Source organism: Vibrio sp. DW001 (genome assembly GCF_029016285.1).
In the GTDB taxonomy this organism is placed as follows: Bacteria; Pseudomonadota; Gammaproteobacteria; order Enterobacterales; family Vibrionaceae; genus Vibrio.
Genome location: NZ_CP091976.1, coordinates 807401 through 865071, shown reverse-complemented (window position 1 = coordinate 865071; position 57671 = coordinate 807401). Strand labels below are relative to the sequence as shown.

Sequence of the window (57671 nt, the reverse complement as noted above, 5' to 3'; positions counted from 1 at the left end):
ATACAACACAGAAATTGGAACATGATAAACCGCTAGAAAACAACCAGCAGCTTGAAGTGAAAAAACCAAGCTTTCAAAATTTTGATGAGGTTTCAGGATTAATTGTAGATAGGACAATGACGAGATTAGGAGAGGATTTCTACTTCTTTTTTTCTCAGAGACTGAATGAGCGATACGAAAATGTAAAAGAGAACTTCGAGATTAGAGAAAGACCGACTGCACTCTCTGGAAGCATAGTCGGTGTTTATCATTCTGGAAAACCTATATATAGAGCAGCGCTTTCTCCTGGTCGTCGACAAGCACAAGAAAAGGCCGATGAAGCAGTGAGTGCAGTAAGTGATTACATCATTAGATGGGAAGCTGAAAGACTATTTCAGGATACGTTTGACTTGGACCATGATGAGTTTTAATAGAAGAGGCAGGGATGAAAATTAAATTTACAATGAGTTTGCTGGTCTTTTTCGCATCCAGCACGATGGCATCAGAGATGATCTATACACCCGTAAACCCCAGTTTTGGTGGATACTCAGGGAACAGTACTCACCTTTTCGGTGTTGCCAATGCGATTAATGATTACAAGGCGCCAGCGTCAGAAGACTTATACGAAGAAGAATCTGCATTGGACAGATTGGCTTCGAGTCTGGAATCAAGATTATTGAGTCAACTTTTGGCAGACATAGGAACGGGTAATACGACCGGTAGCCTTGTAACCGAAGACTTTACACTAAATGTTCAAGAAGAAGGTTCCGGGTTGGTTGTTATTATCGTCGACAATGAAACCGGTGAATCCACCAGAATCAATGTTAGCGGCCTTAACCCTGATTAATAATTTATCACAAGGAAGTACGATGAAAAGACTAATTACGGTCGTCACACTGTTGATTTTAGCGGGATGTTCTAACTCTTTGAGCATTCCTGATGCAGATGAAACGCCACGTCTTATGCCACGAGGAGCAACGTATTCGGATCTCGTTGCCTTACCTAGGCCAAGAGGAAAAATATTAGTATCAGTGTATGATTTTAGGGACCAAACTGGTCAGTATAAACCCTCTCCAAACAGTAATTTCTCGACCGCAGTTCCTCAAGGTGGTACCGCTCTATTAACAACGTCTCTACTCGACTCCAATTGGTTTATTCCTTTAGAAAGAGAAGGATTACAGAATCTACTGACAGAACGTAAAATTATTCGTGCCGCACAGAAGAAAAACCAAAACCTTTCTAATCATGGTTCCGAATTAACGTCTTTAAGTTCCGCAAACGTGGTCATTGAAGGTGGTATTGTTGCCTACGACTCAAATGTCAAAACCGGTGGTTTTGGTGCTCGTTACTTAGGTATTGGCGGTGCGAGTGAATACCGTAGTGATATGGTAACCGTAAACCTTCGTGTGGTGGACGTAAGAACCGGCCAGATATTATTAAGTGTAACCACCAGTAAAACCATTCTCTCTCTACAGGTGACGGGTGATGTATTTCGATATGTTGACTACAAAGACTTGTTAGAAGTGGAAACCGGTTTTACAAATAATGAGCCTGTCAATGTCGCGGTGATGTCTGCGATTGACGCCTCAGTCATACATTTAGTGGTTGAAGGTATTGAACGCGGTATGTGGCAACCAGCGAATCCAGAAGAAATGGACAATCCAATTATTAAAAGGTACTCGCAAGAGAAACCTCAATTATTGTAATAAATATTGCTTAAAAATGTAATAATGAAACATATTAAAATAGATACTCATGTTCATTCATGGGCATCTATTTTAATAATTTAGGGGTTAAGCAAGCTCTTCAGTACCTATATTTCCCTTCGCCCAGATAAGCGCCTGAAGTCTATTTTTTACATTGATTTTTTTAAACACATTGTGCAAATGTGTCTTCACCGTATTCTCGCTGACAAATAATTTTTCAGCAATCTGAACATTAGAATCACCTTTGCCGATCAGCTTAATAATCTGTTGTTCTCTCTTGGTTAGTTTCCCATAAGAGGAACTGGTTTTTACACTGGTGGTCTTACGGTAATGCAGTATATATTGTTGCGCTAGCTTGCGACTTAACCAGAGTTCTCCACGCAATATCTTATCCATCCCCTGAGATAGCAGATGAATGTCATCACTGTTATAAAATACACCCACTAAATTAGTCCAGTTTTTGAGGTCTGAATACTGGCAAGATTTATCACAGTTTATCAACGCTTCCCCGCTGTTGGGAAAGTAAGCATCTCGACATGCAGCATACCTTTCTATTCGTTCTTCAGAACAGACACTCATATCAATCACAACCAAGCCCTTCACTTTTTTACCTTTAATGAATAGTGACTCTGATAGATTATTAATCGCAATAATATCGATAGAGGTATCGAGTGATTTTTCTAACGCATCCTTTAACAACGAGGACTGCAGACTATTCTCAGTTATGAGTGTAATAGTCTCATAGACTTTTTCTTCATTTTTCATAACTTCACTATTTTTATTATATGGTTCATAGACAACTCATTCCCCCACTAGGGAATACATCCAAAATATGAATAGTTAGGATGGAAGTCAAGTTTCATATTTATTAATTATTTGGTATTAGAAAGCAATTTCTTAATGATACTTTGTATATCAATTAGTTACATATCAATCTCATACTTGAGAAGGATAAAACATAGTTAATAGAGCAAAATTATTGAATTAACTAAACCTAAAGTTAAGGATTTTCTTGTGGAAGTACTAGTCCTAAAAGCACCAAGTTTATAAGAACTATCGCTATCGTTTATCTCACTCAAACAGATGAGGAAAAAGTCGGCGTTTTTCTTCGTCACTTAAAGACTCTACCCGTTGGATATTGTTCTCTGGAATGGATTCTGGGTCAGGATAATGCTTCAATACCCGTTCCATGCTCTGCTCTCTGATTAGGTGAAGTACGGGAAACGGAGAGCGATTGGTTAGATTCTCATCGTCATCTGGATGTGCTCCACCAAAGCAGTAATCGGGATGAAACGTGGCGACTTGAAATATTCCTTCCCAATTTTGTTGCTTAATAAGGGCATCAACCCAATCTAAAAACAAATTGTAATCATAAAAATCTTGCAACATATCGGGTATCACCACCAGAGTGGTTTCCAACTGCTCTGCAGTTGTCGAATCCAAGGTCATCAGTTGCGCCAAAATATCTTCTAACAGCTTCTCTTCAGTTTCTGCATGAGAAACCTCGATTTTAATCTGTTTGTTGCGATTCGGTTTCGCCGCAAAAGGGCAAAGATTAAGCCCAATAACGACCTCTTCTAACCAGTGTTGAGTTTGCGTTATTATTTGGTTATCGTTCAAAGTATCTCCTATGAAAGCGTTTTGTTCTGGTTATGTTTCAGCAAATAACACAAAGAAAATATAGCCGAGCAAAGCAGTGTACCACCCGCCATCACGGCTAACCACGCTCCATGCTGCCAGCAATAAATAAGAAAAAATCCCCCTAAACTACCACCTACGTAATAGTGGACCAAATAGAGTGCTGTTGCTGTTGCTTTCGCCGTTATCGCTTTTTGACTCACCCAACCGTAGGCAAGTGCATGCGTAAAAAAAGCACCACTGCTGATCAACAACAGCCCGCAGAGCATAAATGGAATGCTATCAAAGTAAGCCAAAAACATGCCTAAACCTGTGGTAATAGTACCTAAAATCATGCCGGTGATTGGGTGTTTTTTTGCTGCCCATTTTCCACTATAGCCAGAACTTAGTGTGCCAGATAAGTAACAGAGAAAGGTAAGAGAAGTAAGACTAGAGGGTAAATTATAAGGTTCATCAGACAACCTAAACCCGATCACTGAAAACAGATTAACAAAAAGAGCAAAGTTAAAACCACCGATGAGCATGGCGAACCAGACTTCTCGATTTCTCAGATGTTGTATCAACTGGCGATTGTGGTGAAAAAACACACCTCGTTGCGGTTTAAAATGTTTTTGTGCAGGAAGGTTCTTCAGTACTGCAAAACCGCCAACTAACGTTGCTATTGCAATAATAATCGCAGCGACTTGCCAACTGAAAAAATCGGTGAGTACGCCACCGACAATCCTGCCAGTAATACCACCTAGAGAGTTAGCGGCGATATACCCTCCTACGGCTTGTGTTAGCGCCGCGGGAGACATCTCCTCTGCCATATACGCAACGGCAACAGAAGCGAAAGCAGCCAACGCTACCCCCATGGATGCTCGTGCGATAACCATGCTATAAAAGCTCGAATCTACCAGCATGATGATATTGATGATAGGTGGGACGAAAAGCCCGATTAACATCACTTTCTTTCGCCCAAAGGATTCAGAAACTAATGCCCAAGGTACTAAAAATAGAGACAAGGTTAAGGTCGTTGAAGCGAATATCCAATTAACCTGAGTCGCACTGATAGCAAGTTCTTTAGCAAGATGGGGCAGAATAGGTTGGAAAAGGTAAAGATTACAAAAAATAAGAAACGAGCCCAACGCCATGGTAACGCTGACCTTTTTGTACTCATTGCTACCAAATTCGATCATACAGAACCGTTACCTAAATCAATCGATCAAAACTATCCATCACTTGCTGGCATTTCATCACTCGCCCATGACCTTGGCCAGTTGTTGCAACTAAAGTCACTTGCCCCCCTTCTTCAGACGCCTGCTTTGAAACCGAAAATTTCGTAAATTTATCGGCCTCATCGTGCACAATAACAGTTTGAGCATCACGGTTCAGTAAGTGTTGATACGGGTCAATAATATGGATAGGGTAATGGTATTGCTGCGATATTTCTGTGACAACGTCTTTGAACAACTTTATCGAATAACCTGATCGCTCAACGCTGCCAAATAGATTGTCTAAATAGTCTAATACCGGAGCGATGAGAAGCATTGGACAGCTTGCTATCTTTACATGTTTACACTCAAGCGCTGATGCCGTTCCCATACTGTGGCCTACAAGCCCAGCCACTTCATTCACACTATCTAATACCTTCTCTAGACAAAAAACAAACACGGGAATATGCCCATAAGCGCCGCCGCTTTTTCCATGTCCTGGATGATCGTAAGCAAACGCAGTAAAGCCTTTTGACGCGATATGTTCCATCAGAGGATAGAACTGGCTAGAGGTACCGGACCAACCGTGCGTAAGGACCCATGTTGGGCCACTTCCCAACGAATAGGTCTTAATTACCCCTTCAGACGTTTCTACTTCTCCGTGCACCAAACCTTCTGGTTCATCATTGAATGGCTTGCTTCTTATGGGAGTAAGCAGCAACTTTCTGGCGGTTTTTTTTGCATGATTAGGAGCAATAGTATGGTGAAGACGGGTCGTTACATTGATCAGTTTTTTCTTAATACTAAACTTGCCTGCTGTATTGAAGTAAATTTTCCCACTCACGTTACTACCTACTTTATTTCCGCCAATTTAGACTGAATGCACTATATCAGTTTAGCTTTAAAGTTCTAGTAACATTTTCGAAACATCTTGATTTTCGATCTCAGTTTTCATTCGTTGATAGGTATGCAACAATAACTATCCGCGATAACTCTCTCCCCCAAAAGGATTTTTATGGGCAGCTTTATTGAACAGTTACTGTTTTCCGTCTCTATCACTGGGCCTATTTGTCTTATGTTATTGCTTGGTGTGGTATTCAAACGCGTCGCACTTATCAATGATTCATTTATCGATGTTGCTTCAAAACTTGTCTTTCAAGTTACACTGCCAGCCCTTTTGTTTTTAAGTATTGTTGGCTCAGAACACGATTTTTCCAATAGTACTGCGCTCATCGGTTATGGCATCACAGCCAATCTCATCTTCTTTATTCTCGTTTTCACCTTAACGAAACGTCTCTTTCCGCATTCGGACGACAACGGCGTAACAATCCAAGGGAGCTACAGAGCAAACACAGCGATTATTGGGCTGGCTTATATCGCTAACGCTTACGGCGACACTGGTGTCGCCCTTGCCGCTATTTATGTGGCACCAATGACTATCTTGTACAATATTCTTGCGGTTATCGCATTAAGCCCTAAACAAGATGAAGGCAACCGCTTTCAAGCCGTGGGTGTCATCATTAAAACCATCACTAAAAACCCACTAGTGATCTCTATCATGCTTGGTTTAACTTTCTATTTCTTAGCCGTACCAGTGCCAAATATGGTCATGGATGCTGGTCAGTATTTTGCTCGAATGACACTGCCCCTAGCGCTGCTGTGTACAGGAGGGTCATTGAATATGAAATCCCTCAAAAACGATCAGCTAACTACCTGGTTTGCGACAATAAATAAACTTATTATAGCCCCGATGTTGATAACCGTTACCGCCGTATTTTTTGGTTTCCGAGGCGTAGAGTTAGGCATTGTCTTCTTTATGAGCTCTGCACCAACTGCCGCAGCGAGTTACGTCATGGCGAGAGCGATGGGAGGAAACGCTTCGTTAGCGGCAAATATCATTGCGCTGACTACGGTCGCTTCACTTTTTAGTTGCACTTTAGGAATATTTATTCTTTCAAGCCTAAACTTGATGTAATACCAAGCCAAGTACATGTGTGATCAAACGGATACCGCGCGACCGACTTAGACGATATCCACCTACAATTTCAGTAACATTATGCAAGGATAGGTAAATTTGCGCAGTCGAGTTGGTTTGATTTGGTTAATACTTCTTTCCCTTTTTCCCGCATCCAATGTGCTCGCTGAAGAGCCCTGGCAGCCAGTATTGACCGATAATGACATCATAATCCATAAGCGAGAAAGACAGATTGGGTTAATTGAGATCCGAGCTCAAATGGTCACCATGACCTCTTTAGAAGCCTGCATGAGATTATTGAGCGACGCAGAAAGCGTATCGAAATGGGTTGATCACGCAAAAGAAGCGACTATCTTAAAAAGAATTTCACCTAACGAATATTTGGTTCAAACCATATTTTCCGCCCCGTGGCCTAGCTCTAACAGAGACATGATTACTTATTCCACGATCTACCAACCTGATAAAAACACACTGATACTTACTGTTAAAGACGCCCATCAATCCTTACCTAAACAAACTGGATTAGTGCGAATTACCGATGTGCAGGCAAATTGGACCGTGCAAAAACTCAGCAATGGTATGACTCATATCTCTTATACTGCTTATGCAAATCCTAATGGAATAATACCCGTGTGGTTGGCAAATGAAATCACGATAAACAGCGTGTCCAGCACATTTCAAAACCTAAAAAAACGCCTCCCACTTTATCAGTAGAAGGCGTTATCAATACAACACAGTGCCGATGTTATTCGTATACTTACGCTAATTTATAAAATAGCGTCGACAACGGAGGAAGATGTAAAGACAGTGAGTCATCTAAACCCTCGCTTTCTACCTTATCCGTTTTCACTGACTTAAGTACTTCAAAACCACTGCCATTGTATTTCTCATCATCAGTGTTCAGCAATAACTCGTACATACCTTTATTAGGAACACCTAAGCGGAAACCCTCATGCGGTACAGGAGTAAAGTTGGTGATCACAAGTATGCGCTCGCCAGATTCACTGATACGTTCATGTGCCAAAATACTGGCATCGTCTGCATCTTGCAGACGCCACTCAAAGCCTTTTGGGTCACAATCTTGATCGTGCATCGCGGGCTCACCGCTATACAAATGGTTTAAATCACGAGTAAGTGCTTGCACACCCTGATGACGAGCAAATTCAAGCAAGTGCCACTCTAACTGTTCATCATGATTCCACTCTGAAGTTTGACCAAATTCAGTGCCCATGAAGTTCAGTTTCTTACCTGGCTGACCATACATATAGCCCAAATACGCTCTTAGGTTAGCGGTCTGTTGCCATTCATCACCCGGCATTTTGTTATGGATTGAACGCTTACCATAAACCACCTCATCATGAGAGAGTGACAACACGTAGTTCTCACTGTGCGCATAAATAAGAGGGAATGTTATGGTGTTGTGATGATATTTTCGATGAACAGGATCTTCTTGCACGTAAGACAAGCTATCGTGCATCCAACCCATATTCCATTTAAACCCGAAGCCCAAACCACCCATAAATGTAGGAGCGGAAACACCTGGAAAGGCCGTTGATTCTTCAGCAATTGTCATTGCATTCGGGAAATGTCTGTAAACCTCTTCGTTTACCCATTTAAACATGGCTATCGCATCGTAGTTTTCGTTACCGCCATCTTGGTTTGGAATCCATTGATCATGGCTGCGAGAATAATCTAGGTAAAGAGTCGAAGCGACCGCATCCACACGAATACCATCAATATGGAATTGTTCAAACCAATAGAGCGCATTCGATACTAAGAAACGACGAACGTGCTCGCGACCTACGTCATAGATGTATGAATTCCAGTCTTGATGCCAACCACGGCGAGGATCTGGGTCGTGGTACAGTGGCGTACCATCAAAATTAGCCAAGCCATGGCTATCGGCAGGGTAATGCGCAGGAACCCAATCGAGTACGACACCAATACCTGCCTCGTGACATGCATCTACGAAATACTTAAAGTCATCGGGTGAACCAAAACGGCTTGTTGGGGCAAATAGGCCAACAGGTTGATAGCCCCAAGAACCATAGAATGGATACTCTGAAATAGGCATCAACTCAACGTGGGTATAACCTAAGTCACTCAGATACGGAACCAATTCAGCCGCTAGTTCACGATAGTTGAGAAAATTACCTTCTTTATTTCGTTTCCATGAACCAGCATGTAATTCATAAAAAGAGAGCGCTTCTTTTCGTTTTTCAGTTACTTCTCTGCCCTGCCATTTCTGATCTTTCCAATCGTAGCGATTGTGATCGTAAACTACAGAAGAAAAGGAAGGGTACTGCTCTGCATGAAAACCCCATGGATCCGCTTTGTGTGGTAAATCTTCACCATTAGGACCTTTGATCTCATATTTATATTGAGCACCTTCTGGTAGATCAGGGACAAATAAACCCCAAATACCATAATCTAAACGCTGCATAGGATTGCGACGGCCATCCCATGAGTTAAACGGACCGATAAGGCTGACCGCGGAGGCATGCGGGGCATAAACTAAGAAACGAGTACCGTTCACTTGTTCGCCATCACGCTCCATGGTAACTAATTGTGCACCCATGTAATGATACATTTTGACAGGGGAATGCAGCTCTTCGAATTCTCTATATAATCCGTGATATTGGTAAGGGTCATCAAGGATTTGCTCTGTTCCATTCCAATCCACAGCCAATTTATAATGCGTAAATCTTAAATCCCTGTCTTGCTTTAAGATAAAACCATCGCCACTGATTCTTTCTAGTTCTACGCGAGGCTCATCACCCACAACTAACTCAACTTTACTCGCGCCTGGTATCCAAACTCGTAAAGGAACATTGTCGGCATGATGATACGGCCCTAAGAATGAAAACGGATCCGCAAATGCTGCTTTAGAAAGCTGATCAAACGTTTGTGTTTCTTTTGAAATCTCTGTTTTTTTCAACTGTCGTCTCCCGATGCAATAATATTTATTCTCATATTGTCTTCTTCAATCATTAATAATAGAAGGATAAAGTGAGAATTTCCCATAACTGATAAAGCACTAACAACTAACGTAGGTTAATATTTCTTACTTACCAAAAAATACCCGCTAAAAGCGGGTATTAGCGAGTCCCATTCTATCGGACTCTCGGAAAATGTGGAGTGACTTGATCGATATTTTCTACGAGAAATTGACCTATCTTCCAGCTTCCTGACGCACTTCTGTAAGTCTTCTTGCAATCCTATTCACTTCTTCGCGAGCAAATATGTCATCCAACCCAACAGAAAGCTTCCGACGCCAGTTAGGATATTCATTGACCGTACCTGGAATATTGACGGGCTTATCCATTTCTAGCCAATCTTCTAACTGAACACTCAACAAGGTTGAAGAGCCAGAAGCAAGGTGAAGCTGCAATGCCTCACTTAAGTGTTGATCCATTGCGACTAAGGTTGCATCTCTTCCTACGCAGTCCGGCAAGCGGCCATGCCAAGCGACACTATTAAGTATCTCTTGCTTACATTTTAAACGGTCATCAAATAGAACATCAAGCTGCTTTTCATCTGGATATAAACCAAGTTCTTTGCCCATTTTGAGGTCATCGCAGTGCCAGAAACCACGTAATGTCGGCATATCGTGCGTACAAAGAGCGGACATAGACTGATCTTTGTAATGCGCTGGAGAATAATAACCGCCATCCTCCGCGACTTCAAAGAAGAACACCTTGTACGAATGCACACCCGCATCAGCAAGAATATCCACTATTTCATCAGGTACAGTACCTAAATCTTCGCCAATCACAGAACACTGATGTCGATGAGATTCAAGCGCAAGAATGGCAAGCATATCCTCTACTGGATAGTAGATATAGGCCCCTTCTGTTGCACCTTCACCTTTAGGAATTAACCAGAGGCGTAACAGCCCTAATACGTGATCAATTCGAAGTGAACCACAATGCTTCATATTGGCTCGAAGCAGTTTTATATACGCGTCGTAGCTGGTTTCTTGCAATACCAGAGGGTTAAGTGGTGGTAGCCCCCAGTTTTGGCCAAGCGGCCCTAATACATCAGGTGGAGCACCGATGCTTGCACCTTGAACGAGTACACCATCGTCTGCCCAAGTTTCGGACCCAGAATCAGCAACACCAACGGCCAAATCTCGATAAAGACCAACGGCCATTCCTTTTTCTTCAGCCAATACTTGCGCTTCATGGATCTGGCTATCTGCCACCCATTGAAGATAAAAGTACAGCTGAACTAATTCCTGATTGTCCGCAATAAACTTTTGAACAGCGGTGTTATCAAAATGACGGTACTGTTCAGGGAAAACAGGCCAACCCCAAACCGAAGAGTCTTCTTTGTGTAGCTTGCTGTGTAACGCATCAAAAACAGCTTGATGTTTTAAGCTTGCTCCACCTTCTTCGATAAAGGCCAAAAACTCAGCTGCACGCTCACTTTCTTTATCTAAGTGACGTGTTTTAAATTCGTCATAAAGAAGAGGTAATACACTCATCTTTAGATCTGCAACTTCAGTATAATTGACCCAATGAGCATCGCGAACTCTTTGCAATCGATGTTGGAAATCAGTGCTGCCAACTTTTTGCTGAGCTTCAACACTTAATACGAACTCAGGAACGGAACTTACGTCTATGTAAAGCACGTTCAACCAACGACGCGAAGATGGGCTGTACGGGCTAGCACCCTCTGGGTTAGCAGGAAACAGTGAGTGAATAGGGTTTAAGCCAACGAAATCACCACCACGTGACGCCACTTCAGCGACAAGTTGTTTAAGATCCCCAAAATCACCAATACCCCAATTGTGTTGAGTACGTAGAGTATATAGCTGTACACTCGGCCCCCACATTTTTTTACCCGCTTCGATCTGCTCTTGTTTGTAACAAGCCGTCGGGGTCACAATCAATGTCATTTCATAAGGTGTCTTACGACGTTTACGGCTAACAATCAGCTTGTGATAACCCCAAGCAAGATTCGGCAATTGAAATACCAATGACCCGCCTTCAGCGCGTTCATCTCTAACAATTTGAGATTGTAAATACCCTTCAAGTACTTCACCTTGCTCTGTTTCCAAACGCCAGCTAAATTCGCTTTCGCGTGCACTTACACCTAAGTTCAAACTCACTTCAACAGGTTGATTACTACCACGAACAACAAGCACAGAATCTAATACATCTTTCTTATGCTTTTTTTCGGCAGATTTGAGTAACTTTTCGTCACTCGATGTATCGTAACCTAGAGACGCGAGCAGTCGACAAATGGTCTCGTCTTTAACGGTCGCTTCTTCTCCCCATGCACTGACATAACTATCTGCAATTCTAGCTATTTCAGCGACTTGTTTTAGTGCTGATTGTTGTTTCATTATTTTCTCCGAAGCTGCATTAGCATCTTCATTTCAGTAGGGGTACGCATTAGATACCAAATCCAGTAGAAGTCTTTATCCAACAACTCAACAAGGTGAAAACGGCTAATGGATTGGGTATCAAAGCCAAGATAATCTCTACCTTGGCTTTGATCTTATAACTAGCGCTTAACGGCTTCTAGTTTCCAGATATTATTTACATAGTCACGAATTGATCGGTCAGAACTGAATTTGCCGACCAGTGCTGTATTCAATATCGCTTTACGTGCCCAACCTTCTTGGTCACGGTACTGTGCATCCATATCTTCATGTGCTTTCACATAAGAAGAGAAATCAGCAAGACATAGATAAGGGTCACCACCATCTAACAAGCTGTCAAATGTCGCACGAAGCTTGCCGGGTTGGCCTGGTGTGAACTCATCGCTCAAAAGTAGATCCAATGATGCTTTCAATAATGGATCTGAGTTGTAGTAGTCAAATGGGTTATAGCCACTAGCTCGTAGAGCTTCCACACCATCAACATCCAAACCAAAGATGTAGATATTTTCATCACCTACTTCTTCACGAATCTCCACGTTTGCACCATCCATCGTACCGATAGTTAACGCGCCGTTTAGAGCCATCTTCATGTTGCCTGTACCAGACGCTTCTTTACCTGCGGTAGAGATTTGCTCGGAGACGTCAGCAGCAGGAATAATGATTTCCGCCATGCTTACACGGTAGTCTGGGATAAATACAACCTTGAGTTTGTGATTAACACGTTTGTCATTGTTGATCTTCTCTGCCACTTTGTTTGTCGCGTAAATAATCTCTTTAGCAAGGTGGTAACCCGGCGCCGCTTTTGCTGCAAAAAATACAACACGTGGTGCCATATCAAATGTCGGGTCGTTCAATAAACGATGATACAAAGATAGGATGTGCAGCAAGTTTAGATGCTGACGTTTGTATTCATGAAGACGCTTAATCTGGACATCAAAGATGGCATTGGTATCAAGTTCAATACCCATGTTTTCTTGTACCCAGTTGGCTAGACGCTGCTTGTTTTCTTTCTTAACAGCCATATATCGTTTTTGGAACGCTTTATCTTCTGCAAATTTTGCTACTTGTGTCAGTTGATCAAGATCGGCTGGCCACTCAGTACCAATTTTCTCAGAGATTAAGTCCGAAAGTCCTGGGTTACAGAACTTCAACCAACGACGAGGAGTCACACCGTTAGTTACGTTTTGTAGCTTGTTTGGATACAGCTCATTGAACTCAGGAAATAGATCGCGCTTAACCAGTGCAGAGTGAAGAGCCGCAACACCGTTGACCGCATATGAACCAACAACACATAGGTTTGCCATACGCACCATACGGTGGAAACCTTCTTGAATAATAGAAAGCTTACGTTGTTTTTCAACATCACCAGGCCACTTAGCACGTACATCGGCTAGGAATAGGTGGTTAATCTGATAGATGATTTCCATATGACGAGGAAGAAGACGCTGAATAAGTGATTCACTCCACGTTTCTAGTGCCTCTGGCAATAACGTATGGTTAGTATAAGCAAACGTTTTTGAACAAATAGCCCATGCGGCATCCCAAGAAAGATCACGCTCATCCATCAGAATACGCATCAATTCAGGAATAGCGATTGTTGGGTGCGTATCGTTAAGCTGAATGGTTTCATATTTAGGTAAGTCGGTTATTTTATGACCCGCCGCATCATGACGACGTAGAATGTCTGCCATTGATGCAGCACTGTGGAAATACTGCTGCATTAGACGAAGTGTTTTACCCTTTTCGTGGTTATCGTTTGGATAAAGAACTTTAGTAATGTTACCCGAGTCGATCAGCGCATGCTGTGCTTCAAAGTAATCACCATTATTAAAACTTTCCAAGGAGAATGGTGCGATTGCACGACATTCCCAAAGGCGCAATGGATAAACTGTATTACTTTCGTAACCAACGATTGGAAGATCCCAAGGCATACCTTGAACTTGCATACCTGGCACCCAACAACGTTTTTCTATACCGTTAACAAACTCAGAATCAACATGGCCATAAAAACCAATTTGCTGCGCATATTCAGGACGAGCAACTTCCCATGGGTAGCCTTCAACACCGCGCCACGCATCAGGCGCTTCTTTTTGATGACCTTGTTCAAAAGATTGTTTGAATAGGCCATATTCATAATGAAGGCCATAACCAATTGTTGGAAATTCTTGAGCTGCGCACGAATCCATGAAACATGCAGCAAGACGACCCAAACCACCATTACCTAGTGATGGGTCTCGTTCTTCTTCAAGCAGGTCAGAAAGGTTCTGACCAAGTTCAGTCATCGCGTCCGTAATTTGTCCGTACAAACCCATACTAATCAGGTTATTACCTGTTAGGCGACCGATTAAAAATTCTAGAGAAAGATAGTTAACGCTCTTCGCGTTTTGAATAGCCTTGTCATTTTCCGTTTCTAATAGGTCAAGTGTGGTCAATTCAGCCAATGCGCGTCCCATTGCTAGGTACCAAGCTCTAGAGTCAGCATGCTCTATTGTGGTCGCATAAGTTGCACTTAGATGTTTCTTAACACTAGCTTGGAAAGAGGCTTTATCAAATTTCTTTTGTTGAGTTGGTTTCATAGCGAAATCTCATTAATTATCAATTTATCTGTGGCATATCCTGCATTGACTTAAGTAGCAGAACATCCTCCCATAAACGTGGTATCGGAGGAGGAGTAGTTAGGGCGTAGATATCTACTCCTACACAATTCAAGATCTAAATCACACTACTACGGTTAATTTAATAAACTTAAGTGATTCAGGTCACGTGTACATCTCTTTACCTCAATTAGCCATAAATCGGCTAAAAATGACCTATCGAAAAAAGTAACTGAAATATGTCGATTTGGTCACAAAATAATTAAAGCTTAGAATTGTTTCAGCCATACTAATATGTACAGATGAAATAATTAATTACATCATATCCTAGCCGTAATGTGACAGGACACGCAATTGTGGGGCGTAGATGATCATTTACATGCGCTGGGTCATACATATTTGAGAATAGTCATGTACGACAGGGGGACCCTTAACGTAGGATTAACTTAACCGAGAAAAATAAGCGTATAAGTAGCCCTTTCTACTGTCTAAATACTAAGAGCGGGGTGACTCACCCAGTTCAAAATAACTCATTGAATATAAATATGTTGATACCTTCAAAATTAACTAGACCCGGTCGTTTGCATAACGCGATAGTCAGACCAAGAGTGCTAGATTTACTGCAACAAGCGCCTTTCTATAAGCTTGTACTTTTTCGTTCGCCTGCGGGATACGGCAAAACCACCATGGCTGCCCAGTGGCTGGCAAATAAAAGTGCCGTAGGTTGGTATAGCATAGACGAGAGTGACAACGATCCATCTCGTTTTGTGAACTATTTCATTCAAGCTATCAACAAAGCAACAGATGGAAGATGTCCCAGTTCGCAAACATTAGCAGAGAGGCGACAGTTTTCTTCACTTCACTCTCTCTTTGGAGAAGTTTTTGTTAAACTCTCCGATTATTTCAACGAGTTTTATGTGGTGTTAGATGACTATCATCTTATCGATTCAGATGAGATCCACGAAGCCATGCGTTTTTTCTTAAAAAACATGCCTGACAACATGACACTTGTTGTCACTAGCAGAAGTACACCACCTTTGGGAACGGCTAACTTAAGGGTTAGAGATCTCATGATCGAAATCGACAATGGTTTACTCGCTTTCGACACTGAAGAAACAACCCGATTTTTTAATCAGCGCGTCTCTGAAGGTATCGATGATGCCACAGCCTCAAACTTACAAACCTACGTCGAAGGTTGGCCTTCGGCTCTGCAATTGATCGCCCTACAAGCACAGCATCATAAGCGAACACTTGCGCAGTCAGCAGAATCTGTTTCTCAATTTAATCATGCGCATTTATGGGACTACTTGATAGAAGAAGTCTTTGATTTGCTCGATGAAGATACGAAGCATTTTCTGATGCAATGTTCGGTGCTAGAGACATTTAATGACGCCTTGGTGACAGACCTCACCGATCGAGAAGACTCCCTCGGTATGATTGAATCACTCAATCGTTTTGGACTCTTTATCTATCACTTAGAAGGTGAACAAGATTGGTACCGATTCCACCACCTCTTTGGCGAGTTTCTTGCGCATCAAAGAAAAGCACGCATTGCAAATGAAGAAGTTAAGTTGCACCAAAAAGCCGCGATAGCCTGGCTTAAGTTAGATATTCCATATCAAGCTCTTCGTCATGCTCAAAAGGCAAAAGATGACGCTCTTATTGCTAAGATCATAACCAACTCTGGCTGGAAGATGTTTAATCATGGCGAGCTGATTATATTAGAAAATGCAATAAATCAATTAGATAAAGACTTTTTGTATAGCAATATGAAGCTATCCCTATTGCGAGCATGGTTATCTCAAAGCCAGCACCGATACAATAAAGTAGAAGATATGTTAACCGTTTCTCTTTCCGAGATGAAAAGTAGAAAGATAATTCTCAGCACTAATGACCAAGGTCAAGTAAACGCCTTACTCGCACAAGTTGCGATTAATAAAAATGATCCTGTACTTGCTCTTGAACTGGCTGAATTAGCATTGAGCCAGTTAGATACCACTATCTATCGTAGCCGGATTGTTGCCACTTCCATTGTTGGTGAAGTTAACCACGTATTGGGTAAATTAGATCGCGCATTGCCTCTGATGCAACAGACCGAGAAACTGGCCCGTCAACATCAGCTATACCATCAAGCATTGTGGGCACTGTTACAACAGAGTGAAATATTAGTAGCACAAGGGTTTGTACAAGCCGCATTTGAGATGCAAGATAATGCCTTTAAACTCATTGAAGAGCAGAAGCTTCAACAACTGCCTCTCCACGAGTTTCTGTTGCGTTCTAGAGCGCAAATACTCTGGTGTTGGAATCGCCTGGACGAAGCTGAAGAGTGTGCTTTCAAAGGAATTGATGTACTAGGAAAGGCGGATCCTAGCAAACATTTACACAGCTATTCTATGTTGGCTCGTATTGCCATTGGTCGAGGTGAACTGGATAAAGCGGCAAGGTTTATCGAACAGATAGAACACCTATTGGAACAGTCAACCTATCACCTAGACTGGACAGCTAACGCATCGCTTTCCCTAATACTTTATTGGCAAGCACGCAACGATGTCGAATCAACGGAACAATGGCTAATAAAAGCAAATCGACCAACTGAAGCAAAAAACCACTTTTTGCAGCTGCAATGGCGAAATATTACCAGAGCGCAGATCTATGCTGGTCAATATGATGAGGCAAAAATAAGCTTAACATTTTTACAAAATGAAGCCGAAACTTCAAAACTCATCACCGATATAAACAGAAATCTTATTGTGGATGCTATCCTTGCCATAAAACAGAACGATGAAGAACGGGCTAGCGATATGCTTAAAGCCGCATTAAGCATGACAAATCAGACGGGAATGATAGGTAACTTCTTAATTGATGGTGCTTCTATTGACCACCTACTACAAAAGCTGATGAGTAAATCAACGTTAGGCGATCTCGAAAAACATAGAGCACAACAGCTTGTAAAAGATATATCGAGTAAGCAGCGCAGCCGCTCTATTCATTTTGATGAGGAGTTCATCGACAAGCTTCTTAATCATCCGAATATTCCGGAGTTGGTTAGAACCAGTCCATTAACCCACCGAGAATGGCAGGTCTTAGGTTTGATCTACTCGGGTTTCAGTAACGAGCAAATTGCACAAGAGTTAGATGTGGCAGGGACAACAATCAAAACACACATTCGTAATCTTTATCAAAAGCTGAATATAGCCAATAGAAAAGAGGCAATAGAAACTGCCGAAAATTTGCTCAATTTAATGGGTTATTGATAGAATCGTTCCCATAGGTAGACTCGGCGTTTTCTTAATTCGTTTCGTCATTTTTCTATTTGATCCTGTCATCCCCACAAAAGTGGGGATCTCATACCACACGATTTCCATTTTCACGGGAATGGTAAAGCGGGTAGAAAATAACTAGAAATGAAGGTGTTTTGAGAAAACGCTCCGTATTGTGATACAAAGCCTCTAAATAATCCGTATTGCACAGAATGGGAACGCTAATTTTACTATCACGGAAACCAAATGATTCTAAAGGAATGGACATCAAATAGGCTATGGTATGCCGATATGTACTACACCAAGTTTGGTTTATCGCACCTACACAGAATGGTGGTTATCCGGCTGATAGACGGGTCAATCGTAATACACAACCCTATCGATTTAGGCATACAATTGCAGCACGAACTCTCTAGGCTTGGTTCTGTCAAATCTGTCATTTGTGCCTCTCCAAGCTATCATCAGTATCTATCCGAATGGTGGCTCACCTACCCAGACGCACTTTTTTATGCGACCCCCACTCTGATACAAAAACGCTCAGATATTAATTTCGACGGCGCGTTATCTAATTATGCACCTTTAACATGGAAAAATGACCTATTTCAAACTGCGCTATTGGGATTTGATCAACCACGTAAGGTCATGTTCTGCGATCCAGACAGTCGTACTCTCATATTAAGTGACCATTTATTTGCAGTACAAGACATGCTTCCTATTGGTCAGAAAATACTCACTTGGGCTCATGGCATAAATCGAGATCTTAAAATTTCTTATTCTGATAAACGTCACTTAAATAACATGACGGCATTGAGAGCGTCGATACAAGAGGTCATGACTTGGCCTTTTGATAAATTGATATCCAGTAATGGGTTAATCATTGAAACAAATGCAAAGAAGCATTTTTATCAGGCATTTTGGTGGGCGTTCTAATAAAAAAAACCAACCGCAATAATTGCGATTGGTAAATAGATATTGTGAACAATAGTTATTCACTAACAACGTCAGTTGGCTAGGTGACCCTCGGCTTTAAGAAGGGTCATTACCACTAATGCATCATGCGTGCCAAATTTATATATATCGTTTGGCTCTAAATTCAACCTAGCTAAGACACATTTGACTTGTTAATTCGCATAATGCAAATTGCATATTGCAAATCAAGGCAAATTGCTATGAGCTAGGTTGCAGAACGATAAAGGACGGACTCTTTTCTCTCTAGCAAAAATTCTTGTATACTCTTTGGCTACTTAAATCAGAACCTATCAATTAATGAATTACTTAATCACCTTCTTCAAAGGTATGGCGATGGGTGCAGCGGATGTGGTACCAGGCGTATCTGGCGGCACCATTGCATTTATTACCGGTATCTATGACACTCTTCTTGAGAGTATACGACGAGTAAATCCAAGGCTACTTATCCTATGGAAACAACAAGGATTTAAAGCCGCATTTAACCATATCAATGGCTTTTTTCTTATCAGCCTTTTTGGTGGGATAATTACCAGTATTTTAACCTTTGCCAAACTTATCTCTTGGTTACTCGTTAATCATCCTATCCCTCTCTGGTCATTTTTCTTTGGTCTCATCTTAGTTTCTGTCTTCCATATCCTTAAACAGGTTGAAAAAAAGGATATTGTTCGCGGTATTATTGTCGTAGTCGGTATCGCATTTGCGTACTTTATTACCGTACTTAAACCACTAGAGATGGACCCAACCAGCATCAATTTTGTCTTCGCTGGCGCCATCGCTATCTGTGCCATGATCTTGCCCGGCATTTCAGGCAGCTTTATTCTTTTGTTACTAGGTATGTACACGCCGATACTCGCTGCAGCAAAAACCATACAAATAGACATACTTCTGTTATTCGTTGCTGGCTGCGTTTTAGGTTTACTTACATTTTCTCATCTACTCTCTTGGCTGCTTAAATCCTTTAGAGATTCAACCTTAATGTTTTTGACCGGGCTAATGATAGGAACGTTGCCGAAGATATGGCCTTGGAAAGAAACCATCAGCTGGCGTATAAATTCACACGGTGAACAAGTTCCTTTAGTACAGGAAAACCTGTCACCCTTCCAATTTGAGGCTCTGACTTCTCAGCCACATCAATTGTTACTGTCCATTGCGATGATGTTTCTGGCTATAGGGCTTGTTTTAGTGTTCGAGAAGGTTTCCAATAAAAAATAATCCATCATTTTGAGAGAAGTAGAGCGTACCGTTTAAATACGTTCTATTTTCCATCAAAATTCACAACTTGTTCACAACAGTTATCACTTATCTCTATCATCATGATAATATATTAACTTATTCAACACGATAATCCCCACGATGAAGATTATTCAAATACTATTAATATTTGGCGCGATTGCGCTTGGTTATGTTGTACCAGATTTAGTCAAGTCAATCAGTCAAGAAGCAGAGCCCATCAATCTCGACAAATATTGTATGGTCTCGACCACAGCATGCCAACAAGACGGTGTAACAATCACTCTCGAACATGACCTTGCCAAACCATTGGTGAAAAGCATGATTGAGGTTAATTGGGAAGATACCACTAGCGATACTTTACTGCTCTCTCTTCAAGGTTTCGAGATGGATATGGGTATCGCTAAATACCAGTTAACTAAACAATCAAGCGGCAGATACATAGGCAATATAATGTTGCCCGTTTGCACACAAGATAACATGACATGGATAGGAACATTGACCGACGGTAATAAAGAAGTTTATACCGCAATTAGGATGGAAAGATGAGTAGAAATTGGTCTTTAGCTATAGTTATCGCCTTTGTGCTTGGCTACAGCGTAAAAGTATATATGGATATGCAAAACGACGTTGCTCTAGAGAAACAAAATGAAGCGGCGATGCAGATCATTAAGGACCCCGTATTCAACGGTAAAGATGATACTGAAACACACATATTCGACGTCACCGACAACAGAGTTCGAGTCGTATATTTTGGTTACACTCGCTGCCCAGATGTCTGCCCAACATCGCTGGCGATGTTATCCGGAGCGCTTAGCAGCATTAATGAAGAACAATTGGCGCAACTCAGACCTATGTTTATCTCCATCGATCCTGAAAGAGATGAAGCAAACGCAGCTCATCAATATGCACAATACTTTCATACCAATATTGAAGGTTTTTCTGCCCCTATGGCAACAACAAAACCTGTTGCGGATCACTATGGTGTCATTTTTAGAAAAACAGAATTAGAAGATTCCGCTATCGGTTATGTCGTGGATCACAGCTCTTATTTCTATTTCTTAAAGCCGGATGGGACTTTGATCACCAAAGTCGCCCACACCATGAACCCAAGTCCAATCGTTGCCGCGATAGAAGATGTACTCAAAACCGAATAACTGAAAATCAAAGCAATCAGAAAATCATATAGAAGCGAAGGTAACATTCGCCAAATTATAGGGAAATTAAAATGAAAAAAACACGTGTACTTTTAGCCTCAACCTTATCGCTATTCTTCTCGTCATTTGCCTTGGCATCTGATGTAGAAATTCAACACCCTTACGCCAGAGCAACACCGCCTAATGCACCTACAAGTGCCGTTTTCTTAGTTGTCACAAACAAAGACTCAACCGAAAAAAGCATTATTTCAGCGTCGACACCAGCCGCAGGGAAAGTTGAGCTTCATACCCATGTTATGGACGGTGACGTAATGAAAATGCGTCAAGTAGACACGATTAGTATCCCAGCAATGGGAACGACCGAGCTAAAGCCTGGTGGTCTACACATAATGCTCTTTGAACTCAAACAAGATTTTAAAGAAGGCGGACAGATCGACGTAACGATTAACTTTGCGAACGGCGAAAACCAAAGCTTTACTGCGAAGATTAAAAAGGTAATGCAAGGGATGAAGATGAAGCACTAATGACATCGTTTTTAGTAAAATTACGATAAAATAAAAGAGAGGTTTTATAATGCACCTCTCTTTTGCTATCATTCCCTTTGAATTAAAAACAAAGTCACAAATGGAGGACACACAATGATTGTAATCAGAACCCACTCGGTAATGGCTAAGACTTAAGCGCTTTTATTTGCTCAATCCTTCCTATTATCCGGTGATGTAATTTTACCGGGGTTAAGCTTCTATATTCAATACTCATCTTTTGAAATTATCAAATGAGATTGAAGTAATCGTTATTCACCCCTGATCAATAAAACAGATACTCATAGCGACATCCAGGGTTTATATAATGAATTCAAATTTCACTTTGCCACAACTTGGTTGGCAACCATATTTCCAACAACAACTTACGTTAGAAGACTACGAACACCACCGTATAGCTCGGGTCTCAGCACACCATCGCTCCGGTTATGAACTATTGTGTGAAGTAGGTTTATTATCATTACCTATTCATCATTCGCTTCCTCAAATGACCGTTGGTGATTGGTTACTTCTAGATAGTTCGGATCAATTTGTTCGACTGTTAGATAGGCACTCACTGTTTCGACGTAAAGCTGCAGGACCAAAGGCACAAGAACAGTTTATCGCAGCGAATATAGATACTATTTTTGTTGTTTGTTCACTTAATCAAGATTTCAATCTTAGCCGAATAGAGCGGTATTTATCTATCGCCCATGATGCCGAGGTTGAAGCTGTCGTCGTGCTTACCAAAGCCGATTTGTGTCATGATACCGACGAGAAAAAAGCACAAGTCCAAGCACTTGATAATATGCTTATGATCGAAGTGGTTAACGCATTAGATAACGATAGCACCGCCGGATTACTTGATTGGTGCAAACAAAGCAAAACGGTCGCATTTATGGGCTCTTCCGGTGTCGGCAAATCGACCTTAGTGAACACCTTGTTAGATGATCACCTACAATCGACGGCCTCTATTCGAGAAGACGATAGCAAAGGGCGGCATACGACGACATCAAGAACACTGCACATGATGCCATCGGGTGCATTACTACTAGACACACCTGGAATGCGAGAGTTACAACTAACAGACTGCGAATCAGGTGTAAGCGAAACGTTTTCAGATGTAGAGAGCGTTGCCAAACAGTGCCGTTTTTCAGATTGCCAACATCATGGAGAACCAGGTTGTGCCATTCAAAAGGCGCTCGATTCCGAATCAATCGATCCACGTAGAGTGGACAACTATTTCAAGCTGATGAGAGAACAGGCAAGAAATAGTGCGACAATATCGGAGCAAAGAGCACACAACAAACAACTAAGTAAAATGTATCGAACCGTTCTAAACGAAAACAGAGACAGAAAGAAAGGCTAGTATTTAGTCTGTTACGACACAGCAAATAAAAGAAACCCGAGCTGATAACTTCAACCCGGGTTTCTTTTTATCAATTTATTAACCATTACTTAACAGTTAGAAAATATAAACATCTAACTTACTCACAATTATCATCATTATTTGATTAAAGTATGACTTAATTATAGACAGATTCTCTATCTAACATAATATATGTAGGTCGATTACCTATGCGATAGACATTGGGTTTCGACATAATAAATTCTAAATAATAATTAGGTAATTCCATGCAAAACAACAACAGCCTCATCACAAGATTTGCTAGTGGCAATCTTGTGCTCCAAATTTTAGTCGGTATTGTACTCGGTGTGGTACTCGCGACTATTTCGCCAGAAAATGCCAAAGATGCCGGTTTAATAGGTAGCCTATTCGTAGGTGCACTAAAAGCTGTCGCTCCAATTTTAGTATTCATTCTTGTAGCAGCTTCTATTGCCAACCAAAAACAAGGACAACAGACACATATGCGTCCTATCATTATTTTATATTTGATAGGTACATTCTCAGCAGCGCTTACTGCCGTTCTACTAAGCTTTGCATTCCCAATAACCTTAACTTTGGTCGCAGGTGCTGAAGGTACGACACCTCCACAAGGTATCGGAGAAGTTCTTCATACTCTCCTATTTAAGTTAGTTGATAACCCAATCAACGCGTTACAAGAAGCGAACTATATCGGTATTCTTGTATGGGCTGTTGGGCTTGGTCTCGCATTACATCACGCATCTGCAACAACCAAAGCGGTATTTGAAGATTTAAGTCACGGCGTATCACAAATCGTTCGATTTATTATCCGCCTAGCACCATTCGGTATTTTTGGCCTAGTGGCGAGTACTTTTGCTACAACTGGATTCTCAGCGTTGGCAGGGTATGCTCAACTTCTCGTTGTGCTACTAAGTGCTATGCTCATTATCGCGCTTATTGTTAATCCAATCATCGTTTGGGTCAAAACCAAGGAGAATCCGTATCCACTGGTATTCAGATGTTTACGCGAAAGTGGTGTGACCGCATTTTTCACACGCTCTAGTGCTGCAAACATTCCAGTAAACATGGCTTTATGCGAAAAATTAGAACTAGACGAAGATACTTATTCCGTATCGATTCCCCTAGGTGCCACCATTAATATGGCTGGTGCAGCAATTACCATTACGGTATTAACGCTTGCAGCAGTACATACAATGGGCATTAGTATTGACCTTCCTACTGCATTACTTCTAAGTATTGTTGCCTCTGTATCGGCGTGCGGTGCATCTGGTGTAGCGGGTGGTTCTCTATTACTTATCCCATTAGCGTGTAGCCTATTCGGTATCTCAAATGATGTTGCCATGCAAGTTGTCGGTGTTGGCTTTATTATTGGTGTTATTCAAGATTCAGCTGAGACAGCACTAAACAGTTCAACAGACGTTGTATTTACAGCGGCAGTATGTAAATCAGAACAAGCGTAACCGTTTACGCTTAACACATAAAAAAACCAGCCATTTGAGGCTGGTTTTTTTTACTCAACGTTCTTTCAACTCAATGGTTGTACCAAAAGAAATATTATTTTTTGTCCATGAGAGAAAAAGAGAAATCTAGTCCATCTCCATCGTCTTTATTCCCCTCAGCAGACTTTTTCTGCTTTGGTTCATTGTCATTTTTCTCGTATACCAAAAACTCATTGCCATCTATCTCAGGAAAATAAGTTGTTCTTTTATACAATTTATTTAACGCTTTGATCATCGCATGCTTTTCAATCGCACCATCTGCTAACTTTCTCAGCAGAGGTTTGGCCATTTCTTGAAGCCCTACAACGGCATCAACACCAAGAATATTCCCAACATCATCTCTTCTCGCTTTAGCAGGTTCATATCCAAAGTACGCGGAAAGAAACAACCATAGGTAGGCAATAGCATTACCTTTCGCTCCTCTTCCTATCCAGACATCTCCTGCAAAATATTGGGCTCTCGGATTGGCTTGCTCAGCGGCAAGTTCATACCAATACGTCGCTCGATGAATATTTTTCTCTACACCGATGCCATCGCGATAATGCTCTCCGAGTTTTATCTGCGCCTCTGGGCTGTTTTTCTGAGCGGCTTTAAAATGCCACTCTGCTGACAATTTGGGGTTGGGATGCATATTCATTTCCGCAATATACCAATCACCCATATATATCTGAGCTTCAATATGATCATTATTGGCGACCTCTTCAATAGTCTCAATACCTTTATCTATATTTGGTTCGATGCCTTGCCCACCAATTAATGCTTTGCCCATTTCAAATTTAGCAAGATGATTTCCATTGTGAGCTTCAATCGCAATCTGCCAAAACTTGGATTTTTCAATAAGAACAATATCTTCTTTTGCACGACTACACACTCGAACCACACCGTACATACCCATCTCATTGTCTTGCGCTGCGGCTTGCTCATACCAATGAAGCGCCTCTCTAGGATTATTAATCTCTGCTTCTTTAGCCAAAAATAGCTGCGTCGGTATATGGCCAGTTTCTGCCTTAAACAGCCGTTCTTTTTTCTCTTCCTCACGTTGTCTTTCTATAGCCCTTCGATATGCGCGCTCGCGCTCTATTTTCTCTTCAGAAAGCTTTTTTTTCTTGACGGACAGTGACGTCATCCAGCCAACAATTAGGATAAGCGATATACCTGTAACCCCAACAGCAATGGTCATAAAATTCATAAACTTATCTGCAGCCTTTTACAACATGAGCAATGATACGTTGACGATGCTCCTATCAACTTATCTTTCGTATGATTTATTAAACGCACAAGGCATTATTAACAATAGAAACACTATAAACTATTGACGACTTTTTCTATACCTAGTCATGCGGGTTTCGTGCCAGAACCACTGCATTTTGTATATAAATAGTATTGTGCCATTTTCGCATAAAATTAGTTTTTGACACAAATACACCATAATTAAAGGAATTGCACTGAACACATGAACGATATAGAGAGACAGAAAGTGTCCAATTCATTAAATAAAAAAGTTATTTATCATGTCTTTACCCGTCTTTTTGGGAATAGTAAAAACGAAAATATTGCGTGGGGCACAAAAGAAAGAAATGGGGTAGGTAAGTTCGCCGATTTTACTGAATTAGCACTAAAAGAAATCAAAGCACTTGGTGTTACTCATGTCTGGTTTACTGGCGTACTTCATCATGCTCTGATAGGCGATTACGCTGATAAAGGTATTGGTGATGACCACCCATCAATCGTCAAAGGACGCGCAGGTTCTCCTTATGCCATAAAGGATTACTATCAAGTAAACCCAGATCTTGCTAATAATATTGAAAAACGAATGGGTGAGTTTGAAGCCTTAATTGAGAGAACTCATCATATTGGTCTTAAGGTTATCATCGATATCGTGCCGAACCATGTTGCTCGACAGTACCATGGCCTCAATAACCCCAATTCTGTTTTAGATTTTGGTGAACATGACAATACAGATCTTGAGTACCACAGAGATAATAATTTTTATTACATTGCAAACGAACCATTTCAATGTCCGGATGAGCAAATCCCTTTAGGTGGTGAAGCGCATTCATCATTGACGCGTCCGTATGTTGAATATCCCGCTAAATGGACAGGTAATGGGTCTCGCTCTGCCAAACCAAGTTGTGATGATTGGTATGAAACTGTAAAGATTAATTATGGAATTAGACCTGACGGCAGTAAAGATTTCCCCATTCTTCCAACTGAGTTTGCCGATAAATGTTACCAAGAACATAATGAATTTTGGCAGAAACAATCGATTCCTGATTCATGGAAAAAATTTAGAGATATTGCATTATTTTGGATAGACAAGGGTGTTGATGGATTCAGGTATGATGTTGCGGAGCTCGTACCCGTTGAATTTTGGAGCTTCTTGAACTCCACAATAAAAAGCAATAAACCGGATGCTTTCTTGTTAGCGGAGGTGTACCAACCAAAGCTCTATCGAGAATTTATTCATTTAGGCAAGATGGATTACCTTTACGACAAAGTGGACCTTTACGACACGCTTAAAACCATAATACAGAAAAAGAAATCGGTACAATCCATCGTTCAAATTCAGAAGGCACTGGCGGATATAGAACATCATATGTTGCACTTCTTAGAAAACCATGACGAGCAACGCATTGCTTCACCCGAATTTGCAGGCAATGCTGATCTGGCTCGTCCAGCAATGTTAATTTCTGCGACAATAGGCAGTTCGCCTACTATGATTTATTTTGGCCAAGAGGTAGGAGAACCCGGCGCAGAAGATGCAGGGTTTGGGCAACCCTCACGTACCTCTATTTTTGACTATATTGGCGTGCCTTGTCACCAACGTTGGTTCAATAATGGTACATTTGATGGCGCTCTATTAAGTAAAACAGAGAAAGAGCTTAGGGGTTTTTATCGCTCAGTCCTCAACTATTCCCTAAACAGTCCAGCACTGTTGGGTAGTTATATCGACCTATACAGTCCCCTTTTTGACCAACTGGGCCCAATGAAAGATCTCATCTTTCTATTCGCCAGACAGAAAGACGAACATACCGTCATTGTCGCGGTAAATTTCAGCGCAGATTTACACTGTAAACAAACATTGGTCATCCCTAACCTTTTGATACAGCAGTTATCGTTGACAAATGGGCTCCATATTTTCAGGGAAAAGATTGAGCATCAACGAACAATTGAAATAAAAGTGGCTGGGGGCATAGGAAAGATAGCGCTACAACTGCCACCTCTTGCCGCCTATGCATTTGAAATATAGAAATTGGTGCTAAATTGAGGGGCGCTTTACTCATCTGACGGTTGTTTTTTTAACGTAGATTCAATCATTTTTTACAATTTCAGGCTGATAACCGTCAGATATAATGTGTACAACATAACATGGCAGGCGTTTTTATTATTTGTTAAGCAGTGACACCATCATCGTCACCGCTTAACGAGTCATTTGAGCGCTATTTTTTCTGGCTATTAATCGCATTCACAAAGGCTTCTTGTGCACCTTCGATATTTAATGCTTTAGCTTCTTCAAGAAGTGCGAGCGCTTTAGGGATGTCGCCAACTTTTACTGCTTGCTTAATTGCTGTTTCATAAAAAAGAACAGATTCAGGTTGAGCGACAGAAATCGCCTTCGGAGTGACCTTCTTAACCGCGTTATTTAGGGATAAAGTTTTGAGCTTTATTTCCAACTCACCTAAATAACTATGTTCATATTTGAGGTCTGTGACGATAGGTAATGGATCGCCACTATTGATTGCTCTCACTTTCGCAGGATGTGGGATAGTGATTGTATGGCCAATCTGATCCTGAGGTGTATATATGATGAGATACGGTGTTTTACTTGCGTCAAAGGTAATCGACGCTTCATACCTATTTTGACTAAAAGCATCAGAATACTTTATCTTGAAATCGTCTAACTCATATTCGTCAACGACATTAAAGCGGTTGTCCAACGTGACGACTTTCGGTGCTAATACCGATTTTTCTTTCATTTTGCTGCTTAACGTTATTTCCACTGTTCTAGATTTCTCAGAGAAAACAAATGAAGCAAAATGACTCTTACCTTCTGGGAAGCGCCACACCGGCGTTGAGTCGTCGATTTGAAATTCAATCTCTTCCGTTGTGCTTAGTTGAGTCCATGAAAAATCAGAATAACTAGAACAACACACCTCTGCATTGATAACTGGTAAATCAGTTTTATTCACTTCGTCTGAACTAGAGGCGCAACCAAAAAGTACACTACCAAATAAAAAAGCTAATACTGTTTTTTTCATACAAACTCCTAAAACTCATGTAGGCAGCCTTCTCAGGCCGCCTATTAATACTCAATTTATTCTAAATACCTTAGAACCAAATCTCAGCTTCGATACCAACACGAGTCTCGCTATCGTCGCCACCTTTAGACCATTCGTAACCGCTGTCGCTTGAAGACATGTATGTTACGTAAGGCTTAAGTTGTGGACGACCCCAGTAATCTGAATTTACAGTAAATACTGGCGCTAAAGTTGCTGAATAAAAGCTCGTATCTGCGTCTTCACGACCCCAGTTTTCAGCTTTACCGATACTTTCGACTGAATATGTTAACACGGCTTCCATACGGAAGTTTTCGTTAACTTTATATGATGGTGTTACACCTAAGAATAAACGAGACAATCCATCATCTGAACCCCAAACCGAATCTGTTTTTGAGTTAGATAGATCCCAGTAAGTAACTTCAGTACCTAATTGTACGTTTTCAGAAATATTTACAACACCGTAAGAAGTAAAGAAGATCGACTCATCATCTTTCTGCCAGTTACCACTCCATTGACCAAAGTTGACACCGCGGTTAGCAGCAACCCCTTGACCATAAGTTAAAGCCGTCGTCGTCCAACCATCCAAACCGTAGTAGTCACGAGAATAAGTAATTGCTGCACCTACACCGTTTTCAGCCGTTGATGCCTCGTCTACGTTTGTACGAGTCATTAACTTAAGGTCGAAATCAAAACGACCCGCTAATGCTTCAACACCATAGTAGTAAAAATCAGCAGAAGTAACCGTTGTGCTAGCGCCATCTGCATCTAAATTACATTGCTTCGAGCTCGTTTCTGCACCATTAGGATTAGTACAGCTTCCTTCGCCTGGATCAGCAGACAAAATTGCAACACCAGCGTTGTTATACTCAAGACCCGTACCAACACCAGAGGATTGTTTCCAGAATTCTTTTGTTATGATACCCGCTTGGCGGTTTAGGTAACGCTGACCTGCCCACATGCTCAGACCTTCAGCAAAATAAGATAAATCGCCTAGTTCAACATAAGCTTCTTTAAACTCAAGTTGTCCAGATTCTAAATGGCCTTCGTTACCCGATGACGATGTATAGAAACCGCGTCCATTACCACCTTCGTTGTTACCGTATTCTGTTTTCAGAACATATTTAGACCAGGCACCGCTTTCGTAGTTATTACCTTTTGTCACAGTAAACTCTACTTGAGTAGGGTTACCCGAGAATGCGGCACCCGCAGCGCGGTAATCGCGACGATGGTGGTAAGTCTCTTCTAGAGCCAAAGACTGGCCTACGTTATACAGAAGATGACCATAACCATTTACTGTCCATCCTTCAGTTACTTTATCTTCTGCTAAAGCAGAACCTGCAAATAATACACTTGCCACTGCTGTAGCAATTACGCTTACTTTTTTCATCTCGTCAACTCCTGAACGAATAATTATGTTTCTTATACTTCCTAGGTTTCCTTTGAAAGGCAGAACAAAAAAAACCATTAAAAAAGAATTTGTTTGGGAGTCGCCTCCCGTTTTGTTTCAACGATAGGCATAATAAGTAAGCGAGCAACGGATGACTTCCTCCGCCCTACGCGAATTTTCGGGGGAGTAGAGAGGCGTAGAAAATTAGATTAGAGATGATTTTGTATACTGGATCACTAAATATGGGGGTAGGAGAGGCTGAATAGGAGCCAAACCACTGCACAAAGTGTTAATGTCATCATGTTTCAATATATATCTGCTATTACCCATTAAGCAGAAAAAAAATAAAATAAATTACTATTGAGACATAGAATTAATTTACTATGGATACATATGATGTGTTGACTATTGTTCGACATCCCTTTTTACTTGAAGTTCGCAACAAGCCAACAATTTATAAAAAAAGAATAAATAATGACAGACACGCGCTCACGGCCTCACCCTTTAGGGGCTACATTAGACGGCAATGGATGTAATTTTTCCATCCATGCGCCCAATTGCCCTGACATATCTTTGGCCTTATTTGCTAACGATGATGAATATGAATTATTTCCGCTCGTCAATGAGTATGCCGGCATACGACATATCTACATTCCGACTATAAAAGCAGGCCAGAAATACGGCTATGCAATTACTACTCACGATGGAGAAAGCCTTCTTTTATCAGACCCTTACGCGAAGGCATTAGAGAAACCATTACACTACGCTACACCTTATTCAAACCCAAAAAGTTGGGGGATGAGTAAATGTGTGGTGATTGATCCTGCATTTGACTGGCAAGGTACTGAGCCACCTAGAATACCAAGAGAAGAAACCGTCTTGTTTGAGACTCACGTCAAAGGTGTGTCAAAACTAAATCAAGGTCTAATAGAATCCGAACAGGGAAGATATTTAGGTTTAGCAAGCAGTACCATGCTCGATTTTTACAAGAAACAGAATATCACTACGCTTCAGCTCCTTCCCGTTGCTGCCTGTATGCATGAAGAACATCTTCTAAAAATGGGAAAAGTGAACTATTGGGGTTACAACCCCTATCTGTTTATGGTTCCTGACCCAAGATATGCAAATAGCGATGCGGTTGTAGAACTAAAAACCGCTATACGTGAGTTACATCGTAATGGTATTGAGGTCATTCTCGACGTCGTATACAACCACACGGCTGAAGGAGGAGAAGGTGGGGTGATCTTTAATCTTAAAGCACTCGACCCTCGCAACTATATAAAGCATGGCCCTCACTACGCCAATTACACTGGCTGCGGCAACACCACTGACTTAATGCACCAACCGATGCTTAATTTGGTAATGGACTCCATGCGATATTGGGTGGAAGAGTTTCATGTCGATGGATTTCGCTTTGACCTTGCGGCAACGTTGGGTAGAAATGGCGATAGCTTTAACTATCACTCCCCATTTTTTAAATCGGTGGCGCAAGATCCAGTACTAAGGGAAGTGAAACTTATTGCTGAACCTTGGGATATCGGCCCGAACGGCTACCAAGTGGGTGGGTTTCCAGATGGCTGGAATGAGTGTAACGATAAATTCCGCGACATTACCCGTAGTTTCTGGCGTGGTGATGATGGATATTTAAAAGAATTTGCCACCAGAATTATGGGTTCAAGAGATCTCTATAGTGCAAGTCGTTGGCCTCAAAAGTTAACCATCAACTACATCACCTACCATGACGGTTTTACGCTACAAGATCTTGTCTCGTATCGCCATAAGCACAACGATGCAAATGGCGAGCATAACCATGATGGGCATGGTGATAACCGTTCTGATAATTATGGTATTGAGGGCGATACCGACAACATGATGATAAAGGCCGTTCGCGAGAAGCAAAAACGTAACTTTATCGCCAGTCTGCTATTTGCGTTCGGTATACCTCATATTATGACCGCAGACGTTCAATCCCACTCACAGAATGGTAACAACAACGCTTATTGCCAAGATAGTCCGCTGAGTTGGATTAATTGGCGATCATGTAATCGTATCGATCTATTTAAGGCTTGGATCAGCGATATGTTAGCAGCACGCCAACAGTATATGGTTCCCTTCATCAGGGCATTTAGTGGTGAACAACGAAACCAAAACAGAGTCGGCTGGCGTCGAGCTGATGGCGAACATATGGAACATGACGATTGGAACACGCAGAATTCCGTCGCTCTGCACCTTGGAATCGAGCAAGAAGGTGATGAACTGATCTACCTGATCAACCAAGCCACCGCTCCAGCTCGTTTCAAACTACCAAATAACTACAATCAATGCTGGGTGACGATTTGTGATACCAGTATGGATAAAGTAGTCAATCGCCACGCAGAGGGTGATGTATTAATGGCACCGATGTCGTTGGCGATACTGCATTCAACCGCAAAGTAAAATGCCATTGCTCATCAAGTAAAAAACACCTGCGAACGCAGGTGTTTTTATTTTTATCAACGTTGAGTTTAGCGCACAACAATATATCCTCTATCACGAACTAAATTTACTTACCCTCTTGGCAAAAACACTTCACCCAACATGCATCGAACACTGCCACCACCTATGTTTTCGATGGTTGAGACATTAAAAGGTAATAGTTTGCCATGGGTCGACAGTTGGTTTCTCTGCGCAGAAGTAAAGGCGTCGTATGCTGACTCAGACATCGCAATCACTTTATCGCCATTGGCATTTTCTAGTTGAAGAATATTGCCACAAAAATGATTCATTTGGTCAGGTGAAATAGAGATCACTTGCTTATCTTTCGCTAGAGACTTAATTACAAAACGACGTTCAAATTCAGGGATAAGCTCATCACAAATGACACAAAATGACTCCCCTACTGCCATCATCACATTTGTGTGATAAATCGGTTGGCCGGAAGGCAACGCGGTTTGGAATGAAATAACACGCTCATACCCTACCCTTTGAGTGTATTCTTCTAATACTTCTCTATCACAACGGTGAGACAACGCCGCGTAGATGGTACGATTAATGTGGTCCATCACCATCACGCCAGTACTTTCTAAATAAGCATTGTGCTCAATAAACGAAGTCAATGATGAATGAGAGGTTACCCTTCGACCTGAATCAACAAGTGCTTTAACCAAGGCTTCAGGACGGACCTCCAACTGACGGTTTGTGCACGCCATAGGGAAAACAAACAACTCACCTGTCGACGTCGTACTAAACCAATTGTTTGGGAACACCGCATCAGGCGTCTCTCTTTCCGCTACAGGGTAGTCAAATTCAACAACCTGTACACCTTCGGCGCGCAAACCAACCACCATAGAATTAAATTCCGCCATTGCGTTTTCACGAACCTGCTGTGCACTCAATTCGCCCCGGTGTTGAAACTCATTATCCCCTGCTGTTTCTGCGTTATAGCAAAACTCTTTCGGCGGCACCATCACCACACAATTCGCATTTTGAAGTGAACGGACACCTTGCAAATACTGCATTGATTGAGTTGAGTTCATTCATAAATATCCATTTTAGATTCATTACATCGATTGTAAACAGAAGGTTAAATGTCATTTAACTGAATTTGATACCATTTACACGAGCAAACTAGGCGATTTCGCTGCCATAGAGAGCAAAATCGGTAACTAACATAGGCATGCCTTGTTAATACAGTGTTACACCTAAGCATATCTATTCACTAACAATGTTATCAATGCCCTTTCTCGCTCTGGGTTTGGTTTAATAAATCCATAGGTAAGCATAATTATTACGCAAATATGCACATTCAAAATGAAATGGAAAATAATGTCCTTTTTTTTTAGTTTGGGGTAGTGTGTGTTGATAAATTAACCCATCTATTATTCAACGAATTCTTCTCGTGATTGAAGATAAAACAACAACAAGATGGGAAGAGGATGAACGAATGTATAAGTTTTTTGAAGGGCTAACAAAAGCCTTCCCAGAAGAAGAACCGCAACAACCGCCAACCGGTGTTTTTGCTTTTTGCCGGCACTATACTCGCGGTTTCGAAAAACCGCTGCTATTAATGGCGTCACTCAGTACCATTGTTGCCATTATTGAAGTTTCACTTTTTGGTTTTATGGGTGAGCTCGTCGATTTACTCTCGACCAGTAACCCAGATACCTTTCTTGAAGAAAATAGCAGCACGCTTTGGGCGGTTGGTTTAGTGTTACTGGTTGTGATGCCAATACTCGTTACCATCTACTCACTGACGATCCATCAGAGCCTGCTTGGAAACTATCCAATGTCCATTCGTTGGATGGCACACCGATATTTGTTAAAACAAAGCCTCTCGTTTTATCAAGACGATTTTGCAGGGCGTGTCGCCACAAAAGTGATGCAGACTTCCCTTGCGGTGCGAGAAACCGTGATGAAAACCGCGGATGTTTTTGTCTATGTAATTGTTTATTTTACCTCTATTGTGGTCATGTTGGCTCAAGCCGATTGGCGATTAATGTTACCTATGTTGGTTTGGTTAGCCGCCTATATTTGCATTCAATTCTACTTTGTTCCAAAACTCAAATCCGTCGCTTCCGAACAAGCCGATGCCCGTTCTACCATGACGGGTAGAATTGTCGACAGTTATACCAATATAGCAACAATCAAACTCTTTTCTCACAGTAAACGAGAAACCAAATACGCAGAAGAAGGCATGGACGGTTTCTTGGATACGGTCTATCGACAAATGCGCTTAGTAACAGGCTTCAATATCTGTGTAGAGATCGCCAATTATTTCCTAGTATTTTCGATCGCTGCTATTTCTATTTTTCTTTGGATGGAAAACGCGATCACCATTGGCGCAATTGCCATCGCGATCAGTTTGGCTTTACGGATAAACGGCATGTCGATGTGGATAATGTGGGAAGTCGGTGCGCTATTTGAAAACATGGGCACCGTGGTAGACGGCATTTCCACGCTTTCTAAACCAATTGATATAGAAGACAGCAAAGATGCAAAACCTCTAGAGGTTGATAAGGGTGGCATTCAATTTGATAACGTAAGCTTCCATTACGGTGAAAAAGATAAAGGGGTTATCAACCACCTGAACCTGAACATAAAGCCGGGAGAGAAAGTAGGATTAGTTGGTCGCTCTGGCGCAGGAAAATCAACACTAGTTAACCTTTTGTTACGCTTCCATGATGTGGAAGGCGGACAAATAAAGATTGATGGTCAAGTCATATCAGAGGTTACCCAGGACTCTTTACGTGCCAATATAGGCATGGTGACCCAAGACACCTCATTACTGCACCGCTCTATTAGAGAAAATATACTCTATGGCAAACCAGATGCGAGCGAAGAAGCGATGCTAAAAGCCACCATTCAAGCGCAAGCACATGAGTTTATCGACACCTTAACGGATCCGCATGGAAACAGCGGATACGATGCTCAAGTCGGTGAACGAGGCGTGAAACTATCTGGTGGTCAACGCCAGCGAGTAGCGATTTCGCGAGTCCTTCTAAAAGACGCCCCATTGCTTATTTTGGATGAAGCCACTTCAGCACTAGACTCGGAAGTAGAAGCAGCAATACAGGAAAGTCTGATCGAGCTAATGCAAGGTAAAACCGTCATTGCCATAGCACACCGCCTTTCTACCATCGCAGCAATGGATAGGCTAATCGTATTAGATAAAGGGCAGATCGTTGAACAAGGTTCACACCAAGAGCTGATTCAAGGCGATGGTATTTACGCTCAGCTTTGGGCTCATCAAACCGGCGGTTTTATCAATGATGACACGAAAAGCAGTTAAGATGTTGATTTGTAAATAAATTAAATTTAACTGATTTTACAAAATGGCGACAAATGGCGACAAAAAACGAGGGTTATTGAGCTCTGTCGCCACTTTGTCGCCATTTTTTTCATTCTAGTTTTCTAAAGGGTTCAGCTCGACAGCTTGGATAAGATGCTCTGGTGAGAAGTGAGCATAAGCCATCGTTTGTTCTATTTTACTATGACCAAGAATTCGCTGAAGCACCAGAATATCACCCCCATTCATCATAAAATAACTCGCGAATGTATGTCGTAAAATATGCGTCGCCTGCCCTTGCGGAATGAACGCTGGTAATGACCTTTTCACGCACTCCCATGCTGCGTAATATCGAACATCAAAAATATCGTGACCAGATACCGCAACCGCGAGTATTTCATCATGAAGAACTTTAGAGATAGGAACGCTTCGGTTCTTCTTACCTTTTGTGTCGATGAACGTCAGTTTGTTTAAAGTGATATGGCTCCGCTTCAAGCCTAACGCTTCACCTACCCGCGCACCGCTTGCTAGGCATATTTTGCAAACAACGAGTATCTGATCGGCTTTAGGGCTGTTATCTGCCGCTAACTTATTTAAGAAAGGCTGAATTTTGTCTTTAGTAAGATAAGACAACTCCCGTTCGGACGCTTTAATAAGATCAATACCCAAAACTGGGTTTGGCAACTTCCATTCACCATACTTAACTAGCGTATTAAACATGGCCTTAAACGTTTTAAGTTCAATGTTATGAGTAGTCGGAGAAAGCGTAATATTTTTTCTGGTTGGATGATGGCTAATTCGGTTCGCCCGGTAATTGAGGTAATCCTTCATCGTAAAATGAGAAGCTATCGGATTCCCAAGCATCTCAACGGTTTTCTTAAGCACAACATACGAATGACTGCCGGTCTTAACGGTGCTTCCATGCACTACCCACCAACGTTCAAGCAACTCGGAAAGCCTACGGTGATCGGGTTTACCACCAAGCCAAGGCTTATCATCAATTTCTCGCATAACATAGCGTTCATAGGCGACGGCTTCACCTTTAGTGGCAAAGCTTTTTCGAACACGCTTGCCGCTGCGGCCAGCTGGATAACATTCGCAGAGCCATGGCTTTTTTGAACTGTCTTTTAGATTTCTAACTGACATAGAAAACCTTGAATAACTGTTTTTTTATACAGTATTTTAAGTTAAGAATTTTAACAATGTTTAAGTTTATAGCGAACAAACATTGGTGATTTTTTTGAATACTCGGAGCTGTCCTGCGAGTACTCGGAGCAAACTACTGAGTACCTACAGAAAAGACAATAAGTTGTTTCCAAACTAGAGTTGCAAGAACAAGTTGGCTGCACTGAAATATGAACTTGTGCAATATATTGCACCCGTTATACTGTTTATATATACAGGCCATGTTATGCGATAAGTTTGAACTGCACCGAAGACAAACGAAGACAAGCGCTGTAAATTGTAGGCGGAAGCCGATTGATCATATTGATAAATCTAACAAATATAAGTAAGCAGGTCTCATGGAAATTAAAAATGTCATTTTGCATAACCTAATCAAAACGGAGAACAGTACAAAAACAGAGTTGGTCCCTCGTACTCAAGAGAATGAGATAGACGAATCAGCTTCACAATTAAGTAAGGGGATCAACGATAAATTTAACTCCACGGGTTTGAATACTGGGCTTTTTCGTAAACCAGAAAAAGACGAACAGTTGACTCAGTTTGAGCACCTTCTAGAGAAGTATTACGACGATGGATTTGAAGATTACGTAGATTTTACTAAATCAGCAGCAGCACATCTTCAGAAGCAACTAATGGGGGCGCAGTCAGCTAAGGGAGGGCACCTCTGGTTCAATCATTACATACATAGTGGTGAGCATTTTTTGAGTGTAGTGTTGCTTCGCGAAAAGACAGTAATGCGAATAGATAAACTGGAATTGGCGCAATTCGATAGTGTTGACCTCGACAAACTTCACATGGCAGCTCGGATAAACTTAACCAAGTGGAAAAATGCGGACGAGCTATCCAATCGCTATATATCATTTAAAATTGGTAAGGACGCGAAAAAGGTCACAGATTACTTTGCTGATTTTATTGGCTGTGAGGAGTTTACCCAAGCTGCGTCAGATACAAAATCTCTAGTAAAATCCGTAGAAGCATACTGTAGTCACCATTCCTTCGATGATGTAAAAACGGAGATCGTGAAGAGCAAGGCACATGATCAGATCGTTGAATGGAGGAAGGAAGATAAGCAAACAATACGATTAGATACACTGTCCACAATTCTTGATGCTGCATGCTTGCCAGAAGACGCAGAGGAAAAGGATAAAGGGCACTTTTTACTCATCTCACAAAGTGATCCTTATAATCTCAATAACGAGCTGGCAACAGATGCAAATGCTCTGAGGCGTTTGAAGAAGTACTCGGGGAAGAATAAACTTATTTCAATTAGCTTTGACGCGAAATTATTAGGAAATGCAGTAGCATATGACCCTACCAACGGCGGTGTTTTAACAATTACTGAAATTCCGAAAGCGCTGAAAGAGCAGCTAGATAGCAGAAAATAACAATGGATAAGATAGAGCTTCTAAATCAGATATCGTTATTTATTGACACATATAACCTCGTTTCAGTCAACGAGGATGATTATGCGTGTAAAATAAAAATGACGATTGAAATTAAGCAGCTGTTGTCATCTTGGGAAGATGAAGGTCTGCTTTTAACGATTGAGAATCTTGCCACGAAAAACTCACCAGACGCAGTTGATACCGTTGTGGATGGCGAGTACCACGTTTCGATATCAATAGTCAATCTTCGTCAAGATGGAGTGTATATCTATTCTGACTGGGCTCAGTTTTTAAAGTACAGCGAAAATCAAAGCGCGATACCAGAATCATTTTATCTGATCGGTGATAAATCTAAATATGATGGTCAAACTGAAGCTTTGACTGGCGACTTGAAGCACTATATTAACACAGTGGCATTAATTGACATATTACGTGCACTAGCAGATCACACCGAAGTCGTAAAAGGGGGAAATCTCCCAAATTTAGTAATGCTTCATAAAAACAGACTGGAGATTCCATGCCACTACAAACTAGAGGATATTCAGTCTGGTTTAGACGGCATCACACACATTAGTAACTGGATAAAAGATAAAGCTCACAAAGATCAAAAAGTAAGCATATTTAAAACAGCTTTATATGATTTTCTTAAGTCAGTTCAAAAAGAAAAGCGCTTTGAATATCTCCTTACACATTTTGGTGAGTTTTCTTCTCAGGTAACTGAAAATTACGAGCTTTATGTAAGTGAATTTTCTTTCGATGATGTTCGCTTGGAATATCAAGAAAAGAAAAGAGACTACATGTTAAAGATTAATGAGACATTCAGCTCTATTCAAACTAAGGCCTTGGGTATTCCCGTATCGATAGCTTTTGTTGCATTGAGGCTATCTACTGCAAAGCCGGGTAGTTTTGCAGAACCTACCAACATGCTTCTATTTGTTGCAGCGTTTATTTATGGATTAATGATGTGGTTGTTAATTCAAAATCAGAAGCATTCATTAAAGTCTATTGAGATTGAGTATAAAGGTCAGATTAGCCGCTTAAGAAAAGAATACCCAGATCATCATGAAAAAATTAAAAATGAATTTGAAGATCTCGATAAGAGGTGTAGCACCCAAAAAGCACAGCTAAACCTGTTTCTGTTTTTAATTGTAGGGCTTATATTTATTTCATATACACACCTTGATGTCCCTTTAGACGTATATTGGAATGCCTTTGTTGATTGGTTTTTAGATTTGTCATGTACAGGATGGGAAATACTAATAGCCATGATGAATAGATCTGGTTATTAATGGCTGTGTGAGTGGTATTTAAATAATCGCGAACAGTCTCCGTGGCAAATAACGGTACTTCGTATGAGATATTTGTTGATAAACTGCAACAACCTTGAGAATAAAAATGGAAAAAATACTTAACCAACACCTAATCTGAACCGGGATCCGCCAATTCATTAACCGAAGGTTTAAGGTGCATGTCCCCGTTAAATTATTATGAGTTTGGGAGATAAATAGAAACATGACAGAAATGAATGGTGTTGATTTAAAGACTTCTATTATTGAAACGTTCAAACAAAAAGACCCTGATATGTATGAAAAAATCATGCAGTTCAAGCGTATTTTCAATATTGATGAGGTTTTAGGCGGTAGGTATAGTGTCTCTTTCTTGCTAGATGTATTTTTTGCATTTGAAAAAGGTTTAATAAATATTTCAGCAGTTTTAGATGAAATCAAATATTTAGAAGGAGTTGGTTCTAAAACTCAGACTAAGCCTGCATCTCAATTTAACCGCAAACCTTTAAAACATTTATGGCATAAACATTATTCCGATGGCAACATTCCTGAGTTAGCACAAAACGTCAAAAATGCGTTGAAAAATTACAGCATTCCATATTTAGATGAACAAGTGCGAGACGCTGAAGCTAGTGACGAAGTAAGATATATAACAGAAACCGATATATCAGCAATTTTTGATGACGTTGTCTCGGGAAGCTTAGCTAGACGAAGAGCCGAGCAAAAAATGACTGGTGAGTGGTTGGTTTATGCGTCCCACGAAGGTCAAAATTATTATCTTTGTCTAGCAAAACATGACGACGGCGATGACAATATCAGGAAGAAAATTGATTCGACAGGGATGTATGAATATCCGTTTTTAGAAGAAGTTTTGTCATAACAAATATATACAAGCATTTTAGATTGATTACCAACGCTTGGAATTTTCAACTTAGGATTGGGTTTACTGTGTATAGGTTTAGGTTGGGTGGTCGTGTTGACTTAATGCGGTGTTAGTTTTTCGGAGAGAGCTGTGGATAAAGTTTTATCTTATGTAAATCAAATTATGGATAGAGCAGATAGTTTAAACTACTTTGTGTTTCTATCTACGTTTGTCATCTTTTTGGATGGAGTTTTACTCTATGACCAAGGAATTTCAATTTATGAGCTGAATTTTAGCCATATCAAGTCCAATATCACTGTCGGCAGTTTCTTAGTTTTTCTTTGTGTTTATAGCTTGTTTATGGTGGTTGTTGTTAGTGGTCTAAAGCGTATTATTTCTATAGTAGTACTCGTGTTGCCAACTATTGAGTGGTTACAAAACACCGAGTCTAGTGATTTACGCCAGTGGCATGCCAAAAACTATGTTTCTATTTCGCAGATGCGCACTTATGCAATAAAGAATGATAATGCTGTTGCCTTAGGGATCGTTTCTGAAAAAAATCAAGAAATAAAAAATCTATTGAACTTAGAAAAGAATAGTTTTGCCTTCCTTCTAGCAAGTATTTTAAACCTCGCTGTGTGCTCTGATGGGAATGCTTCATTAGTTGTACAAATGTTTACGTTTTCAGTGGATGCCAGCATACTCTCATTTGACACTCTAAAAGCTATTCTGGTTGGCTCAGTCTACATTACTATGTTTTATGTTGGTGTTATTCGAGGGTGTAGTTTTCAAAATACATCTATATATAATAATAGTATCTATTTTCCTGACAACGATATAAAAAACTAACAAAGCCTTCAAGGCTAATTTGTAAACTCGTGCGCAACTAGCTTCGCTAAAACATGGTACACGCTCACTTACAGCTTAAAGCGGCGTTAACGACTATTCAGAATGTAATGGTAGACTGAATTTAGCCATCTGATTAGATGGGTTACCTGACCATGCTTTCAGGTTAATGGCATTATTAAAAGTAAGTCAAATTATGCTTCTATGCACTGAGTTGCCGTTCGTTTGAAACACACAAAGAGGCAGAAACTTCTTAGCCGATCTGCTGAACCAACTAATTTCTGGACAAAAACGATTTACGACTACTGGCAAAAAATTTCTATCCGATTAGAAAAAGTATCCTGAAACCTCAAGCTCTTGTAAGTTCGGGTCTAAAGACTATACGACATATACTCCATAGGAAGAGAAAATTTGCTTTTTATACGCTCTAGGTATTCAGTATCTGCGCTTTTTAACTCATGAGGAGAGACTATGACAAGCTTATCAATATCAATATTATCGTTATAAAATGCATATTCCATTAATTGCCCCAGAGCTTCACGGATACAACTCTTTGCACTATTCGAAGTCTTAATTTCATATAACGAATAGCTTTTCTCTTTTTTAACAACCAGATCTATCCGATTTCCAGAACCACAGCCAAGCTCTGTTGCTACACTAGCATATCCATATAGTTGAGAAAGCTCTTCATATAACGCAGTTTGAAGTTGGTTGTGCAACAACGAAACTTCTTTGGTGTAATCACTATATGCACGCTTTGTTTTACTTTTACCCTCTCTATGACCAGCAATGAACTGAAAACCATTTTGCCTTTCTAAATTCGGTTCTAACTTTTTATTCTTCAGATTGTAATAGTTAGAAGTGACTGCTGGGTCGTCCGCACTGAACTCTTGAGGTTCCTCTAGTAAATTCAGGTCTTCCGGTTTGTACCTAACAACAGAGAAAATATCAGCAGTTACGAACTTTTTAAATTCTTCAATATTAGCCCCAACTAAGTTTAGCTGAGCGACCATCTCTTTGTACCAGCCGTTTTTCTTGTATTTTTTATATACTCGTTTTGACTCTTCGGCTGAAACGACTTCTAAGTTCTTTATTTCTCCCAACCACCATCGTTGTTTTGTGTCGCTATTGATTGAGTATAAAGAAACATCGAAAACTTGGTCTAAGTATTTATCTCTATGCTTACCAATTGCTTGGATATACCCGTAATGATAGCCATCAACTAATTTTGTTGTATCGAGCAACCACTCTTCATGACCATATCCATTTTGGTACTCGTAAGAGTCTTTATTACTACTTTTTCCTAGACGACCCGATGGAGTTTTCCAACCATTGCTGCTCCAGCAAATTCTTGCAATTTTCTTCATGTTTCCTCCAAGGAGCTTAACTCCCTGCTAAGCGGAAAAGAACGGTTGGATATAATCGTGAAGCGATGGTCAACTGTTATTTTTCCGTTTGAGCAATTTGTTAGATTTTGTTATTTAGCAAAGTACTTATAAACCATTTGTTTATATCTTTTGCTAAATCTTCTTCATTATTAAAAGTAAGAATTCTCTGATGTTGAATATCAAACGGTATATCTGCTATGGATTCTGAGATTAACAAAACAGGCTTTCCAAGAGCATGAGCTATACCTAACTCATAAAAAACATTCGCATTTCTGCCAGACAAATTTGCTACAACGACTTTCGCGGATAACATTTCTTCCATGATATGAGCAAGAATATTGGAAGATACTGTAGAGTCATCCCCGCGAACACACTTAAGTCCAAGATTATTAAGCGTCTCTTTGATGGTGTTATATTGGCTAGAGAACTCTTCATTAAATGGAGTTAACACAAACACTTTCTTAGGATCTACTTCTGGTAAGCTAGTAACCCCCAAATTTTGTAAAAACTCTTTTGTGCCATTGTCGTCATTCTTATGATGCTTTTTAGCATCTGAATATTTAACATCATTAACCAAGTGGTTAATGCTATTAAACCTATCTTTATTTAGACTCAATTCTTTGTGTAATGAATACAACTCTTTTTCAATAGACTTTCTAAAATCATCATGTTTATAGTCTTCGTACTTCTTTGCCATGCTTGCCATTCTTGTATTGAAATAAAGAACTGCAACAATTACTAATGATATAATTGGAGTGATATAAAAAACCAAATCTGATACTTCCATTCTCATTCTCCAATCAACTTTGAAACACTAATAATTAGCATAGTAGAAACCAACACGTAATTTACAATGACAAGCGCCGATGCGGTTAACATTTTAGATCTCGTGAAACCAATAGGTGATACTTTAGTCATTACAATAGAAACCACAATTAACCCAACAAAAGTAAACATTGTAGCTAATAGACCATTTGCACTGCTTGGTTCCCCCATAATAATGGTCGCAATAAATGATAATGCTAAGAAACCAACATCTGTTGGTGAATGAATAAAACTTTTCCAAGCTTGGCGCAAGGATGGTGCCTCTGCGACAAATAATTTCAAAAGAAATTGAACAGCCACGAGAGTCAAAGGAACGAGCCAAATAGCCTGTGCGCTGGGATCAAATGAATACCATTCACTAGAATGGGCGACAGTACTCGAAGCTTCAGAGACAGCTGAAATTTCAGAAGAAACATCCAAACTCATAAAACAAACCTGTGTGAAAAACTAGTGGGCATATTCTAACAACTTATTGTATTAGCTACTATTTAAAAATACCAAACACTTATTAGACAGAATAATTTAGCCTAATAAACAAGAACCAATTATTAGCTAAATTTAATTAATTTTGGGTGATAGAAAAGCAGTAAATTGAGCACTCTAAGAAAGGAGAAATTCTGAGTACTAGATACCAACTGTTCCGAATCTAGACTAGAGTGGGACAATTTGTCCCACCAGCACATTTTTGGACATAAATGTACTAACAGAAAGTGCTTAACCCACACCTAAGACACCCATCACCCCTTCCTCAAATCCAAAACAACCTTACCAACAATCTTCACACTCAACTCGTCCACCGTAAGAACCGAGCCAGCAAAAGAGATAGCCAACTGCTTACCCGGCAACCTCTGAATATCATTCAATGACAACAAACCATCCATATCGACAAGATAAGTACCACTTACCGCCTGATCGGTTTCTTTATCAATGATCACAGTAGAGTTTTCAGTAGTGACGGCCATTGGGCTTCGCACACCCATTTCTTCCAATAATGCTTTATCAAAATTAAGCAATGGCTTCTCTACAAGTTTGCCTTCGACCAATCCAAATCTAGCTAGAGGAATGGAACCTTCTGTTTGGGAAATGATATCAACCGCTCTTGGTTTGGCATATGGAGTGCCTGCTGCCAATTTTTTTTGAGCCTCTTCATCTAATGCGAGCTCTGCAATCGGAATCCCCAGAACTAAATGAAGCCTGATGATCAATTCATGAGATGTACGTTCATGCAGATTCCAAGCGCTAAATGTCGCTTTAGGCACATCCAACACTTCTGATAGCTCCATAAGAGTCGAACATCCAGTCGCTTTTTTTAGACCATCAGTGAACTCATGCCCCTTTATATAGTTGGGCGCAACTATTTTTTGCCGTTCCATATCGATAATTTTTGATATAGATCGCTCAATACCGCTTTACAGATCGGTAATTGTCGATCTAATATGTGTTTGTCGATGAGCATCAAGCCGACCAAGACTATAGATGCTCAAATAAATATGAGTCACTTTAAAGGATACCACTATGCTTTCTTATTCTGTAGCCCCACCTACGCCATTTGTTACCCACGACAAATACATGGAACTAACAGGCCTGCCAAAAAGCACGCTCGATGACCTCATTCGAGACGGCAAAGTCATTGTTAAAAAGAAAGAAAAACGCGGTCAGAAAATTTTAATCAACATGGTCGCCATGCATGAAATTGCCGCCCGTGAAACCATCGAATTTTTGGGGTAACGGCTATGAACCATTACCTGAATTCTGTGAAAAAAGAAAACTGGCACCTAGTGTATGAATTGCTTGGCTGGTCCATTTTTCTTTATTCCATCTTCCCGTTTATCTTCTTTTAGGATTGTCGTTTATGGACCAGCATATCGCTATGTGCAGTTTACGTGAACGCAAACAGCGAGATTACGACGCCGTTTGTTGCGACTTCGCGGTAAACAACAATATGGAAAAACTTGCCACTCAAATTGGGGTAACAAGTGGAACCATGTTGCGAAATAAGCTTAACCCTTCACAGCCGCATAAATTAGACCCGGTTGACTTAGCGCTACTAAGCAAAGAGTCAGGCGACTTCACCATTCTAAACACCCTTATGGCCGACATGGGCGTGGTCACCGTCCCCGTTCCTGAAGATAAAGACAACATCAACCTACTACAGCGGTTCTTAAACCAATCAGTTTATACCGGAGAGTTATCTAGCGACGCATTAGAAATGTGCAATGCCGACCGTTTACCCAGAAGCCGCAAGCGCAAAACCTTAGCCAAGGCGCAATTGGCGTTGGGAAATCTGGTTTTGCTTATCTCTGATCTAGAAGGTCGCACCACAGGCCTTCAACCACTTGTGCAGTTGGGTGCCGACTTTCTAGTTAACGGTTCACCCATTCCCGGACTTGCTTAGGAGTTTACTTATGTCAGTAGCCAACGTTATTCCTTTATTCCCAGGTCGCGAACCTGTCATGCATGAGCCCACTAACCCCGCGCACATGCCCTGCCCTGACTTGCCTTGTTATTCATTAAACCAAGCGCAAAAAGAACAAGGGTTAGCCAACCTTGCCAACGTACGCAAACAGCTAAAAGAAAAGCAGCTAAAACCCCTTCGAGAGGAAGGCAAGCAACTGCAAACCAAAGGCAAAGAAACCGAAGACGTAGCCGAGCAGCTGCTCATAAAGCAACAACTTAAGAAACTACAAAGCCAAGCTGAGCAAATTGGCCAGCGTTGGTCTTAACTGAGTAAAACCTTAACCAACTGATATGGCCTCGATGGCCACGCCCTTGAAAGAGGACGATTTTTATTATCCTGAATTTGTGTAGGAGCAGATGATGAATAAACGACATATACCAACTAAACCAACGCCACCTAAAACTGAATTAACTTTAGCTAATGAAGCAAAAGAAGACGCCAAAAGTTGCCTACAAAAGGCAACCCAAATTTTAGACAAAGCGCTTCAAGTTCACGACTCTACATTGTCGAAGCAGCGAAAAATTGCCTTTGCGCTTAGTGAGCTCATTGGTAAGCCAGTAGCACAGCTTGGAAACTGTGTTGCCGAAGATGTTTTGAAAGCGGTGGTAGAAATTGATGAACAGACTAGAAACCGCCAAGAAAGAGAAGCAATTGATACCATCATGGACCTAGCGGTATCGAATAAAGATATTATTCATATAACTGTTAACTACAGCCCTATTCTCCACAATATCAGCGTTCGAGTATGTGCAGCGAACGCTAACTATTTAGCACCCGCAAGTTATGAAGACCTACTTAGCATTACTGCCTGCCTTGGGGAACGTGATGAATGGCAAGAAGGAAACGCGATTTCAGAATTACTTGCTATAGAAGACCAGTTAATAGACCTGATCGCCGAAGCCCGAGACAAACAAGAAACGGATAGCGATGAGGTGGCCGCATGATGTTTGCCGCCGTTCAGTTATGCCCATTAGGCGGCATCGTCCGCCATGAAGAAACCCAAGAAGTTGCCAATGTTCCTATTGGCGATTTCCCCTCGATGGAAGATGCCATCAAACAAGCCTGCGCAAATTTTCAGTGTACCGAACTGCACAACGGCGTGATCTCGAAAGGTTACGGAAAAAGCGGGTACATGGTGGTTACAACTCAGGAACTGGAGGAGATATGAGTTTAACCGCAGCGTTGAAAGAAGCAGGTACACGACCAGTTAAAGAGATAGCCGCCTCTTACGGCATTTCGCCAGACTACTTAAGGTCACAAGCCTCAAGACGAGGTATTTCAATGGCGTTCACACTGGTCGGTGTAACCAAAAAAGCGTGGAGTGGAGCCGATGTTACTTTTTTACGTCGTAACGCTAAAAAACTAACCGCTAGGCAGATTGCTGAAAAATTATCTCGAACTGAGATTAGCGTGAAAAGTAAGGCGACAATGCTAGGTATTTACTTTCAAAAACATGGAGAAACTCATCCTCAAGCAATCGTCAGTAATCATGACGTAGAGCTTTGTAGGCAGTTAGACGATGCGGGTCTACGCCCATATCAAATAGCTGAAAAAATGGAATTGAATTATAGCTATGTTCAGTACGTTTTGAAGTACCGCATTCGTTGTAAAGGATAGTAGATACACGCTTATGCTACCTACCTACGCTAACAAGAAAAACAGGCGCTCAGACACTAAAGTTCAAACTAGTGCTCAGCGTCTTATTTCGTGGTACCAAAACATTGATACCGATAGCCTTGAATTTATGGAGTGGGAGCAAGAACGAGCGCAACAGCTTGCACTGGAATGGGCTGCTGGAGATTTCAAACCAACTTGTTTAGCCGATGATATGGTACTGGCAGCAAGACCGAACCCAGAGAGAACACCAGAAAATCTTTCCATTATTGAACACAAGCTTTATGAACTAAACCCCCTTGATCACGAATGGCGTAAGCAGTTTTTTGCAGGGCTTCCCATCTATCTAGTTAAGTACTTTGCCAATCGCTATATCGATATCTTTCGCAAAGACGGTGCAAGCAAAGCCAATACCTTCTTACGTGAAAGAATGTCGCCAGCGAGTGATCGTGTTCGTATGGTGTTACGCCGATACAAAAAGCTACCCACAACCCAAAAGGTTGCTTTGCTAAGTGAGGAATATTCCGACACTTATCAAAGCGAACAGCCTAATGAAAACGAGCAAATGAAGTTCGATTTCGAACAAGCAACAAAAAACAGAAAACCGATAAAGAGCCGAATTCTCGCCGAACTAGAACGTGGTGAAATCCGAGACATGGCGTTTAAAATTGCCAGTATCGTGGTTAAGTATCATCAACACATATCAGCAGATTATGAAGCTGAAACCGATAAAGAATTAGAAAAGGCGGCATTGGATGGGTATGAGCAGTTAGCTGAATTTACGGAACGTTTTGGCGTCGTTGCCCCTAGAAAATACAAAAAGAAACAGACCGAACTTTCCGCGCTTCAAGATATATCGCGCATGCGTAGCGAAAAATGGTGGTATGGGCGTTTAGTTCGTGGCCGTAAATTGATGCGAGAGCATTTAGCCATAGCAATGGGCCAAGTATCTAAAAAGGCCTCGGCTTACTGTTCTTGGGATTGCCTACGTGAACATAAAGAACAAAAAGCGAAAAACTGGGAATTCATCAAAAACGGCACCTTGTTTGATGAAGAAACAGAAGAAGAAATAACACTGAAAGACATGGTACTAAAAAGCATTTCTAACCCCGCAATACTTCGTCATGAATTAATGGTCCGTTGCCGTGGTTGTGAAGATATTGGCGAAATGCTAGGTCTTCAAGGTTTGTTCTTAACTCTGACCGCTCCGGGCAAATACCACAATAGCTACAAGAAAGGTGGTTTTGTGGCGAAGTGGAACGGCGCCAACCCAAAAGAGACACAAACCTACCTCAACAAAGTTTGGTCACGAATTCGAGCTAAATTAGACCGAGAAGGGTTACGCTGGTTTGGTGTTCGTGTGGCCGAGCCTCACCATGATGGCACACCGCATTGGCATTTACTGATATGGGTAAAACCACAACAGGCGCTAGAGGTAACGAACATCTTCATTCGCTACGCCGTTGAAGAAGACGCATTAGAGCTTTTCCCAAAAGCGGCGCTTTATTTTCCCTATCAACCTAGTTTTCCTGTTGAAAGTAAAGAAGTAACGAATGCTTTCAAGATACCTAGAAAGCTATACAAAAAGGACTTCCCTTGCGAATTGGCAAACCTACGGCCAGAAGTAGAACTGCCAGAATCGGTTAAACATCAACAGCCGATAAGCAGCCAAGTCACGACACTAAATATCAATTATAAAGCCCGTTGTGATGTGGGATTTATCGACCCAGAACAAGGTTCGGCTACCGGTTATATCGCCAAATACATATCAAAGAATATTGATGGCTATGCGATGGATGATGAAGTGTCCGACGAAACGGGAGAATCAATCAAAAGCATGGCGAAGAATGTGTCAGCGTGGAAAAGCCGATGGGACATTCGTCAGTTTCAATTCTTTGGTGGTGCACCTGTCACCACCTATAGAGAGCTGCGCCGTTATGCCAATTTAGATAAAGCCAGTTTCATGGATTACCTCACCACGTTAAGCCGAGCAGAAATGCTAGAAATCTATAAAGAAATACCTAAACGATATAAGCGTAAATTCGTTGGCCCACCGATACCCGATACGTTACTAACGAACAGAAAGCTGTTTAATGCCAAGCGGCTTTTTGTCATGTTAGGCGAGCACTACCAACCGAGTATTGAAAGCGAAGAAGGCAATGTAATTGCGACAATGCAAGCCGCCGACACAGGCGATTGGCAAGGTTACATCATGGGCCAAGGTGGCCCGTTTGTAACACGTGACGAGCTGCTTATTACCAATGTATACAAAGAGCTTCCCTTTGCTTCTCCCCATGGCGAAACCGTTAAAAAAATAGACGGTTTTAAAGCGTGTGGGGAGTTTACTAAAACACGTTTAAGAATATGGGTTATTCAGAACAAGCCTGTACCTAAAGGTGACGTGGTTTACGACATTGAGAAGCCAACGGCCAATCCAAAAGATTGGCGGGTTAAGGGTAAAGCCAAAGCCCAAATAAGTGGTGATCAGGTTGACGGTGTTGCTCTTGGGAGCGAAGCGACTAAAACGGGCGGCCTTGCCGCCTCTCGGAGTTCTGTCAATAACTGTACGCGGAAGCAATTTACACCGTTACCGCTACAGGATACCCATCAGGTAAATAGACCTTTAGATCCCTTAATTGAACATGAAATACGGCGGCTTTCTATCGAGTACGAGCTCGATGATAGTTTCAGAACGGAGCTGTTGAAGGGCAAATGGTTAATTTTAGAGAAGAACAAGAGCATAAAACTGCATCTTGGGGATGGCCACGTCCGCCCAGACAACCTGGCATACCGAAATGACGTGCCTTTAGACCTGAGTTGGCTAGGTGATGACGAACCAGATGAACCAATTTTGCTCACTGATAACGATGAAGATTACATACAACCAGACTTAAGCTGGTTCTAGGAGTAAACAACCATGCTAATTACCTGCCCAATCTGCGAGAGCAAAGCCCGAATCGCTACATCACGGGCAATGAGCAAAGACACGCGCGAAGCCTATTGCCAGTGCTTGAACTTAAATTGTGGTAAAGCGTTTACCACCTTAACCACCGTTCATAGGATTATCGAATCGACAGGGACAAAACCAGACCCAGAGCTTCAGCCTGATTTGTGTAAGGGTGATGTGGACCAGATGGATATTTTTGATTCACTAATTTAATAAATAGGAAGTCTAGACTTCGGGAAATAATAAAAATGAATCTAATCCCCAAAAAGCGTCTTGATGCTTTATTTGAAATTCTACCCAGCAGAGAAATGCCAGAGAAAACCAAAGTGGCTGCGAGGTTGGTTTTTGAATCCGGGTACTCTTACGAACTGGCATCCTTGAAAACTGAGGTTTCAAGCAAGCGAATTTCACTGGCTGTACGTAAACTTAACCGCATGGATGCGATAATGCGAGAGGCTTATCGACTGTAAAATAATACAAGGATCGCGAAAAACACTAAATACGAACAAACGCGATCTTGGACGATCTCTAAAATGCCTACCTAGAATAGCCCTGAGTTCAATTCCCATAAGGGCTGTGGTCAAATAACCCTACCAACAAAATGTGCGTGTTAAATTTCGCAAAATTGCCGTGTTGAATTGTAGCGCGGAGGGGAGGGTGAGCCCGAGCAACGCCTGAGCGCTCGTTTTTAGCGCCTATATTTCTCATCCCTGCCTATTGCGCTATTTTCTGAATGACTGGGAGATAACCAACTGATGTGGGAACGACAATACAAGCGCGGTCGATGGAATGGGCACACCCTCAATATCGTCTCGACCTCCATTGATGGCGGAAAACGCCTGCACGTCAGTGAAATACCTTATGCTGATTTGCCTCATATCAAAGTAATGGGCAGCAAGTCCCGAACCATCAACTTAGAGGTGGTGTTTGTTGGCACCAGTTCGTTAGCAGAGGCCAACGCCTTTATCGAAAGCTTAGACGCCTCGCCCGTTGGTGAGCTAGAGCATCCGTGGCTTGGCGAGTTGTCATTGACGTTTGAAACCGTCTCGCAAAGCATCAACACGAAACGAGGATTAGTCTCCCTTTCCCTGGCATTTGTTCGATCTGGTGTGTCTCCTACCATTACCACTTCAACCGATGTCAGGGTGAGAGAGCAATCGGCTATTGTCGACAGTCTATCGAGTGCTTCCTTTAGTGAATCCATCACTAATATGACCGTATCAGAGATCAATCAAACTCAAGACAACATCATAGACACATTGAATGTCCTGGTTGATATCACCAATAGACTTAACCTAGCGGACGACACGTTGCAAGACATCAATAACGCTATTAACCAGGCGTTCTCCTTCGTCAGTAGTTTAAGCGGAGCACCAAGTAACGTGGCGGTATTATTGACTACGGCCATCAATGCCGTTGCCGATGGTGTGCAAGCGGAGCCAACATCTGTCAGTGAGGCTGTAGATAATTCACGCTGCGCTAGCGCATTAATGCTGGGGCTAGTGAAAGACAATGCCCCAACAACGCACCACAACGTTCAGGTGGTGACGGGTGCGATAAAAATGAGTAAGGATGTCACCGAGTTAGAGGCATCAGATAGTTTTGATGTCACTCAAGGGAGTAAGCAAACGACCATTATGCAAAGTGACGTAGTGACGTTGATAGAAAACATCGACGACCGCGTGACCCAAGTGACTCATGTCTCGACATTAGAAAGCATCGAACTTTACGACGCACTGGTGGTACTAAAAAACAGTGTCCAGGCACAGTATGACAAAGTCGTTGCGGGCTGCATTTCTCATCGTGTCGTCCAAGCACCAAGGGCAAAGCCCGCGCTGGTTGTCGCGCATGATGAGCGAACGGACGAGAAAGTCATCACTGCTATCAATGCCCTGCAACACCCACTCTTCATGCGTGGTGAACTGTCAGTGAGAGACGTCTGATGAAAAAACTCGCTTTGTTGATTAACGGTGCTGAGGTTCCTTTTTATCAAGCCGACTTAAACTACTCGGTAGAGCAGCTTGCGCATACGTTCAGCTGTCGAATTCCACCGATGAACATAGATCGCCCTCTGCCCGTTGAGTTCCGTCTCGATAACATGCCCATCCTAACAGGCCAGATAGATCAGGTAGACGCGTCAACCGAGTCAAGCTCTCATGAGGTGACCATTACTGGCCGTTCGAGCAGCGCCAATATGATTGATTCCCGAATCACGATGGATGCACTCTATGATCAGAACGTCGAGAAGTTGCTGCGCTCGTTGGCTAAACCCTTTGGTTTGGGCGTCAAAAGTTTAGTGGCATCGATGCCGGTCATTCCTGAGTTTCAGATCAACGCCGAGTCGCCAGTCGAGAACATCGCGCAACTCATTCGTGAGCAAGGTTATATGCTCATCGAGCGCAATGGGGTATTAACCATTGAAAATACCGCCCATGCGACGATTCAAGGCATTGGTCTAGACGTGGGCAATAACCTTGAATCACTTAATATTACACGCACCTTTAATAAGCAGTTTTATCGCACCGAAGTACAGGGCGCATGGGATGACGCCAGCGCCGTCATTACGTCCCCGACCATTAATAGCGCGCGAACCATGGTCATTATTTGCGACCAACTTCAAAGCGAAGCGGCGTGTTTATCTCGCGCCACTTATGAGCGCAATTTATCTATAGCCGAAAGCCTAACCACATCGGCCAGTATCGCCGACATATTCCAAGTGCTCGCCATAGATGGTTTAAACCGAGTCATCAGGGTCATCGACGAGAAACAAAACTTCAATGAAATGCTCGTCATCAAAACGTTAGCATTATCGGTATCGGAAAGCTCAGCGAGTACTTCCGTTGAATTATTCAGGCCGTTCAAGGAGCAAAGCTATGCGTAAAGAAGCGCAACAACGATTAATGGCCAGAATCAAAAACGTCACAGGAACGGGCATGGTCACTGGTGCTTCAACCGGTATTCTGCAAATCAAAACCGCCACTGGGCGCACCAATGATCGCATCAAACGCGTGCATAATTATGGCTTTATGAGTCGTCCTCTGGTTGGCGCCAAAACCTATAACTTGTTTATTGGTGGCGTCACCGCAAGAGGATTCACCGTCAACGTGGAAGATGAACGCCATCAAATAGAACTTGAGCCTGGTGAAGTTGCCATGCTCGATGACAAAGGCAATCTGGTTCATTTTACCGCGCAAGGTATCAAGATTAATTCTATGGCAAAGCTCGAGGTTATCTCTGCAGGTGAAACCAGTGTTACCGCGCCAAAAGTAAACGTCACCTCACCAGAATCCACCTTCTCTGGCAACGTGGCGATAGGCGGAAATCTTGATGTCGAGGGCAGTGTCGGCGGCGCCTCTGGCAACTTTGGCGGGGTCACCGTTGAGACGCACGACCACAATTATGACGACGACAACGCCACCAAAGTCAGCCAAGGACCCAATAAATCATGAGTTACTTTTCCTTGAATGCCCTCACCGCGCCCATCACCTCGAGCGAAGGCATGACTCACGCCATACAGCAAAGCATTCATAACCATGGTGAGTCGACTCAAAATGACCGCGCGCGGATGGAAAGGAACGAACGCGGAGGTCATTGGAGTGATGAACTGCTTTCAATGGTGGGCTCTCGCGATTGGACACTAAGGCGCGAAAAAATCACCGAACAAACCCTAAGCCTGGCAAAGCGCTTTTATGACGATGCGCTCAGTTGGTTAATCACTGATGGACACGCCAGCGCCGTCGTCGTATCGGTCTGGGAAGATGGGCCGAACCAGATGGGCCGTAACGTAACCATCACCTTAGTCGATGGAACAAAATTTGAGGTACCACTATGAGCACACAACGCAGCTTGCAAGAGCTCATCGACCGAGCAAAATCCACGTTGATGGCCAAAACAGGCCAAAACAATCCCGCCATTGATGCGATTGCCAGTGCCATCGCAGGCGTGAGTTATGGCCAATATGGCTATCAAGACCAGCTGTTTCGAGAGCTTCACCCAGAAACCTGCTCAGAGCCTTGGCTATATCTGCACGCCAACAGGCACGACGTGCCTCGTTTACTGCCAACCTTTGCACAAGGTTTAGTTAAATTTGAACAGCTTGGCGGCGTGGTCGTTATTCCCAAAAGCACACGCTTGACCTACAACAGTCATGACTATGAGACAACCAATGAGCAATACAGCGACACACCCGTTGAAGTAATGGCATTGGTCTCTGGTGTAGACAGCAATTTACCTGCAGGTAATACGCTAACCCTGTTTGAGGGGTTAAGTGGCGTCAGCCCCAATAATGTGCAAAGCCTTGGCATTGAAGGCGGCGCAGACATTGAAGCGTTGGAGCATTGGCGAGCGCGTGTGATTGTCGCATTTGAGAAAAATGAGTTGGTAGGTAAGGCGGAAGATTATCAAGCCTGGGCGGTGTCGGCGCACTCCGATGTGGATTATGCCTGGGCGCTGGATAACACCCCAGAGCGTGGCATGGTCGAGGTTTATATCGGCACACGACAAAATGACCCTACGTTAAGTAGTGAAATCGTCACTTTAGTACAAGCCATCTTTGAAGCAAACCGCCTTGCAGGTTGCCATCCTAGCGCATTGTTGCCTGAGCAAAGGATGCTGGATATCGAAATTCAAGGTATTGAAGATCAGGCCGTGCGTGATGATGTCGTTCTTGCACTTGAGGGAATGGTTAAAAACAAAATGGGAAGTATTGACCCCATCAGCGAAAAGCCCGAGTCCATTACCCCAACCCAAATCGTTCTCGCCATCTCAGCTGTGACCAATAACTTTATCGTCAAAGCGCCGACAGAAGAGACCGCCATCGAGCGCAACCAAATTCATGTACTAGGAGCCGTATCGTGGACACCACCGACGTAATCATTGACTACAGCGCCGCCGATTTTGCCGATGCTATTCGGTTATTGTTGCCCAGAGGCGACTATTGGCAAGAAGCCGATAATCAAGCGCTCACTAATACGATAGAAGGGATGGCAATCGATTTTAAAGCCACGCATGACGATATCGAACTGTCACTGTTAACCAATTTTGAGGCGCGTCTGTTCGGCTGGAAAATTAGCGATTATCAAGCCTTGCTGTTTAGCAAGGCAGGCAAAGAAAGTGGTCAGGTTTATGACTCGGCACACACGCCAAACTTGATTTATGTCTCGCTGAAAGACGGTGCCCGTAATAACGCGCGGCAAGCATGGACGGCCTTTGAACAAAAGCGGCTACCGCATACAGAAATCACATGGATTTATAACTCAGAAATGGCGCATTACCATCAAATCGCCAATGCCAGACATATTCGAAATTTGCATCAATACGAGGTAACACAATGAGCTTAATCATTACCGATGCAGGCATTCAAGCTTCCATCCAGGCAGGTGAAATGGGGGTTAGCTATAAAATCACCCATATCAGTATTGGCAGTGAGGGTTATACGCCGACTCAAGACCAAACCACACTGCAAAATGAAATACTGCGTAAACCCATTACCCGAGGGGCCATTATTGGCCTAGGTCAATTGCACTTTGAAACCGTCTGGGATGGTGATGAAGAGTTTGATGGTAAAGAGCTCGGTTATTGGCTAGAAGATGGCACCCTGTTCGCCGTGGATAGCCGAGATGGCGCGGTCATCACCTTTAAACGTAAAGACACGGTGGTCACCGAAGCGTGTGAGCTAAACCTTGCGGCCTCAAGCATTGATAATATAACGATTGAGTTACTCGGCACGCCCTACGCGACAGAGGAAATAGCCGGCATTGCCAAGATAGCCAGTAATGACGATGTTGAGCAAGGCACCAATGACCGATCCTTTTTGACCATCAAAAAGCTGGTTCACGCGTTAGATATCTCCCATATCATCGACAAACTCGTCACCAATTTGTGGTTAAAAATGGCGGCGAAGATATTCCCAGTAGGTGCTGCTATCCCGTGGTTTACCGATACGGCGCCAGAAGGGTTCGCCATTATGAAGAATCAAGCCTTTGATATCTCGCTTTATACCGAACTATCCAAAGTGTGGCCTGATGGCGTAATTCCTGATATGCGAGGCTGCGGCGTCATTGGTAAAGAAGATAATGAAACGATAGGTGTATTTGAAGAAGGACAAGTGAAAGAGCATGGTCACCCGGGATCTAGTTCCAGTTCAACAAATCTAGGCAGTAAAAATACGAATACAACCGGAAATCACACGCACGCACAAATTGCGAATGGTCGAGATACAAACGTAAACACGAGCAATGCAAACTACATTGCAGGTTCAAAATATATACAAACGGCTAGAGCGGCGATTGCAACGGGGGCAGCGGGCAACCACTATCATTCAGTATCAATCGGCTCTCATGCACATACACTCGCGATTGCTCTTTTCGGCGCCGCTAAAAACACAATAAATCACAGAAAAGTAAACTGGATTGTAAGGATGGCCTAATGACGACATTTTTTTCAACATCTCAAACCGTTAGCGTTTCCCGCCTTTCAGAAGAAGGATGGTGGATAGAAAACACCTCAGAGCATGTCGCCAAAGGAACGGCGCTAGGTGAGGGTTTTACCGTTAATGTATACACGCCTTCAGAGCAAGGCATGATTGGTCGATACGATAAACAAACCGACAGTTGGGATGAAATAGAAAACCAAGCACTAAAAGCGTTCTGGAACGAAGTCGGACAAGGCTTTGTGATTGGTGTTCCGGATGGCGATTACCCAGAGGGGGCTATCAAAGAAGCGCCGCCCGAATTCGATACGAGCAATGAAACCGTGCTCCATAAAGACGGCGCGTGGAAGATATACGATATTGAAATTGGTAAGACGTTCTATGATGCAGAAGGCAATGAATTTGTTGTCTCTGATTTCAATTTTGACCTACCTGATAATCACTCTTTTGACGCACCACCGAAGACCGAGCAAGGTTTTGCTGTTCGATTGGTGGACAATGAGTGGATACAAATCAT

Annotated in this window: 53 protein-coding genes (2 of these 53 running past the window's edge); 37 read left to right on the top strand and 16 right to left on the bottom strand. The window is 42.0% G+C overall.

The features are described from left to right. The 3 genes in view from L3V77_RS21265 to L3V77_RS21255 are tightly spaced (at most 22 nt apart) and all read left to right on the top strand, a layout consistent with a single transcriptional unit that may run on beyond the window. Positions 1-410 carry the 3' portion of a curli production assembly/transport protein CsgE gene (locus tag L3V77_RS21265; protein WP_275136826.1) on the top strand. The gene continues 79 nt to the left of window position 1, outside the view, so the window shows 410 of its 489 coding nt (coding positions 80-489); the start codon falls outside the window, past its left edge; the stop codon is at positions 408-410. 14 nt (positions 411-424) lie between these two features. Further along, positions 425-826 (top strand): curli assembly protein CsgF, encoded by a 402-nt coding sequence (locus tag L3V77_RS21260; protein WP_195705760.1) that lies wholly within the window; start codon positions 425-427, stop codon positions 824-826. Between the two features lie 22 nt (positions 827-848). Further along, positions 849-1685 (top strand): CsgG/HfaB family protein, encoded by an 837-nt coding sequence (locus L3V77_RS21255; RefSeq protein WP_275136825.1) that lies wholly within the window; start codon positions 849-851, stop codon positions 1683-1685. An 87-nt stretch (positions 1686-1772) separates the two neighbouring features. Here the strand turns inward: L3V77_RS21255 and L3V77_RS21250 are convergent, their stop codons facing one another. From L3V77_RS21250 to L3V77_RS21235, 4 genes are all read right to left on the bottom strand, one after another. Continuing rightward, positions 1773-2450 carry a LuxR C-terminal-related transcriptional regulator gene (locus L3V77_RS21250; RefSeq protein ID WP_275136824.1) on the bottom strand — a complete coding sequence of 226 codons (678 nt, stop codon included), beginning with the start codon at positions 2448-2450 and terminating at the stop codon, positions 1773-1775. A gap of 306 nt (positions 2451-2756) precedes the next feature. Beyond that, positions 2757-3305: a DUF1415 domain-containing protein gene (locus L3V77_RS21245; RefSeq protein WP_275136823.1), complete on the bottom strand. Its 549-nt coding sequence runs from the start codon at positions 3303-3305 to the stop codon at positions 2757-2759. Positions 3306-3313: 8 nt separating this feature from the next. After that, positions 3314-4501 carry an MFS transporter gene (locus L3V77_RS21240; protein WP_275136822.1) on the bottom strand — a complete coding sequence of 396 codons (1188 nt, stop codon included), beginning with the start codon at positions 4499-4501 and terminating at the stop codon, positions 3314-3316. Positions 4502-4514: 13 nt separating this feature from the next. Further along, positions 4515-5360, bottom strand: a complete 846-nt coding sequence (locus tag L3V77_RS21235; protein WP_275136821.1) for an alpha/beta fold hydrolase — start codon at positions 5358-5360, stop codon at positions 4515-4517. 171 nt (positions 5361-5531) lie between these two features. On the opposite strand from L3V77_RS21235, the gene L3V77_RS21230 reads away from it, so the two are divergent. After that, positions 5532-6491, top strand: coding sequence for an AEC family transporter (locus L3V77_RS21230; protein ID WP_275136820.1), 960 nt, complete (start codon positions 5532-5534; stop codon positions 6489-6491). A 99-nt stretch (positions 6492-6590) separates the two neighbouring features. Beyond that, positions 6591-7205, top strand: coding sequence for an START domain-containing protein (locus L3V77_RS21225; protein WP_275136819.1), 615 nt, complete (start codon positions 6591-6593; stop codon positions 7203-7205). A 43-nt stretch (positions 7206-7248) separates the two neighbouring features. On the opposite strand, the gene glgB is transcribed toward L3V77_RS21225, so the two are convergent. From glgB to L3V77_RS21210, 3 genes are all read right to left on the bottom strand, one after another. Further along, the gene (gene glgB / locus L3V77_RS21220) at positions 7249-9429 is read right to left on the bottom strand and encodes a 1,4-alpha-glucan branching protein GlgB (protein ID WP_275136818.1); all 2181 of its coding nucleotides are present in this window, start codon (positions 9427-9429) and stop codon (positions 7249-7251) included. Positions 9430-9663: 234 nt separating this feature from the next. Then, positions 9664-11841, bottom strand: coding sequence for a 4-alpha-glucanotransferase (gene malQ, locus L3V77_RS21215; RefSeq protein ID WP_275136817.1), 2178 nt, complete (start codon positions 11839-11841; stop codon positions 9664-9666). Between the two features lie 161 nt (positions 11842-12002). Continuing rightward, positions 12003-14456 carry a glycogen/starch/alpha-glucan phosphorylase gene (locus tag L3V77_RS21210; RefSeq protein ID WP_275136816.1) on the bottom strand — a complete coding sequence of 818 codons (2454 nt, stop codon included), beginning with the start codon at positions 14454-14456 and terminating at the stop codon, positions 12003-12005. 563 nt (positions 14457-15019) lie between these two features. Here L3V77_RS21210 and malT point away from each other — a divergent pair. From malT to sstT, 8 genes are all read left to right on the top strand, one after another. Next, positions 15020-17728, top strand: a complete 2709-nt coding sequence (malT, locus tag L3V77_RS21205) for an HTH-type transcriptional regulator MalT (RefSeq protein ID WP_275136815.1) — start codon at positions 15020-15022, stop codon at positions 17726-17728. Positions 17729-17980: 252 nt separating this feature from the next. Continuing rightward, entirely contained in the window at positions 17981-18664 is a 684-nt protein-coding gene (locus L3V77_RS21200) for a hypothetical protein (protein ID WP_275136814.1), read from the top strand. Positions 18665-19000: 336 nt separating this feature from the next. Beyond that, complete coding sequence (locus tag L3V77_RS21195) at positions 19001-19915, top strand: DUF368 domain-containing protein (protein ID WP_275136813.1); 915 nt, start codon at positions 19001-19003, stop codon at positions 19913-19915. A gap of 141 nt (positions 19916-20056) precedes the next feature. Continuing rightward, on the top strand, positions 20057-20482 hold the full coding sequence (locus tag L3V77_RS21190; protein WP_275136812.1) for a hypothetical protein: 426 nt from the start codon (positions 20057-20059) through the stop codon (positions 20480-20482). Then, on the top strand, positions 20479-21090 hold the full coding sequence (locus L3V77_RS21185; protein WP_275136811.1) for an SCO family protein: 612 nt from the start codon (positions 20479-20481) through the stop codon (positions 21088-21090). Before L3V77_RS21190 ends, L3V77_RS21185 begins: the two co-directional genes overlap by 4 nt. 71 nt (positions 21091-21161) lie before the next feature. Further along, positions 21162-21614, top strand: coding sequence for a copper chaperone PCu(A)C (locus tag L3V77_RS21180; protein WP_275136810.1), 453 nt, complete (start codon positions 21162-21164; stop codon positions 21612-21614). A gap of 325 nt (positions 21615-21939) precedes the next feature. Then, on the top strand, positions 21940-22980 hold the full coding sequence (gene rsgA, locus L3V77_RS21175; protein WP_275136809.1) for a ribosome small subunit-dependent GTPase A: 1041 nt from the start codon (positions 21940-21942) through the stop codon (positions 22978-22980). A gap of 266 nt (positions 22981-23246) precedes the next feature. Then, positions 23247-24458: a serine/threonine transporter SstT gene (gene sstT / locus L3V77_RS21170; protein WP_275136808.1), complete on the top strand. Its 1212-nt coding sequence runs from the start codon at positions 23247-23249 to the stop codon at positions 24456-24458. 94 nt (positions 24459-24552) lie between these two features. Here the strand turns inward: sstT and L3V77_RS21165 are convergent, their stop codons facing one another. Continuing rightward, entirely contained in the window at positions 24553-25686 is a 1134-nt protein-coding gene (locus L3V77_RS21165; protein WP_275138213.1) for a tetratricopeptide repeat protein, read from the bottom strand. Between the two features lie 264 nt (positions 25687-25950). Between L3V77_RS21165 and L3V77_RS21160 the strand changes: the two genes are divergently transcribed. After that, positions 25951-27747 (top strand): alpha-amylase family protein, encoded by a 1797-nt coding sequence (locus tag L3V77_RS21160; RefSeq protein ID WP_275138212.1) that lies wholly within the window; start codon positions 25951-25953, stop codon positions 27745-27747. A gap of 190 nt (positions 27748-27937) precedes the next feature. On the opposite strand, the gene L3V77_RS21155 is transcribed toward L3V77_RS21160, so the two are convergent. Both L3V77_RS21155 and L3V77_RS21150 read right to left on the bottom strand, forming a co-directional pair. Beyond that, entirely contained in the window at positions 27938-28756 is an 819-nt protein-coding gene (locus tag L3V77_RS21155; protein WP_275138211.1) for a MalM family protein, read from the bottom strand. A 70-nt stretch (positions 28757-28826) separates the two neighbouring features. After that, positions 28827-30164: a carbohydrate porin gene (locus L3V77_RS21150; protein WP_275138210.1), complete on the bottom strand. Its 1338-nt coding sequence runs from the start codon at positions 30162-30164 to the stop codon at positions 28827-28829. Positions 30165-30638: 474 nt separating this feature from the next. On the opposite strand from L3V77_RS21150, the gene glgX reads away from it, so the two are divergent. Beyond that, on the top strand, positions 30639-32600 hold the full coding sequence (gene glgX / locus L3V77_RS21145; protein ID WP_275138209.1) for a glycogen debranching protein GlgX: 1962 nt from the start codon (positions 30639-30641) through the stop codon (positions 32598-32600). Positions 32601-32710: 110 nt separating this feature from the next. Here glgX and L3V77_RS21140 read toward each other — a convergent pair whose 3' ends face one another. Then, positions 32711-33679 carry an arginine deiminase-related protein gene (locus tag L3V77_RS21140; protein ID WP_275138208.1) on the bottom strand — a complete coding sequence of 323 codons (969 nt, stop codon included), beginning with the start codon at positions 33677-33679 and terminating at the stop codon, positions 32711-32713. Positions 33680-34086: 407 nt separating this feature from the next. Between L3V77_RS21140 and L3V77_RS21135 the strand changes: the two genes are divergently transcribed. Continuing rightward, positions 34087-35931, top strand: a complete 1845-nt coding sequence (locus tag L3V77_RS21135) for an ABC transporter ATP-binding protein (RefSeq protein ID WP_275138207.1) — start codon at positions 34087-34089, stop codon at positions 35929-35931. Between the two features lie 114 nt (positions 35932-36045). Here the strand turns inward: L3V77_RS21135 and L3V77_RS21130 are convergent, their stop codons facing one another. Further along, positions 36046-37074: a tyrosine-type recombinase/integrase gene (locus L3V77_RS21130; RefSeq protein WP_275138206.1), complete on the bottom strand. Its 1029-nt coding sequence runs from the start codon at positions 37072-37074 to the stop codon at positions 36046-36048. A 377-nt stretch (positions 37075-37451) separates the two neighbouring features. On the opposite strand from L3V77_RS21130, the gene L3V77_RS21125 reads away from it, so the two are divergent. From L3V77_RS21125 to L3V77_RS21110, 4 genes are all read left to right on the top strand, one after another. Beyond that, complete coding sequence (locus L3V77_RS21125; protein WP_275138205.1) at positions 37452-38498, top strand: nucleoid-associated protein; 1047 nt, start codon at positions 37452-37454, stop codon at positions 38496-38498. A gap of 2 nt (positions 38499-38500) precedes the next feature. After that, complete coding sequence (locus L3V77_RS21120; protein ID WP_275138204.1) at positions 38501-39787, top strand: hypothetical protein; 1287 nt, start codon at positions 38501-38503, stop codon at positions 39785-39787. A 223-nt stretch (positions 39788-40010) separates the two neighbouring features. Beyond that, complete coding sequence (locus tag L3V77_RS21115) at positions 40011-40664, top strand: hypothetical protein (protein ID WP_275138203.1); 654 nt, start codon at positions 40011-40013, stop codon at positions 40662-40664. 132 nt (positions 40665-40796) lie between these two features. Beyond that, on the top strand, positions 40797-41495 hold the full coding sequence (locus L3V77_RS21110) for a hypothetical protein (RefSeq protein WP_275138202.1): 699 nt from the start codon (positions 40797-40799) through the stop codon (positions 41493-41495). Positions 41496-41863: 368 nt separating this feature from the next. Here L3V77_RS21110 and L3V77_RS21105 read toward each other — a convergent pair whose 3' ends face one another. The 4 genes from L3V77_RS21105 to L3V77_RS21090 form a co-directional block, all read right to left on the bottom strand. Then, positions 41864-42859, bottom strand: a complete 996-nt coding sequence (locus L3V77_RS21105) for a hypothetical protein (protein WP_275138201.1) — start codon at positions 42857-42859, stop codon at positions 41864-41866. Between the two features lie 100 nt (positions 42860-42959). Continuing rightward, on the bottom strand, positions 42960-43667 hold the full coding sequence (locus L3V77_RS21100; protein ID WP_275138200.1) for a hypothetical protein: 708 nt from the start codon (positions 43665-43667) through the stop codon (positions 42960-42962). 2 nt (positions 43668-43669) lie between these two features. Then, positions 43670-44131, bottom strand: coding sequence for a hypothetical protein (locus L3V77_RS21095; RefSeq protein WP_275138199.1), 462 nt, complete (start codon positions 44129-44131; stop codon positions 43670-43672). Positions 44132-44442: 311 nt separating this feature from the next. Beyond that, the gene (locus L3V77_RS21090; RefSeq protein ID WP_275138198.1) at positions 44443-45078 is read right to left on the bottom strand and encodes a helix-turn-helix domain-containing protein; all 636 of its coding nucleotides are present in this window, start codon (positions 45076-45078) and stop codon (positions 44443-44445) included. A 142-nt stretch (positions 45079-45220) separates the two neighbouring features. On the opposite strand from L3V77_RS21090, the gene L3V77_RS21085 reads away from it, so the two are divergent. The 17 genes from L3V77_RS21085 to L3V77_RS21005 all read left to right on the top strand — a co-directional run. Then, positions 45221-45433: a hypothetical protein gene (locus L3V77_RS21085; RefSeq protein ID WP_275138197.1), complete on the top strand. Its 213-nt coding sequence runs from the start codon at positions 45221-45223 to the stop codon at positions 45431-45433. Positions 45434-45557: 124 nt separating this feature from the next. Next, entirely contained in the window at positions 45558-46100 is a 543-nt protein-coding gene (locus tag L3V77_RS21080) for a phage regulatory CII family protein (RefSeq protein WP_275138196.1), read from the top strand. A 10-nt stretch (positions 46101-46110) separates the two neighbouring features. Then, complete coding sequence (locus L3V77_RS21075; protein WP_275138195.1) at positions 46111-46428, top strand: hypothetical protein; 318 nt, start codon at positions 46111-46113, stop codon at positions 46426-46428. Positions 46429-46519: 91 nt separating this feature from the next. Further along, on the top strand, positions 46520-47107 hold the full coding sequence (locus L3V77_RS21070) for a hypothetical protein (RefSeq protein WP_275138194.1): 588 nt from the start codon (positions 46520-46522) through the stop codon (positions 47105-47107). Continuing rightward, positions 47104-47331 carry a hypothetical protein gene (locus tag L3V77_RS21065; RefSeq protein ID WP_275138193.1) on the top strand — a complete coding sequence of 76 codons (228 nt, stop codon included), beginning with the start codon at positions 47104-47106 and terminating at the stop codon, positions 47329-47331. Before L3V77_RS21070 ends, L3V77_RS21065 begins: the two co-directional genes overlap by 4 nt. Continuing rightward, positions 47328-47780 carry a hypothetical protein gene (locus tag L3V77_RS21060; RefSeq protein ID WP_275138192.1) on the top strand — a complete coding sequence of 151 codons (453 nt, stop codon included), beginning with the start codon at positions 47328-47330 and terminating at the stop codon, positions 47778-47780. The genes L3V77_RS21065 and L3V77_RS21060 overlap by 4 nt, the downstream gene beginning before the upstream one ends. A gap of 13 nt (positions 47781-47793) precedes the next feature. Further along, complete coding sequence (locus L3V77_RS21055) at positions 47794-50682, top strand: replication endonuclease (protein ID WP_275138191.1); 2889 nt, start codon at positions 47794-47796, stop codon at positions 50680-50682. 12 nt (positions 50683-50694) lie between these two features. Next, on the top strand, positions 50695-50937 hold the full coding sequence (locus L3V77_RS21050; protein ID WP_275138190.1) for an ogr/Delta-like zinc finger family protein: 243 nt from the start codon (positions 50695-50697) through the stop codon (positions 50935-50937). Positions 50938-50972: 35 nt separating this feature from the next. Continuing rightward, positions 50973-51194, top strand: a complete 222-nt coding sequence (locus tag L3V77_RS21045) for a hypothetical protein (protein ID WP_275138189.1) — start codon at positions 50973-50975, stop codon at positions 51192-51194. A gap of 285 nt (positions 51195-51479) precedes the next feature. Next, complete coding sequence (locus L3V77_RS21040; RefSeq protein WP_275138188.1) at positions 51480-52667, top strand: DNA circularization N-terminal domain-containing protein; 1188 nt, start codon at positions 51480-51482, stop codon at positions 52665-52667. After that, on the top strand, positions 52667-53605 hold the full coding sequence (locus L3V77_RS21035; RefSeq protein ID WP_275138187.1) for a phage tail protein: 939 nt from the start codon (positions 52667-52669) through the stop codon (positions 53603-53605). Before L3V77_RS21040 ends, L3V77_RS21035 begins: the two co-directional genes overlap by 1 nt. Then, positions 53598-54173 (top strand): phage baseplate assembly protein, encoded by a 576-nt coding sequence (locus L3V77_RS21030; protein WP_275138186.1) that lies wholly within the window; start codon positions 53598-53600, stop codon positions 54171-54173. Before L3V77_RS21035 ends, L3V77_RS21030 begins: the two co-directional genes overlap by 8 nt. Further along, positions 54170-54556: a phage GP46 family protein gene (locus L3V77_RS21025; protein WP_275138185.1), complete on the top strand. Its 387-nt coding sequence runs from the start codon at positions 54170-54172 to the stop codon at positions 54554-54556. Before L3V77_RS21030 ends, L3V77_RS21025 begins: the two co-directional genes overlap by 4 nt. Next, the gene (locus L3V77_RS21020) at positions 54553-55596 is read left to right on the top strand and encodes a baseplate J/gp47 family protein (RefSeq protein ID WP_275138184.1); all 1044 of its coding nucleotides are present in this window, start codon (positions 54553-54555) and stop codon (positions 55594-55596) included. The genes L3V77_RS21025 and L3V77_RS21020 overlap by 4 nt, the downstream gene beginning before the upstream one ends. After that, the gene (locus L3V77_RS21015; RefSeq protein ID WP_275138183.1) at positions 55578-56057 is read left to right on the top strand and encodes a hypothetical protein; all 480 of its coding nucleotides are present in this window, start codon (positions 55578-55580) and stop codon (positions 56055-56057) included. Before L3V77_RS21020 ends, L3V77_RS21015 begins: the two co-directional genes overlap by 19 nt. Then, a complete protein-coding gene (locus L3V77_RS21010) occupies positions 56054-57151 on the top strand; it encodes a phage tail protein (RefSeq protein ID WP_275138182.1) in 1098 nt (365 codons plus the stop codon). The genes L3V77_RS21015 and L3V77_RS21010 overlap by 4 nt, the downstream gene beginning before the upstream one ends. Beyond that, positions 57151-57671 carry the 5' portion of a hypothetical protein gene (locus L3V77_RS21005; protein ID WP_275138181.1) on the top strand. The gene runs 358 nt beyond the window's last position, so the window shows 521 of its 879 coding nt (coding positions 1-521); the start codon lies at positions 57151-57153; the stop codon falls past the right edge of the window. The genes L3V77_RS21010 and L3V77_RS21005 overlap by 1 nt, the downstream gene beginning before the upstream one ends.

What these genes read in the sequence shown, in the direction of transcription:
- L3V77_RS21010 (WP_275138182.1), top strand. Translation starts at nt 56,054, where the DNA reads ATGAGCTTAATCATTACCGATGCAGGCATTCAAGCTTCCATCCAGGCA.
- L3V77_RS21040 (WP_275138188.1), top strand. Translation starts at nt 51,480, where the DNA reads ATGTGGGAACGACAATACAAGCGCGGTCGATGGAATGGGCACACCCTC.
- L3V77_RS21195 (WP_275136813.1), top strand. Translation starts at nt 19,001, where the DNA reads ATGAATTACTTAATCACCTTCTTCAAAGGTATGGCGATGGGTGCAGCG.
- L3V77_RS21025 (WP_275138185.1), top strand. Translation starts at nt 54,170, where the DNA reads ATGAGTTACTTTTCCTTGAATGCCCTCACCGCGCCCATCACCTCGAGC.
- L3V77_RS21045 (WP_275138189.1), top strand. Translation starts at nt 50,973, where the DNA reads ATGAATCTAATCCCCAAAAAGCGTCTTGATGCTTTATTTGAAATTCTA.
- L3V77_RS21120 (WP_275138204.1), top strand. Translation starts at nt 38,501, where the DNA reads ATGGATAAGATAGAGCTTCTAAATCAGATATCGTTATTTATTGACACA.
- L3V77_RS21255 (WP_275136825.1), top strand. Translation starts at nt 849, where the DNA reads ATGAAAAGACTAATTACGGTCGTCACACTGTTGATTTTAGCGGGATGT.
- L3V77_RS21185 (WP_275136811.1), top strand. Translation starts at nt 20,479, where the DNA reads ATGAGTAGAAATTGGTCTTTAGCTATAGTTATCGCCTTTGTGCTTGGC.
- sstT (WP_275136808.1), top strand. Translation starts at nt 23,247, where the DNA reads ATGCAAAACAACAACAGCCTCATCACAAGATTTGCTAGTGGCAATCTT.
- L3V77_RS21200 (WP_275136814.1), top strand. Translation starts at nt 17,981, where the DNA reads ATGATTCTAAAGGAATGGACATCAAATAGGCTATGGTATGCCGATATG.
- L3V77_RS21210 (WP_275136816.1), bottom strand. Translation starts at nt 14,456, where the DNA reads ATGAAACCAACTCAACAAAAGAAATTTGATAAAGCCTCTTTCCAAGCT.
- L3V77_RS21070 (WP_275138194.1), top strand. Translation starts at nt 46,520, where the DNA reads ATGATGAATAAACGACATATACCAACTAAACCAACGCCACCTAAAACT.
- L3V77_RS21075 (WP_275138195.1), top strand. Translation starts at nt 46,111, where the DNA reads ATGTCAGTAGCCAACGTTATTCCTTTATTCCCAGGTCGCGAACCTGTC.
- L3V77_RS21260 (WP_195705760.1), top strand. Translation starts at nt 425, where the DNA reads ATGAAAATTAAATTTACAATGAGTTTGCTGGTCTTTTTCGCATCCAGC.
- L3V77_RS21160 (WP_275138212.1), top strand. Translation starts at nt 25,951, where the DNA reads ATGAACGATATAGAGAGACAGAAAGTGTCCAATTCATTAAATAAAAAA.
- L3V77_RS21060 (WP_275138192.1), top strand. Translation starts at nt 47,328, where the DNA reads ATGAGTTTAACCGCAGCGTTGAAAGAAGCAGGTACACGACCAGTTAAA.
- malQ (WP_275136817.1), bottom strand. Translation starts at nt 11,841, where the DNA reads ATGAAACAACAATCAGCACTAAAACAAGTCGCTGAAATAGCTAGAATT.
- glgX (WP_275138209.1), top strand. Translation starts at nt 30,639, where the DNA reads ATGACAGACACGCGCTCACGGCCTCACCCTTTAGGGGCTACATTAGAC.
- L3V77_RS21190 (WP_275136812.1), top strand. Translation starts at nt 20,057, where the DNA reads ATGAAGATTATTCAAATACTATTAATATTTGGCGCGATTGCGCTTGGT.
- L3V77_RS21130 (WP_275138206.1), bottom strand. Translation starts at nt 37,074, where the DNA reads ATGTCAGTTAGAAATCTAAAAGACAGTTCAAAAAAGCCATGGCTCTGC.
- L3V77_RS21105 (WP_275138201.1), bottom strand. Translation starts at nt 42,859, where the DNA reads ATGAAGAAAATTGCAAGAATTTGCTGGAGCAGCAATGGTTGGAAAACT.
- L3V77_RS21250 (WP_275136824.1), bottom strand. Translation starts at nt 2,450, where the DNA reads ATGAAAAATGAAGAAAAAGTCTATGAGACTATTACACTCATAACTGAG.
- L3V77_RS21140 (WP_275138208.1), bottom strand. Translation starts at nt 33,679, where the DNA reads ATGAACTCAACTCAATCAATGCAGTATTTGCAAGGTGTCCGTTCACTT.
- malT (WP_275136815.1), top strand. Translation starts at nt 15,020, where the DNA reads ATGTTGATACCTTCAAAATTAACTAGACCCGGTCGTTTGCATAACGCG.
- L3V77_RS21095 (WP_275138199.1), bottom strand. Translation starts at nt 44,131, where the DNA reads ATGAGTTTGGATGTTTCTTCTGAAATTTCAGCTGTCTCTGAAGCTTCG.
- L3V77_RS21135 (WP_275138207.1), top strand. Translation starts at nt 34,087, where the DNA reads ATGTATAAGTTTTTTGAAGGGCTAACAAAAGCCTTCCCAGAAGAAGAA.
- L3V77_RS21030 (WP_275138186.1), top strand. Translation starts at nt 53,598, where the DNA reads ATGCGTAAAGAAGCGCAACAACGATTAATGGCCAGAATCAAAAACGTC.
- L3V77_RS21065 (WP_275138193.1), top strand. Translation starts at nt 47,104, where the DNA reads ATGATGTTTGCCGCCGTTCAGTTATGCCCATTAGGCGGCATCGTCCGC.
- L3V77_RS21085 (WP_275138197.1), top strand. Translation starts at nt 45,221, where the DNA reads ATGCTTTCTTATTCTGTAGCCCCACCTACGCCATTTGTTACCCACGAC.
- L3V77_RS21035 (WP_275138187.1), top strand. Translation starts at nt 52,667, where the DNA reads ATGAAAAAACTCGCTTTGTTGATTAACGGTGCTGAGGTTCCTTTTTAT.
- L3V77_RS21100 (WP_275138200.1), bottom strand. Translation starts at nt 43,667, where the DNA reads ATGGAAGTATCAGATTTGGTTTTTTATATCACTCCAATTATATCATTA.
- L3V77_RS21080 (WP_275138196.1), top strand. Translation starts at nt 45,558, where the DNA reads ATGGACCAGCATATCGCTATGTGCAGTTTACGTGAACGCAAACAGCGA.
- L3V77_RS21155 (WP_275138211.1), bottom strand. Translation starts at nt 28,756, where the DNA reads ATGAAAAAAACAGTATTAGCTTTTTTATTTGGTAGTGTACTTTTTGGT.
- L3V77_RS21090 (WP_275138198.1), bottom strand. Translation starts at nt 45,078, where the DNA reads ATGGAACGGCAAAAAATAGTTGCGCCCAACTATATAAAGGGGCATGAG.
- L3V77_RS21115 (WP_275138203.1), top strand. Translation starts at nt 40,011, where the DNA reads ATGACAGAAATGAATGGTGTTGATTTAAAGACTTCTATTATTGAAACG.
- L3V77_RS21240 (WP_275136822.1), bottom strand. Translation starts at nt 4,501, where the DNA reads ATGATCGAATTTGGTAGCAATGAGTACAAAAAGGTCAGCGTTACCATG.
- L3V77_RS21150 (WP_275138210.1), bottom strand. Translation starts at nt 30,164, where the DNA reads ATGAAAAAAGTAAGCGTAATTGCTACAGCAGTGGCAAGTGTATTATTT.
- L3V77_RS21055 (WP_275138191.1), top strand. Translation starts at nt 47,794, where the DNA reads ATGCTACCTACCTACGCTAACAAGAAAAACAGGCGCTCAGACACTAAA.
- L3V77_RS21180 (WP_275136810.1), top strand. Translation starts at nt 21,162, where the DNA reads ATGAAAAAAACACGTGTACTTTTAGCCTCAACCTTATCGCTATTCTTC.
- L3V77_RS21165 (WP_275138213.1), bottom strand. Translation starts at nt 25,686, where the DNA reads ATGAATTTTATGACCATTGCTGTTGGGGTTACAGGTATATCGCTTATC.
- L3V77_RS21020 (WP_275138184.1), top strand. Translation starts at nt 54,553, where the DNA reads ATGAGCACACAACGCAGCTTGCAAGAGCTCATCGACCGAGCAAAATCC.
- L3V77_RS21050 (WP_275138190.1), top strand. Translation starts at nt 50,695, where the DNA reads ATGCTAATTACCTGCCCAATCTGCGAGAGCAAAGCCCGAATCGCTACA.
- L3V77_RS21230 (WP_275136820.1), top strand. Translation starts at nt 5,532, where the DNA reads ATGGGCAGCTTTATTGAACAGTTACTGTTTTCCGTCTCTATCACTGGG.
- L3V77_RS21125 (WP_275138205.1), top strand. Translation starts at nt 37,452, where the DNA reads ATGGAAATTAAAAATGTCATTTTGCATAACCTAATCAAAACGGAGAAC.
- rsgA (WP_275136809.1), top strand. Translation starts at nt 21,940, where the DNA reads ATGAATTCAAATTTCACTTTGCCACAACTTGGTTGGCAACCATATTTC.